Annotated in this window: 48 protein-coding genes (2 of these 48 only partly in view); 26 read left to right on the top strand and 22 right to left on the bottom strand. The window is 41.8% G+C overall.

Annotated elements, in window-relative coordinates:
- From CH352_RS04590 to CH352_RS04610, 5 genes are all read right to left on the bottom strand, one after another.
- On the bottom strand, positions 1-287 hold the 5' portion of the coding sequence (locus CH352_RS04590; RefSeq protein ID WP_100705457.1) for a FecCD family ABC transporter permease. 832 nt of this gene lie to the left of the window's left edge; the window shows 287 of its 1,119 coding nt (coding positions 1-287); it begins with the start codon at positions 285-287; the stop codon falls past the left edge of the window.
- On the bottom strand, positions 284-1,138 hold the full coding sequence (locus tag CH352_RS04595) for a heme/hemin ABC transporter substrate-binding protein (RefSeq protein WP_100705456.1): 855 nt from the start codon (positions 1,136-1,138) through the stop codon (positions 284-286). Before CH352_RS04595 ends, CH352_RS04590 begins: the two co-directional genes overlap by 4 nt.
- A gap of 25 nt (positions 1,139-1,163) precedes the next feature.
- Positions 1,164-3,641: a TonB-dependent receptor plug domain-containing protein gene (locus CH352_RS04600; RefSeq protein ID WP_423789681.1), complete on the bottom strand. Its 2,478-nt coding sequence runs from the start codon at positions 3,639-3,641 to the stop codon at positions 1,164-1,166.
- Positions 3,623-4,255: an HmuY family protein gene (locus CH352_RS04605; protein WP_100705455.1), complete on the bottom strand. Its 633-nt coding sequence runs from the start codon at positions 4,253-4,255 to the stop codon at positions 3,623-3,625. Before CH352_RS04605 ends, CH352_RS04600 begins: the two co-directional genes overlap by 19 nt.
- A 68-nt stretch (positions 4,256-4,323) precedes the next feature.
- Positions 4,324-5,076, bottom strand: a complete 753-nt coding sequence (locus CH352_RS04610; RefSeq protein ID WP_243396221.1) for a hypothetical protein — start codon at positions 5,074-5,076, stop codon at positions 4,324-4,326.
- A gap of 289 nt (positions 5,077-5,365) precedes the next feature.
- Between CH352_RS04610 and CH352_RS04620 the strand changes: the two genes are divergently transcribed.
- Positions 5,366-5,794 (top strand): host attachment protein, encoded by a 429-nt coding sequence (locus tag CH352_RS04620; protein ID WP_008594114.1) that lies wholly within the window; start codon positions 5,366-5,368, stop codon positions 5,792-5,794.
- Positions 5,795-5,897: 103 nt separating this feature from the next.
- Complete coding sequence (locus CH352_RS04625) at positions 5,898-7,445, top strand: glycerol kinase 5 (RefSeq protein WP_100705453.1); 1,548 nt, start codon at positions 5,898-5,900, stop codon at positions 7,443-7,445.
- 1 nt (position 7,446) lies between these two features.
- Here CH352_RS04625 and CH352_RS04630 read toward each other — a convergent pair whose 3' ends face one another.
- Positions 7,447-7,881: a hypothetical protein gene (locus CH352_RS04630; protein ID WP_100705452.1), complete on the bottom strand. Its 435-nt coding sequence runs from the start codon at positions 7,879-7,881 to the stop codon at positions 7,447-7,449.
- Between the two features lie 99 nt (positions 7,882-7,980).
- On the opposite strand from CH352_RS04630, the gene CH352_RS04635 reads away from it, so the two are divergent.
- The 6 genes from CH352_RS04635 to CH352_RS04665 all read left to right on the top strand — a co-directional run bounded on the left by CH352_RS04635 (position 7,981) and on the right by CH352_RS04665 (position 19,750).
- Positions 7,981-9,207 carry an alpha/beta fold hydrolase gene (locus tag CH352_RS04635; protein WP_100705451.1) on the top strand — a complete coding sequence of 409 codons (1,227 nt, stop codon included), beginning with the start codon at positions 7,981-7,983 and terminating at the stop codon, positions 9,205-9,207.
- A gap of 237 nt (positions 9,208-9,444) precedes the next feature.
- Entirely contained in the window at positions 9,445-11,301 is a 1,857-nt protein-coding gene (locus CH352_RS04640; protein WP_100705450.1) for a SpoIIE family protein phosphatase, read from the top strand.
- Positions 11,302-11,360: 59 nt separating this feature from the next.
- Entirely contained in the window at positions 11,361-12,716 is a 1,356-nt protein-coding gene (locus CH352_RS04645) for an ammonium transporter (protein ID WP_100705449.1), read from the top strand.
- An 89-nt stretch (positions 12,717-12,805) separates the two neighbouring features.
- The gene (locus tag CH352_RS04650) at positions 12,806-13,480 is read left to right on the top strand and encodes an LIC11874 family lipoprotein (protein WP_100705448.1); all 675 of its coding nucleotides are present in this window, start codon (positions 12,806-12,808) and stop codon (positions 13,478-13,480) included.
- 365 nt (positions 13,481-13,845) lie between these two features.
- Positions 13,846-19,314, top strand: a complete 5,469-nt coding sequence (locus CH352_RS04660) for a beta strand repeat-containing protein (protein ID WP_100705446.1) — start codon at positions 13,846-13,848, stop codon at positions 19,312-19,314.
- A gap of 4 nt (positions 19,315-19,318) precedes the next feature.
- The gene (locus CH352_RS04665; protein WP_100705445.1) at positions 19,319-19,750 is read left to right on the top strand and encodes a hypothetical protein; all 432 of its coding nucleotides are present in this window, start codon (positions 19,319-19,321) and stop codon (positions 19,748-19,750) included.
- Positions 19,751-19,773: 23 nt separating this feature from the next.
- On the opposite strand, the gene CH352_RS04670 is transcribed toward CH352_RS04665, so the two are convergent.
- Entirely contained in the window at positions 19,774-20,523 is a 750-nt protein-coding gene (locus CH352_RS04670) for a menaquinone biosynthetic enzyme MqnA/MqnD family protein (RefSeq protein ID WP_100705444.1), read from the bottom strand.
- 176 nt (positions 20,524-20,699) lie between these two features.
- Here CH352_RS04670 and CH352_RS04675 point away from each other — a divergent pair, with 176 nt between their 5' ends.
- Both CH352_RS04675 and CH352_RS04680 read left to right on the top strand, forming a co-directional pair.
- Positions 20,700-20,969, top strand: a complete 270-nt coding sequence (locus tag CH352_RS04675; protein ID WP_100705443.1) for an STAS domain-containing protein — start codon at positions 20,700-20,702, stop codon at positions 20,967-20,969.
- A gap of 3 nt (positions 20,970-20,972) precedes the next feature.
- A complete protein-coding gene (locus CH352_RS04680; RefSeq protein WP_100705442.1) occupies positions 20,973-21,848 on the top strand; it encodes a CheR family methyltransferase in 876 nt (291 codons plus the stop codon).
- 47 nt (positions 21,849-21,895) lie between these two features.
- Here the strand turns inward: CH352_RS04680 and CH352_RS04685 are convergent, their stop codons facing one another.
- Both CH352_RS04685 and CH352_RS04690 read right to left on the bottom strand, forming a co-directional pair.
- Positions 21,896-23,887, bottom strand: coding sequence for a methyl-accepting chemotaxis protein (locus CH352_RS04685; protein WP_100705441.1), 1,992 nt, complete (start codon positions 23,885-23,887; stop codon positions 21,896-21,898).
- Positions 23,888-23,910: 23 nt separating this feature from the next.
- On the bottom strand, positions 23,911-25,905 hold the full coding sequence (locus CH352_RS04690; protein ID WP_100705440.1) for a methyl-accepting chemotaxis protein: 1,995 nt from the start codon (positions 25,903-25,905) through the stop codon (positions 23,911-23,913).
- 309 nt (positions 25,906-26,214) lie between these two features.
- Between CH352_RS04690 and rsmH the strand changes: the two genes are divergently transcribed.
- From rsmH to CH352_RS04730, 8 genes are all read left to right on the top strand, one after another.
- Positions 26,215-27,174, top strand: a complete 960-nt coding sequence (rsmH, locus tag CH352_RS04695; RefSeq protein ID WP_100705439.1) for a 16S rRNA (cytosine(1402)-N(4))-methyltransferase RsmH — start codon at positions 26,215-26,217, stop codon at positions 27,172-27,174.
- A complete protein-coding gene (locus CH352_RS04700) occupies positions 27,171-27,530 on the top strand; it encodes an FtsB/FtsL family cell division protein (protein WP_100705438.1) in 360 nt (119 codons plus the stop codon). The genes rsmH and CH352_RS04700 overlap by 4 nt, the downstream gene beginning before the upstream one ends.
- Entirely contained in the window at positions 27,508-28,998 is a 1,491-nt protein-coding gene (locus tag CH352_RS04705) for a UDP-N-acetylmuramoyl-L-alanyl-D-glutamate--2,6-diaminopimelate ligase (protein ID WP_100705437.1), read from the top strand. The genes CH352_RS04700 and CH352_RS04705 overlap by 23 nt, the downstream gene beginning before the upstream one ends.
- Before the next feature lie 126 nt (positions 28,999-29,124).
- Positions 29,125-30,237, top strand: coding sequence for a phospho-N-acetylmuramoyl-pentapeptide-transferase (gene mraY, locus CH352_RS04710; RefSeq protein ID WP_100705436.1), 1,113 nt, complete (start codon positions 29,125-29,127; stop codon positions 30,235-30,237).
- Positions 30,234-31,385, top strand: coding sequence for a peptidoglycan glycosyltransferase FtsW (locus CH352_RS04715; protein WP_100705435.1), 1,152 nt, complete (start codon positions 30,234-30,236; stop codon positions 31,383-31,385). The genes mraY and CH352_RS04715 overlap by 4 nt, the downstream gene beginning before the upstream one ends.
- A complete protein-coding gene (locus CH352_RS04720; RefSeq protein ID WP_100705434.1) occupies positions 31,382-32,458 on the top strand; it encodes a UDP-N-acetylglucosamine--N-acetylmuramyl-(pentapeptide) pyrophosphoryl-undecaprenol N-acetylglucosamine transferase in 1,077 nt (358 codons plus the stop codon). Before CH352_RS04715 ends, CH352_RS04720 begins: the two co-directional genes overlap by 4 nt.
- Positions 32,458-33,855 (top strand): UDP-N-acetylmuramate--L-alanine ligase, encoded by a 1,398-nt coding sequence (murC, locus tag CH352_RS04725; protein ID WP_100705433.1) that lies wholly within the window; start codon positions 32,458-32,460, stop codon positions 33,853-33,855. Before CH352_RS04720 ends, murC begins: the two co-directional genes overlap by 1 nt.
- A gap of 129 nt (positions 33,856-33,984) precedes the next feature.
- Positions 33,985-34,923, top strand: a complete 939-nt coding sequence (locus CH352_RS04730; protein ID WP_100705432.1) for a glycosyltransferase family 2 protein — start codon at positions 33,985-33,987, stop codon at positions 34,921-34,923.
- Between the two features lie 86 nt (positions 34,924-35,009).
- Here CH352_RS04730 and CH352_RS04735 read toward each other — a convergent pair whose 3' ends face one another.
- The 6 genes from CH352_RS04735 to CH352_RS04760 form a co-directional block, all read right to left on the bottom strand.
- Positions 35,010-35,723, bottom strand: coding sequence for a hypothetical protein (locus CH352_RS04735; RefSeq protein WP_243396220.1), 714 nt, complete (start codon positions 35,721-35,723; stop codon positions 35,010-35,012).
- Positions 35,724-35,941: 218 nt separating this feature from the next.
- On the bottom strand, positions 35,942-36,691 hold the full coding sequence (locus tag CH352_RS04740) for a class I SAM-dependent methyltransferase (RefSeq protein WP_100705430.1): 750 nt from the start codon (positions 36,689-36,691) through the stop codon (positions 35,942-35,944).
- A 2-nt stretch (positions 36,692-36,693) separates the two neighbouring features.
- A complete protein-coding gene (locus CH352_RS04745; protein WP_100705429.1) occupies positions 36,694-37,752 on the bottom strand; it encodes a glycosyltransferase family 4 protein in 1,059 nt (352 codons plus the stop codon).
- A 270-nt stretch (positions 37,753-38,022) separates the two neighbouring features.
- Positions 38,023-39,147, bottom strand: coding sequence for a 5-(carboxyamino)imidazole ribonucleotide synthase (locus CH352_RS04750; RefSeq protein WP_100705428.1), 1,125 nt, complete (start codon positions 39,145-39,147; stop codon positions 38,023-38,025).
- Positions 39,144-39,632, bottom strand: coding sequence for a 5-(carboxyamino)imidazole ribonucleotide mutase (gene purE / locus CH352_RS04755; RefSeq protein WP_100705427.1), 489 nt, complete (start codon positions 39,630-39,632; stop codon positions 39,144-39,146). The genes CH352_RS04750 and purE overlap by 4 nt, the downstream gene beginning before the upstream one ends.
- A gap of 14 nt (positions 39,633-39,646) precedes the next feature.
- Entirely contained in the window at positions 39,647-41,092 is a 1,446-nt protein-coding gene (locus tag CH352_RS04760) for a UDP-N-acetylmuramoyl-tripeptide--D-alanyl-D-alanine ligase (protein ID WP_100705426.1), read from the bottom strand.
- Between the two features lie 91 nt (positions 41,093-41,183).
- Here CH352_RS04760 and CH352_RS04765 point away from each other — a divergent pair, with 91 nt between their 5' ends.
- From CH352_RS04765 to CH352_RS04785, 5 genes are read left to right on the top strand one after another with little or no spacing between them, the layout of a single operon-like run.
- Positions 41,184-42,233: a Gfo/Idh/MocA family protein gene (locus tag CH352_RS04765; protein WP_100705758.1), complete on the top strand. Its 1,050-nt coding sequence runs from the start codon at positions 41,184-41,186 to the stop codon at positions 42,231-42,233.
- Positions 42,234-42,237: 4 nt separating this feature from the next.
- Positions 42,238-43,941 (top strand): ABC1 kinase family protein, encoded by a 1,704-nt coding sequence (locus tag CH352_RS04770; RefSeq protein WP_100705425.1) that lies wholly within the window; start codon positions 42,238-42,240, stop codon positions 43,939-43,941.
- Positions 43,938-44,495, top strand: a complete 558-nt coding sequence (locus CH352_RS04775) for a lipoprotein signal peptidase (RefSeq protein WP_008594863.1) — start codon at positions 43,938-43,940, stop codon at positions 44,493-44,495. The genes CH352_RS04770 and CH352_RS04775 overlap by 4 nt, the downstream gene beginning before the upstream one ends.
- Positions 44,496-44,497: 2 nt before the next feature.
- Positions 44,498-45,025, top strand: a complete 528-nt coding sequence (locus CH352_RS04780) for a cyclic nucleotide-binding domain-containing protein (protein ID WP_100705424.1) — start codon at positions 44,498-44,500, stop codon at positions 45,023-45,025.
- Positions 45,018-46,112, top strand: coding sequence for an AI-2E family transporter (locus CH352_RS04785; protein ID WP_100705423.1), 1,095 nt, complete (start codon positions 45,018-45,020; stop codon positions 46,110-46,112). The genes CH352_RS04780 and CH352_RS04785 overlap by 8 nt, the downstream gene beginning before the upstream one ends.
- Before the next feature lie 27 nt (positions 46,113-46,139).
- On the opposite strand, the gene CH352_RS04790 is transcribed toward CH352_RS04785, so the two are convergent.
- The 4 genes from CH352_RS04790 to CH352_RS04805 form a co-directional block, all read right to left on the bottom strand.
- Complete coding sequence (locus tag CH352_RS04790; protein ID WP_100705422.1) at positions 46,140-47,678, bottom strand: sodium:solute symporter family transporter; 1,539 nt, start codon at positions 47,676-47,678, stop codon at positions 46,140-46,142.
- The gene (locus tag CH352_RS04795) at positions 47,678-47,989 is read right to left on the bottom strand and encodes a DUF485 domain-containing protein (protein ID WP_100705421.1); all 312 of its coding nucleotides are present in this window, start codon (positions 47,987-47,989) and stop codon (positions 47,678-47,680) included. Before CH352_RS04795 ends, CH352_RS04790 begins: the two co-directional genes overlap by 1 nt.
- A 122-nt stretch (positions 47,990-48,111) precedes the next feature.
- A complete protein-coding gene (locus CH352_RS04800; protein ID WP_100705420.1) occupies positions 48,112-48,828 on the bottom strand; it encodes an amidohydrolase in 717 nt (238 codons plus the stop codon).
- A 21-nt stretch (positions 48,829-48,849) separates the two neighbouring features.
- Positions 48,850-50,676 carry a hypothetical protein gene (locus tag CH352_RS04805; RefSeq protein ID WP_100705419.1) on the bottom strand — a complete coding sequence of 609 codons (1,827 nt, stop codon included), beginning with the start codon at positions 50,674-50,676 and terminating at the stop codon, positions 48,850-48,852.
- A 114-nt stretch (positions 50,677-50,790) separates the two neighbouring features.
- Between CH352_RS04805 and CH352_RS04810 the strand changes: the two genes are divergently transcribed.
- The 3 genes from CH352_RS04810 to CH352_RS04820 all read left to right on the top strand — a co-directional run bounded on the left by CH352_RS04810 (position 50,791) and on the right by CH352_RS04820 (position 52,659).
- Positions 50,791-51,153, top strand: a complete 363-nt coding sequence (locus tag CH352_RS04810) for an STAS domain-containing protein (protein WP_100705418.1) — start codon at positions 50,791-50,793, stop codon at positions 51,151-51,153.
- 85 nt (positions 51,154-51,238) lie between these two features.
- Positions 51,239-51,958: an LA_1326/LA_4305 family lipoprotein gene (locus tag CH352_RS04815; protein WP_425268938.1), complete on the top strand. Its 720-nt coding sequence runs from the start codon at positions 51,239-51,241 to the stop codon at positions 51,956-51,958.
- Positions 51,959-51,972: 14 nt separating this feature from the next.
- Positions 51,973-52,659, top strand: a complete 687-nt coding sequence (locus CH352_RS04820) for a DUF1003 domain-containing protein (RefSeq protein WP_100705756.1) — start codon at positions 51,973-51,975, stop codon at positions 52,657-52,659.
- A gap of 39 nt (positions 52,660-52,698) precedes the next feature.
- Here CH352_RS04820 and ileS read toward each other — a convergent pair whose 3' ends face one another.
- The 3 genes in view from ileS to purL are tightly spaced (at most 3 nt apart) and all read right to left on the bottom strand, a layout consistent with a single transcriptional unit that may run on beyond the window.
- Complete coding sequence (gene ileS / locus CH352_RS04825; RefSeq protein WP_100705417.1) at positions 52,699-55,437, bottom strand: isoleucine--tRNA ligase; 2,739 nt, start codon at positions 55,435-55,437, stop codon at positions 52,699-52,701.
- 3 nt (positions 55,438-55,440) lie between these two features.
- A complete protein-coding gene (locus CH352_RS04830) occupies positions 55,441-56,085 on the bottom strand; it encodes a leucine-rich repeat domain-containing protein (protein WP_100705416.1) in 645 nt (214 codons plus the stop codon).
- On the bottom strand, positions 56,082-57,671 hold the 3' portion of the coding sequence (purL, locus tag CH352_RS04835; protein ID WP_100705415.1) for a phosphoribosylformylglycinamidine synthase subunit PurL. It continues 642 nt past the right edge of the window; the window shows 1,590 of its 2,232 coding nt (coding positions 643-2,232); its start codon lies off the right edge, out of view; its stop codon occupies positions 56,082-56,084. The genes CH352_RS04830 and purL overlap by 4 nt, the downstream gene beginning before the upstream one ends.

A 57,671-nucleotide genomic window follows, 5' to 3' on the forward strand; every position in this document is an offset into this window, starting at 1 on the left:
CTGGCACCGACTAACATGGACAACACGAGCCTAGGCATTCTCAAATTCCAGACTAAAATGGAATGTGGGACCTCCAACTCGGATAAGGAATCTTGTCCTAAAACCAATACTTTCAGGATCTCTCCGATAGAAAGTTGGATAGATCCGAATTTCAGGGAAAGTATACTTATTCCGAAAAGTCCAACAGCTAACGCCGCATATACGATTATAGGCGGGATTTTTTTCTTCTTCTCTTCCCCTTTACTTTCTAATTTAGGCGAAGAAGTTTCCAGAGAGGATACGATCATTTTTTATCAGTTGTTTTAGGATGGAATGATTCGAATAATTCTTCGATACCTTGACCAAGTCTTGGGCCAAAACCTAAAAGAACTAGATCGTCTATCGCAACTACTCTGGATTTTTTTCCGGCTGGAGTATCCTTTACACCTGGAAGCGCAAATACTCCGTCTTTTCCACCAAGGCTCTCTAAACCTCTGCTTGGAATTAGGATGATGTCGGGTTGTGCTGCGATGACTGCTTCCGGAGTGATCGGTTTAAAACCTGTGAATCCGCTCACTGCATTGATTCCTCCGCCGAGTCGGATCATTTCGTCTGCAGGTGTTTCTGTTCCAGAAACTTGTGCGAGGCCGGTTCCTCTATGATATACGAATAAAACCTTTGGTTTGGATTTTAATTTAGAAACCTTCTCCGCAATTTTGGAATGTTTTTTGCGAATATCTTGTACGAGCTTTTGGGCTTCTTTTTCGGCTCCGATCTCTTTTCCAATCGCAAGAATATTATTTAATGCAGGCTCTACTCCGGGAAGGCCAGGATAGATAATCACTTTTAAACCTGCGGATTTAAGTTGTTCAATTACTTCAGGAGGGCCTGCGTACTCTAATCCAAGGATTAAATTAGGCTTTAAAGATAGAATACCTTCTGCAGAAAGCATTCTTTGATAACCTACTTTAGGAAGTGCTAATGCTTCCGGAGGATAGAGGGAGGAGGTATCGTTTCCTACTACTAGTTTACCTTTTCCTAATGCAAAAACGATCTCCGATACGGTTCCGTTTAATGTTACGATCTTAAGATCCTTTGCTTCCGCAAAAATTGATGCAGGTAAACAAAGGAACAAAGCCAAGGTTATGAGTTTTTTCATATTGGTTCTCCCATTTTAATTGTTTTTACCGAACCCCCGGTACAGGTGAAGAAGAAGGTATCGGAGCCGAAGAATAATCTGCAGGAGCCGAGCCCGCACTGAACCGTCCATCTATCCCCACATAATAGAATCTAGGTTTTTGCGGATTATAAGTCAGATCGAAAGTATCTAGAAGGTTATCCACACCTGCGAATATTTCAAATGTTCCTAATATTTTTTGAGAAACTCTGATATTCAAATTGGTATGAGCGTTCACCATTCTTACGCCGTAAGTAGGTCCAGTAGTACAGTAAGATAAGTTTCTTTCCGTGCAATATTCTTGGATCCCTCCGGGAATATTTCCGAATAATGCATTGATCGTATTCGTTGCTTGCGTAGTAAGCTGAGCACTAAGCGTAGATAATTCCGTAGGCAACTGAGGATCACACCAGAGAGGATTTTTTTGACAGTAATAAGGTTGTTTTCCAAAGATCACTGCAAACAATGAGAAGCTGAATCCGCTAGGTTGGTGATCTATACGTATATTCGCATTCCATCTATGATAACCTCTTCCTTCTAGAGGAAGATTGGTCAGTTCATCCCTGGTATCCGTATACGTATAACCGCCGCCCAAGGAGACATTCTGATGAACTCTAAGGGTTACGGAGGATTCGAATCCTTTTGTAAGAGCCTTTTGGTAATTGGATGTATTAAAGATCTGTAATCCGGATGCGTCCCTTGTAGGATTAGTCCTAAATCCGATCAAGTTATCGATATTATTATAGAAGAAGTTAAAGCTGAACCAGAACACTTTGTTCGGTTCCCATTCTCCTCCCAAGTTATAACTGCGAGAAAGTTCAGGCTTTAGATCCGGATTCCCCGCTACTCTATAACCCACACCTGGATTTATGAAATTATAATATAGATCCTGGAAGCTGGGAGCTCTGTATCCTAAACCGTTGGCAGCTCTAATGCGGAATTTATCAGTTACATCGTAACGAATCGCTAATTTAGGAAGGATTTGTCCTCCGTAAATGGAGTCGTGGTCGGAGCGTATCCCGGGTACTATTTGGATCCTTGGAGCATTGGATATTCTCCATTCGTCCTGCACATAAAATGCATTTCTTTGTCTTTGAGCGTATCCATTCTGGGTTTGGTACGTATCCGTTCCAAGGATATCGCTCGCGCAGATATATGGAAAATTTCTTTTACAGTCCGGAGCTATCCTTGCAGAGGAAAATTGGTCTATTAAAGTTTCTGCACCATAGGAGATGACATGTCCGTCTGCGATTCTATGGTCTAAACGGGTTCTAACTTCTGTGACAGCGTTGTCCAGCTTCTCCCTTTTATCTTGAGCGTCCGACTTTCTTTGGTCGTATGTATAAGTATCAAAAAATCTGGCATAGTTAGTGTTTACGTTTAGGTTTAATGTTTTAGTAATTTCCCAATCTGCATTGACCGCGCCCATGAAGTCATGAGTTTTGTTGCTTCTATCGTATACTCCTCTTGGAGGGACCGCATCTACTGCGTTTTGATTCAGATATCTATAATAGAATTGGAAACCTATTTTAAAGGTTTCTGATATATCAAAAGTGGTTTTGTTGGAAACGTTTATATCTTCAAATGCACTACCTGAAGTAGATTCTAAAGGACCCTCATAAGGAAGTTTTTTGCGATAAATATAAAGTTTTGTCCAGAGAGGAGTGTCTACCGGAAATGGAGAATAACTAGGAGAGAGACTTTCTATTCTTCCATTTTTAGGTCCCAGGGTAGCATCCGGAGTTAGGTCGTAACCATCTCCTCTATGCCAACCGGCGGTAAAGTTAGTTGAGACGATCCCTTTACGGACTCCTACCGATGCATAGTTACGGAATTCTGTTCCGGTCCCGTAGTAGGTGGGATTTCCTCCACCCATAAAAGTCCTGAAGTTTGCGGAGTAAGGATCTTTTTGTTCCTTAGTGATGATGTTGATTACACCTGCAATCGCATCCGAACCGTAAAGAGCGGATGACGCACCTTTTACGATCTCGATTCTTTCTATATCTTCCGCTTTAAATCTGGTTAAGTCAATGGAACCACTGAAACGTCCTGTAGTTCTTTGTCCGTCCACTAAAATCAAAACGTTTTGACCCGCGAGACCTTGTAAACGAACTGTGGACCCTCTTTCTCCAGCTTGTGCGGGCCGAACTTCGATACCTGGAACGTTACCAAGAGTTTGGGAGATATCTCTTGCTCCCATGGCATCTATATCTTTTCTCGTGATCACCTCGGTAGTGATTGTGGAATCTTTTAAAAAGCCCTTTCTACGAGTACCGGTAACAGTGATAATGGAACCTCTATCGTTATTTCCAGCTTCCGGATTTACTTTAGGCTTATCAGAATCTTCTTTTATTTCTTCCGTCTTTTTTTCAGGCAGGACTTCTCCTTGGGAGAAGATAGGAACTCCTAGAAAACATAAACTTGAGAATAAGATCAGATAAAGAGTTCTATGTATGGTCTTCCCCATCAAGGAAGTACCTTCCATTTAAATGTAGGAAATCCGCTAGTGCTTGCGTTGTCATAATAATCCGTCATCTCCAACCCGAAGGAGGAAGTTCCGTCAGATCCTTGGATCAAATAACCTCTTGATTTCGGAGTAAGAATATGAGTGGTTCCATTATAATCGTACCAATCCCAAAGAGCCGGGCTTGCGTTTTCAGTTGCAGTTCCGAATCCGCCTCCTCCGGTTTGGGACATGAGCTCGTCTACTTCAGGGGTACAATCTCCTCCTGTCACGCTTGCTAAATTTGTATCACCCGCATTAAAACAAGAGCCTGCATTTCCCGAGCCGCTTGTTCCGCTATTCGTGCCGATTACGAATCTTTTAAATTTTAGATCCCAAGTTCCGGACTTAGTAGTTTCTACTCCGCCTGCCTTTAGATCTAAATAAACCCAGCAACCGCTTGCAGTTGCATTAACAATAGTCGTGAGGGTTCCGGAACCTGTTGTGGTTGTGTCTCCGGGGGCCTTAATACATCCACTACCGCCATCTTCCAATGCGGCTAAAATCGCAAGACCATCGTCTCCTCCGGTGCTAGGCCCGCAGAAAATGGTTAAAGTTGCTATGAGAATAATGAAAATTGAATATAATGTTTTCATTATTTAATCCCCCTTCTTCAAAAATTAATAATAACAGTAGGCGGCCGGAGTCCGACCGCCTGAAATCCTTAAAGCGCAGTAGTGCTATAGGTTACTACCTTAGTCGCAGTCACTCCGGAAGCAGAGCTACCGGTCTTGTAATATGTACTTGTGCTGCCTGTGGAACCGATCCCGGCGCCGCTTGGCCAATCTGCTTTATTGATGATCGCGTTGGATTCTGTAAGAGTGCATCTTTTCTTACAGTTAGCACCTTTGTAACCGCTTCCCCAGACTGTAAGTTTAGGAGTTGTGTCTGCGCTGATATCCAAACAAACATCGCTAGCAGTAGTAGTGAAGGAAGAGAACAAGCTAGTCCCGGTTCCTCCGAGAGCTGCAGTTGCAGTTCCATCATCCGTTCCATAAGCTGTGGTCGCGGAATAACCCGCGTAAACCATCGGCCCGCCTTGGTAGATATTCACTACGAGTCTTCCGTCACCTGCAGTAGTAGTAGGCGTGGAAGAAGTTCCTGATAGAGAATCTGTGTATCCGGTAGCCAAGTAGATGGTGCCGTGTCCGCTTATAGCTTGGATCAGAGCTCCTTCTAACCTGATATGTCTTGCCGCACCTGCAGTTGGGATGGAGATCAATTGGAAAGTATTGATCCCTGCAGTAATTGCGGTTTCTGCAATCTCATCATCTGTCACTGCAGCATCTACGCAGGCACTGTTTAATGCCCCGAGTACTAGTGCAGAGTTCGACTCTTTCGAGCCTTGGTCGCAATTCATTAAGAAAGATATTCCTAGAATCATCGTCAATAGCGCCTTGGTTGTGTTCCGTTTCATGTTTTCTCCTGTTGAGACTCAATTCTCATTAGTAGGAGTCATGTTTCTATATTTAGATATTGAAATGAGTCTAAAACTCAAAATTGGAACTTCTCGAAATCTGTCAATCAAGAATGAGAACAATTCTCAGAAGCAATACGGAAAAGTCCACCAAAGAATTCTCGAAAAGTCGGGCATGAAGATGGTTTTGGGAAAAGTAATTGATAGGTCTTCCTCCTTGGGTTAAAACTATTGGGCCGAAATCCGAACCTTTCGGTGACGGGCAGTTTCATAAATAGGAGGGTACAGTATGAAGAAAAAATGGGTGGTGGTTGCAAACCGAAGCGAGGCAAAAATTTTCGAATACCAAGGGCCGACTAACGGTTTGAAGCTGGTGCAAACAATGGAGAACCCCGAAGGCCGACTCAGAAATTCGGATCTAGTTACCGGAGCAGGTCAGGCTTCTAGATCGGATTTTGATTTTTTTCACGAACCGAAAAAGAGAGTGGCTGCGGCCTTTGCAGGTAAACTTAGCGATTTTATGAATTTGGAAAGGAAGAAGGATTCCTTCTCCAATTTTATTTTGGTTTCAGAGCCTGGCTTTATGGGAATGATCCTAGGCAAACTGGACGAAAAGTCTAGAGAAAGGATCTACCATAAGATGCCTAAAGATATCGTGCATGAAAGAGAGTCCAATTTGATGAACCATCTTAAGAGTGTTCTTGTAAGCGAAGCTTGAGATACTTTCGAATCGATGTTATTAAGGCCGCCTTCATGGCGGCTTTTTTATTGACGCGGCCGAATCCTAAACGATTCTACCTCAGAAAAAATTGGAGAGAGTCATGGCTGCCACAAAAGAAAAATATATTCTTTCTATTGATAGTGGAGGAAGTGGGATCCGAGCTATCTTGTTCGATAAGAAGGGCAGAATAGTTTCTCGCCAGTACGAAAAAACTCCTCCTATTGTAAGCGAGCCTGGCGCTCTAGAGCACGACCCCGAAAAACTTTGGCAGGCACTTGTTTCCATTCTTAAGAAAACTTTTAAGAACAAAAAGTTCCAGGCTGCAAACGTGGATTCACTTGGGATCTGCAACCAAAGAGGATCGTTTCTTCTTTGGGATAAATCTACGGGCAAACCTTTAACTAAGCTGATTAGTTGGGCCGACGTAAGAGCAGGACAAACTTCTGCCGAGATGAATGCAAATAAGATCTGGAAAGTGATCCAATTCGTATCCAGGATCTTAGGAACATTTACCGGCAATCCAATGTTGATCGCTACATATATGCTCAAGTTCACAACGGATCATGCTTCCGTTCGTTTGAAATGGGTATTCGACAAAAATCCTGAACTTAGAAAAAGAGCGAAGAAGGGTGAGATACTTTTCGGTACATTAGACACTTGGTTCGTGTACAAACTCACAAAAGGAAAGGAACATATCAGCGATCCTTCTAACGCTACAGTGACCGGGATGTTCAATCCTTTTCAATTACAATGGAATGCTCCTCTTTGCGGGATCTTCGGTATTCCAACGAAAATTTTTCCGAATGTAAAAGATACTGCTGCTGATTTCGGAACTACGGATACTTCTCTATTCGGTGCTGGAATTCCGATTAGAGCAGTGGTGGGAGATCAGATGGCGGCGCTATTCGGACACGCATGTTTCGAAAAAGGTGGAGTTAAAATTTCCCAAGGTTCCGGCGCATTCGTGGATATGAATATGGGGGATAAACCTAAAATTTCTAAAAGAGGTTTGTTCCCGCTAGTCGCTTGGAGACTTAACGGAAAAGCAACTTATATGTTAGAAGGTTATACGGGTACGGTGGGAACCCTGATCGATTGGCTTGGAAAAGGGATCGGCCTTTCAGATACTCCTAAAGTTTTGAATGAACTTGCTTCTCAAACAAACGATACTGAAGGAGTGGTCTTCGTTCCTACCGCTTCCGGAATGAGGTATCCTCATTTTAATCCGAATGCGAAGGCTTCCGTATTCGGACTTTCTCTAGCAACTCATAGAAGACATGTTGCAAGAGCAGTTTTAGAGGGAATCGCATTATCTTTATTTGATATATTAGAAGGGATCAAGAAGGACACCAATGTTCTAGTGCGTTCTATTATGGTGGACGGAGGGGTTTCTCAATCGGATATACTTCTACAATGTCTTGCGGATTTTTGTAATGTAGAGGTAAAACGTGCACCTGAGCCTGATATGACCGCTACCGGTGCCGCTTATCTTGCGGGACTTGGATCCGGTTATTGGAAAAATTTAGGAGAATTGAGTAAACTTGAAAGAGGTTATAAAGTATTTAAACCTAAGATGGATCCAAAGTTCAGGGAATTAAAATTGGAACGGTGGCATAGAGCAGTTCAATCCACTCTGAAGATAGATTAAATTACTCTTGGATACGAATGGAGCTAACTACTGTGGTCAATTGTTCAGCCAATTCTTCTGTAGGCTCCTCGTCTCCATTATAAGTGATTAAGATCATTCTTTTTTTAGCGGAGACAAGATAGACCATCCAATGCCTTCCATCTTCTTTTAAGAATTCGCAGGCGATGATCTTGGAGCCTTCGTTATTTTCAAAGAAAGCAGCCATTTCTCTTACGTATTCTATTTTATGGGTCGCAAGATATCTTTCTAATTCTTGTTCAGGTTCGAAGCTGCCTTCTTTATTTTCGAAAGCATAAACTTGCATGGCACCTGTACCATTCTCCTCAAAAAAAGCGGGAATGCCTTCGATCACAATATTCTGCCAATGGCCTGGGATTACCATACTATACCAGCCGGAGGGAGAACGATAAAGTCTGTAATCTAACTTTTTATCCATTGGAGAAACTATTTCGTCATCTTAATCCGGTTAAAAATCCAGGCAAGCATGTTTGGGAATACTTGACATTCGTGTTGTCTTAAACGATCCTCTCCTGTTGTGATCGCGATCCTGAAAAATAGAAGAGGCCCCTTTTATCTGATCACTACGTTTTTCGCGATTATATTTTTTGCGGTCTTTGCATCTTCTCTGGCGATCCTATTTTCCTTATTTCTGATCGCCGTACTGGTCTTGTATCCTGTTTTATTGGACTGGTTCTCTCGACTGTACGGACAGGAAGATATTGCGGACGAACTCCATTTTGCAAAAACTAAAGATGGATGGAATATTGCGTTACACAGACATATTCCTCCTATTCCGAATCCTGAACTCGCACCAGTGATTGTGGTACATGGGATTGCTACGAACAAATATGTGATCGATTTAGACAAACGACATTCTCTTCCTTATTATCTGAAGCTCAGAGGTTACGAGGTATTTGCAGTTTCTCTGAGAGGTGCCGGGAGTTCCTACCATGAAAGTAGTGGAGGCTATGAAGACTTCACTTTTGATGATATAGTAAAATATGATGTTCCTGCGATCATTTCCAAGGTGCTTTCTATAACGGATAGTAAACGTGTAAACTGGGTAGGCCATTCTATGGGGGCCATGATCTTCTATTCTTACTTAGGGATCACGTCTAAGTCCGAAAAAGAAAAGATCGCAAGCTTTGTTTCTTTGGGTGGCCCAGGAAATTTGAATCATTTGGGTTTAAGTCTGATCGGTTTACTTTCCAGATTTCCTCGTGCTAGAAAAGTTTTGGATCTGAAGTTCGGAGCTTCTATGCTCGCACCTTTGGCCGGAGAAATTTACACTCCTATCGATCAGATACTTTATAATCCTAAAGCAACCCGACCTAGAATAGTTAAAAAGGTGATGAAGAACGCAGTTGAAAATATCAGCGAAGGACTAATCGAACAGTTCATGTCTTGGATAGAGACAAAGAAGATGAGTTCCTTAAATGGATTTTATGATTATATAGATCTCCAGAAAGAGATCACTGTTCCTAGTTTATTTATTGCGGGTGCAAATGACGCGATCGCAACTCCTGACACAGTTAGATTCGTATACGAAAGAGCTGGGACTAAGATCAAAAAATTTTATGTGATCTCAAAGGAAGAAGGTGCCAGCGATGATTACGGTCACGGGTGTTTAATCCTAGCGGAGAAGGCGGAAGACGATGTATTTCCCAAAGTTGAAAGCTTCTTAAGAGAACATGGGACTTCTAAAAAGCAGAGCTGGTTTTTTAGATTAAAACGCAAATTTCGGCAGAAAGTTCGATCCTAATCCGACATAATCCTTAATCTGCCACCTTAAAAGAGTAGCATTCTTCCTCATATCTCACCAAATCCTAAGTATGTCTCAATATAAATATGCTTATATTATAGACATATTCTGAAATTGTACCTACAATTTGGGCATGATACTTAGATCTGAAGAATTGGTACGCTAATTGCATAAGATCTCGGTAGAGCGAAACGAATCCAAAGAGAAAAAGAATCGGATACGTAGAGGTGCTTGACCATGATAGAACTCAAATTTGGGCAAAGAAAAGTCGTTAACTTTAGGGGTGCAAGGAAGGTCGTCGGCGGTTTAACCGAGAAGAATAAGATCGATATCCTTCTTTATATCAGTAAGGAATTCGCAAATGCGGATAAGGAAGAGGAACTTTACGATATCGTAATCAGCCTTTGTAAGGATATCTTTGAGTGCGATAATACCACCCTTAGGATGTGGAAGGGAAATCTTCTAGTTCCTTCTCGCTTCTTTAAAGAAACAATACCACCTCGTCGGGATCTTAGTCAGGACGAAGGTTATTCTGGATTTACTTTTAAAACCCGAATGCCCTTGCTCATCCAAGACTTAACACATCATGCGGAATACATAGACGAGGGAGAAACCACCAGAGCCGTTATGTGCGTTCCAATCATGTACAAAGAAGATTGTCTCGGAACGATTGCGGTAGAATCCGACACTGAATTTTTCTATAGAGAAGATGATCTCGAGATCTTAGAAGCACTCGGTTCCCAGCTTGCTCTTGCGATCACAAGCGTTCGTTTGATCCAAGGTTTGGTTCATGCGAATGAAAGAGAGGCTCAGATCCTGAAACAATTGGAATGGGATATGAGAATGGGGCGTAACGTCCAAAGCCAGATCGTAGAAACTGCGATTGCCCCTTGGAACGGTCTACATTTCGGAACATATTATGAACCTATGACGGAAGTTTCCGGAGATTACTTTAATGTGGTCAGACAAGGAAACTCGATCACTGCGATCATAGTGGATGTGTCGGGGCATGGTATTCCTGCCGCGTTAGTTACGATGTCCATCCATTACCAATTTCAACGTTGTACTTCCCTTGGTATGGGACTATCCGAAACTTTGGCCGAGTTGGGTGAATCCATTCGGCCACAGCTTCCGGATGGCACTTATTTCACGGCATTCATCCTGAAAGTATATAGTGACTATACATATTCTTATGTGAATGCGGCTCACCAGAAAATGCTACATTACCATAACGGTCATGGAAGGATAGAAGAGCTGGATACTCAAGGAGTTCCTCTTGGTATTTTTGAAGTAGAAAGAAGTAATTTCGAAGAGAAACACGGAAGAATACTTCCCGGAGATATTTTATTCTTACCAACGGATGGCATAACGGAACAGAAGAATGAACAACGCCAAGAGTTAGGAAACCAACGCTTTATAGAATGGATCCGCCAAGAAAAATCGACTATCGAAGAGCAAAGAGATAAAATCTATGTTTCCGACCTGGTCGGTTCCTTGATAGGAAGATTCAAAAGATATAAAGGAGATATGAGAAATGGTGACGACGTTTCTTTACTTGCTCTCCAATGCAATCCTGAACTTGGAAAAGCAAAGACATTACTTTCTTTAGCAAAGTCCGCTGCAAAAGCTAAGAAAGACCAAGTCGCATACGACAAGGCCCTGGAAGTATTCTCCATGGATGAGTCTCTCAAAGACAGTTTGGTCCTTCTCGGAAAAATGTATTACAGAGATAGAAATTTCGAAAAGAGCGTACAGTTCTTGGAGAAGTATATCAAAACCAGCGGAGAAGAATCCGAACATATCCATTATCTTTTGGGAAGAGCGTATTACGAACTGGAGAATATTCCGGAGGCAAAGAGAGCGTTAAAACGTTCCCTCGCTATCGACCATACTTACGCAAAGTCCAGCTTAAGATTGGCTAGATGTTATCTGAAAGATAATGAAACTCCTAAGGCGATCAAGGTCCTGCAACAAGGGATTAAAAGTGCGCCTACGAATGAGTATCTAAAAATTTCCCTTAAAAAGTTGGAGGAATTAGTAAAAAGAAAATCAGGAGATCTAGTCGTTTCGGAACAAAGAAAAGAAGCGGTTTAAATTAATAAGCGAAGTTCAGGAATCGTGTTTAAAAAATATATAGGAGATTTAGGAAAAATATGCGCATATTGATATTACTTACGCTCGCCTTTGCTTCGAGCGGAATTTGGGCCGATGATGCGGCTCCTGCGACCGCCGAATCCGCGTTAAGCGCAGTTGCAACTTTAAGAGATGAAACGAATTGGTTATGGACCTGTATCGCGGGCTTTTTGGTATTTTTTATGCAGGCTGGTTTTGCCTTGGTCGAGGCCGGGTTTACTAGAGCAAAAAATACGGTAAATATTCTAATGAAGAACTTCATGGACTTTTCCTTGGGTTCTTTAGCTTACTGGTTGATCGGATTTTCGATCATGTTTGGACCTCAGATCCTTAGTGGTGTCGGATTCGGTTCCATATCTTTGGCAGATAGTCTTTTGATCGTAGACGGAAAACCTGATCCGAGTAAGTTTACATTCTTCATATTCCAATTGGTGTTCGCAGGAACGGCTGCAACTATCGTTTCAGGAGCTATGGCAGAAAGGACTAAGTTCGTGGACTACGTGATCTTCTCCGTATTGATCACTGCGTTTGTATACCCTGTTTTCGGATCGCTTGCATGGTCGAACTTATTCAATCCGGATAACAAAGGTTATTTGGTAGAATCCGGATTTATAGATTTTGCCGGTTCCACTGTGGTTCACTCTGTAGGTGGATGGGCAGGACTTGCCGGAACTATAGTGCTTGGGCCTCGTATCGGAAAATACCAAGACGGGAAAGTCCTTCCTATCTTAGGTCATAACATGACGATCGCTGCTTTAGGGGTTTTCATTCTATGGTTAGGTTGGTTCGGGTTTAACCCAGGATCTACTACTTCCGTAAACGGAGGAACATTCGCGATTATCGCAGTTACGACTAACTTTGCGGCAGCCGCCGGTGCAGTTTCTTCTATGATTGTGACTTGGATCCTTTTCAAAAAACCGGATATAGGTCTTACCTTGAACGGCGCATTGGCAGGACTTGTGGCAATTACGGCTCCTTGTGCAAACGTAAGTATCAGTTCTGCGATCATTATCGGGCTTGTGGCCGGGGTGCTTGTAGTATTCAGCGTTTTATTCTTCGATAAGATCCACGTAGACGATCCTGTGGGAGCGGTCTCTGTCCACGGTATTTGTGGAGCTTGGGGAACTATCGCTGCGGGTCTATTTGCAGAGCAAGCTTTCGGAGGAGTGAACGGTTTATTCTTCGGTGGTGGCATAGATCAGTTGTTGATCCAGCTACAAGGTGTAGGGATCGGATTTGTTTGGGCATTTGGAGCGAGTTTAGTGATTTTCTTGGCGCTTAGATTTACCATCGGTCTAAGAGTTTCCGAAGACGAAGAGATCCAAGGTTTGGATATTCTGGAACACGGAAACGAAGCGTATCCAATTTCCAAATAAGACTACCTAATATACGAAAACCTCCGCACTGACTGCGGGGGTTTTCTTTTACCGTTGACGAAAAAGAAAGGTTCCGTCCGAATTGAGGTATGCGTTCGGGTTTTTCCATCCGCTTCTTCCAAAAATCGCTATTCTTACTCTGTTTTCTTTTTTTCGGCTGCTTCGAATATGAAGAAACTTTGACAATCAATTCCAATCTAAGTGGCACTTTGGAAATTTCCTACGTGGTCCCCACCAAGCGTAAGTCGGAAGAATCTCTGATTAAATTCCTTCCTACTAGAAAAGAAGAGATCCAGAGCAGATTGAACAAAGGATTTTTTTCCAAAAGTCTCGTTCTAAAAGACTATTCCTTTCAAAAATTAGAAAGTTCCGAAGCGGAACCTGGTGCATTCCGCGAAAAAGCGAAGGTTACTTACAAAGTGGACTTCACTGATATTTCCCAATTAGAGAATGTATTAATCGGAAACGTTCAGATCAAAAAAGAGAAGGCGAATACTATCTATATCAAAAGAGAATTCCCTTCTATCAGTAAATCTATGGAATCCATGCAGATGGATGGAGAGAAAAAAGTCTTGAGTGAGACTTTGAGATTGATCCGGGGGAATGCGCTTAACTTCAAAGTGAATTTTCCGATCACTTCCGTTTGTTATACGAATCGTGGAGAGCAAAGTTTAGGAAGACTATCTTATCGATTGCCTCTCGCAGACACCGTAGAGAAGTTTGGGAACAAATCCTGGGATTACAGGATCACGTTTGTTTTCTGAAATAAAACGCCTCATTTAATTCGACGTATCTTTCTAAGAATTCCTACAGATGTAATTACATTCTGATTTTTATCAATTTTGTAAGGCTGGGCTTGTCTTCGTTTTGATTCTTGACAGGTCTGCCTGACACATATTTGCCGAAGTTCCATTATTATGTATTCCCTAGAAATACACATGCTCGCCTTTTGAAATTCTTTCATCTCATCTTTAGCTTTCTTTATTACTTGTTTCATGGATATCTAATAACTTTTGGTTCTTTAGCATTTCTTAAAGCTCTTATCTCGTTTGTCATGTTTTCTTAATATACTTTAAGTTTATTTCAGATTACTCCGTCATACATCTTAAGATATAGATAGAGATTCATCATGGGACCTAAAAATTTTTCCGGTATTTTTTCAACACTTCTTTTGAGTTTGTTTTTATCAAACTGTACCGCTTGGCCGGGACTCACAGTGCTTTTGTCTACATTAGGAGGAGGTGGTGGAAGTGGTCCGATGATGCTTTTTCCTGGATCTTCTAGCTCTCCTGTCCCGACTTCTCTTTCTATAAGTTCAGCCAATTCTAACGGAGCTTATAAGGCCGGTTCTTCCTTAAATATCTCCGTTTCTTTTCCTAATGTTGTTACCGTTAGCGGTGGTACTCCTTCTTTAACTTTGAATAATGGTGGATCCGCATCTTACCAAAGCGGTTCAGGTTCTAAGGTTTTATCTTTTCTTTATACAGTCGCTTCCGGGGAAGATGTCGCGAAATTGGATGTTCTGGATCAGAATTCTTTCGTTTTGAACGGTGCAAGTGTATTGTCCTCTGGCGGTTCTTCGCAAGTTACTACTCTTCCTGCTCCTGGCGCTTCAGGCTCTTTGAGTGCTAATAAAAGTTTAGAAATCGATACAATTGCTCCTACGGTGAGTTCTACTGGTAGTCCAAACGCTACCAATACTTACGGTCCTGGTTCAAATTTACAAGTAACCGTGACATTCTCGGAAACTGTAACCGTTTCTGGTACCCCTTATATTGATCTGAATATAGGTAGATCGATTAATTTTTCCAGTATTCAGTCCGGTGTTACTCTTTCTTTTCCATTTACTGTTTCTAGTCCGGACGATACTTCCGCTTTGGATTATGTAGATTCTAGTTCTTTTCATTTAAGCGCTGGTGGTTCTATACTGGATAAAGCGGGTAACGCGGCTGTTCTTTCCTTGGCTATTCCTGGGGTGAGCGGCTCTGTTAGCGCGAGTAAAACGATCACTATCGATACTGTTTCTCCTACGGTAACGAACGTAACTGCGACTACTGCGAACGGTACTTACGGTATCGGAGCTATAATTTCCATCCAAGTCGTTTTTGATGAACCTGTGAATGTATCCGGTACTCCTAGTTTACTTTTGGAAACAGGTTCTGCGGATAATTCGGCTACTTATGTTTCCGGCTCAGGTAGTTCTACATTAGTATTTCAATATACTGTTACTTCAGGCGATACGAATGGGGATTTGGATTACGTGGCTACAGGCAGTCTTAGCTCCGGTACTATTCAGGACCTTGTAGGCAATTCAGCAGTCCTGACGCTTCCTAGTCCAGGAGCTTCCGGTTCTTTGGCTTCTAACAAGGCCCTTGTGATAGATACTTCCGCAGCTACTATTAGTTTTTCTACAAATGCTTTTTCTGTGAATGAAAATGCCGGTACTGGTTCAGCCACCGTTTCTATTTCAAGCGCAGTGCCTGGTTCTGTAACTGTTGATTATGCGGTCACTGCAGGTTCTGCAACCGGATCCGGTACGGACTATACTCTTGCTTCCGGGACTGTCACTATTACAAATCCTGCAACAAGTGAAACGATAGATTTCAGTATCAATAACGATTTACTGGACGAGCCTACAGAGTCTTTCACGATCACTCTTTCCAATCCGAGTGGTGTAGTTTTAGGAAGTACTACAGCGGTTACTGTTTCTATTTTGGATGATGATGTCGCTCCTGAAGTGGAGTTTGTAGGAACTTCAGGTAATTCTACAGATGAGTCCAGTGCGAACAGAACAGTATCCTTATCCTTGTCCGCTGCTTCTGCACAAACTGTCCAAGTAGAAGTTGTAGATTCCGGGGGAACTGCTACTTCCGGTTCCGACTATACTGCAATCGGTTCTCCTTTGACCGTTATTTTTTCTCCTGGAGAAACTTCTAAAACGGTTACTATTGCGGTAGCTCAAGATACAACATTCGAAGGTAATGAAACCGTTCTTTTGAGTCTTCAAAATCCTTCTAACGCAAGTTTAGGACCCGATAGTTCTTTTACTTTCACCATTATTGATGATGAAATAGGGATCACTTCTGCGGAAACCATGGATGCGGACTCGGATGGTAAGATAGATCATTATAAACTTACATTCTCCGAATCTGTTTTGGATTCTAGTTTTCCTGGATATGTATTAAATTCTGCGGGAAATTCTCAAGTAGCATGGAGTGTGGCAGGATATTCTAGCCTTGTACTCGTTCATGGAACAGAAGCTCCAGAAACAGATTCAGTTAATGATTCCGTTATATACGTGAAATTTGCAGAAGGAAGCAGTTATGATACTGGAGCTAAGCCGGATCTTACTACTACTTCCACTCCAGGACTTACTTCTGCTTCTGGGGCAAAAACAGCAGCACAGATATTCTCCGCTTCAGTGATAGAAAGCGATAGGGCAAAGCCTAAGATCATTTCTGCTTCTGCGAATGCAGGCAGCACTAATTTGATTGTGACCTTCTCCGAAGCGACATACGGCAATTCGGGTGCTCCCGTTTGCGGATCCGGTGGAGAATTAACATTTGCTAATATAACATACACGAACGGGAACGGAACCGGTGTGGGAAGTTTAACCTCTATGGGTTCCGATACTTGCGCTGCGGATTCGGGTTTCAATGCAACTTTTGTAGGAAATACTTCTTTCATAGGCTCGGATGACGGATCGGACTTAGTTGCAGGTTCCGGAGCAATCTATGACGCCGCGAATAATACCGGAAATACGGTTTCTAAATCCATAACCGTAGTCAGCGGGCCTACTTTAACCAGCGTAAGTTTATACGATACGAACAAGAATGGAAACATTGATCAGATCAAACTTGTATTCTCCGAAAATATCAGCGACTCTACTATCGGAAATTCGGATGCATCTCGTTGGACTTTCGGAGGAGCTCCTGCAGTCAGGATCGACTCTGCGAGCGGCGGGACCGGTACGATCAATTCTCCGAATAATGATCCTGGAGTTTCAAATGACTCTATAGTTACCATATTTACTGACGATACGACTGTTTTAGGTACTGGTGCTCATACCGTGGCTTATACTTATAGTAGTAATCGTTGGGAAGGAAATTCCTCCGGTGTGGAACTTGCTACTTATGCTGATTTGAGTTCCGTAACTTCGGATAAGGCTCCTCCAGTTTTATTAACTGCAATCGCTTATGATAATGTTAATTCTGCAGTAGGTGTGGATTCGGATGACACCTTGGTCCTTACTTTCTCAGAAGTTACCAATAAGGCCTCCATTACAAGCGGCACGATCTCTTCTATTTTAGATTTATCTTCTTCTCATGCTTGGGGAAATATCTCTTCTGCAACTTGGGATACAGACGGAGATGTGCTTACTTTGGCGTTCAGCGGTTCAGGAAGTTCGGTAGCCTCAGGTGATTCTATAACCATCCTTGGTACGATTACCGACCAGGCAAGTGTTGCGAATACGAGCACGAATATTTCAGGAGTAAATGCGATCTCAGGTTCATTCTTCACAGACACGATCCCGCCTTACGTATTGACTGTGATAAATGTGACCACTAATTCCGTTACGATAGCATTTTCGGAAGCGATGTTGATGGATGGAACAGCAAACGCAGCGAATCTATTATCTAATATTACAATTGCGGAATCTACTTCGGATGCATGCGCTGATCCGGTCAAAACTTCTACTACAATCATTAATAGTAGTACAGTTCAGATCAATCTCTCCACGAATCTATGTGATATTTACTATAAGGTCACAGTTGCTTCGAACGTTACGGATATCGCAAGCCCGACTCCTAATTCCATGGGAATCCCGAATGCTCTTACCTTTAAGGGAAATGAAAGATTAAAAGTTGTGTCTGCAGTCGGACTTACTGTAAATACTGTGAAGTTGATCTTGAGTAGAAGTCCCGTTGCTGGAAACGATGCTGCGGGTACTGCAGGATGTACTACTGCGACCGAATGTGCGAAACGATATAAATTCGTGCCTAGTTTGGGATCAATCACTTCTGCTTCTTTAGGAGGAACTCTACAGAACGAAGTTACGATTACTCATAGTTCTCCTCAAACAGGTTCTGCTTATTCTCTTATTATTGCAAATAACGTGGATGGAGATGGGTTCAGCGATACGAGCTGGGGAAGTATCTTGGATGCAAACACTCTTCTTTCCAACACAGAGAGACAGGTGCAGGCTTCTCCTCTGGACCGTGCTTCTTTCTTAGGAAAAGGAGCAAGTGTGGATAGTTTCTCCAACGGTACTTTCTTCTCTGATCCGTTTACGGATGGTAGCGTGTTCTCTTTCGCGTTTAATTACGGTGGAAGAGTGTATTTAGGAACGAACGACATCAATAACGCTGCATTCAGATTCTATCCGGATGGAACGAATACTGTTCTAGCTACATTCTCTTATTCTACAGGAACCTGTTCTGGCACTACCGGATTCGGTTATGGTTTGGGAAATACCTGCGGAACCAATATGGGACCTAATGGAGAAAGAGGGGTTGTAGGTTTCAATTCAGGTGTTGTTACAATTGGAGGAGTAAATTATGAAATACTTCTCGCAGGCCCGTTAAAAGACGGAGTGACCAGGGGTTACTTCACTCAAAGCCAGGATATTATTCTGCCTTGGACTGAATTTGGATTTAGCGCGACCGGCGGTGCCAATACTAAATCAGTTCAGACTTTATATGCTGTAGACAACCATGTTTATATGGGATTGTCTTCGGCCCATGGAACGCAGGCTCCTATTCTGACTCATCATACTGTTACCGCGAGTGGAGGAGTCGTATCCGTCGCTTCCGGAACGGACATGGGTATCAGAAGTGTAAACAATCTTGGAAAAGCAGCTTCCACGGATAATCTTAAGAATACTTCCAAAGTTGTGGGAATAGATTCCATTCTGAAATTTAACGGGAACTTATACGTTGCAAATAACGGAGGGATCAGATACTCTTCTGATTTCAGCGGATTCACTTCTTCAACTTTAGCTACTCCTTCCGGATTCTCTGGAACTACTCTAGTGCTTCCTCCACAACCTTCCGGTTTGGAAAAAGTAAATCCTGGAAAAAGAGGAATTCCTAAACTTCTGGATTTTAACGGTCATTTGTATATGGCAAGAAACGTGGCCGTAGGATCCACTTGCACAAATACGGATACTTTACAGGACTGCCAAACGAATCTGAGAGGAGAACTTTGGAAATGTGATCCCGCAACTAGCGGAGGAGCAAGCACTTGTGACCCTGGCGACTGGACTAGAATCATTACCGGAACTGAAACCGATTTAGGAACTGCTAATGCCATCAGCATTCTTCAGAATAACGGTAGCGGAGTTCTGTATGTAGGATTTGATGATCCTACGAATGGGGTCAAAATGTTCCGGATCTCGAGCACAAATGTTCCTGCAACTTCCGGAACGATGTCGAGTGCAGGATGGAGCCAGCAAGGAACAAACGGATTGGGTACCGTTAGTCCGTTGTATATAAGATTTATCTCATCTACTTCGATTTCCGACGGATTCTACAATTATATTTATGTGACTTCTGGAACGGGAACAGACGCAATCAAAGTGTTCCGTCAGGTGGATTAAGAAAATGAAATATCAAATTTTAGTTTTAAGTCTGTTATTCGTGATCTCTTGCGGGATCTCCGAGGATTCTAAACCGAAGGATCCTCAGGCAGAATACACTGCAGAAACACCCGGAGAATGGGCGGGTCTAGAACCGAAACATACTCCCAAGTTCGAGATCGAATCTATCATTCCGGGTAAAAAAGTACTGATTGTTAGAACTGAAGATCCGAAATATTTCGATGAGAATCATTATATCCAAAGAGTCGGAGTGTATAACAAAGACAAAAACGACCTAGTGAGCGTATCTTTAGATAGGCCGATGAAAGGAAAATTCCAGTCAGTCAATGTAAGGCTTGATTTGTCTTTTCCTTTGGAGGTCCAGCAAAGACAGATGGTATATATTCGCTGCAATCTCCATGATACATGGGTTGCGCCCCTTCTGCCCCAAAACTAGGGGTTGTTTAAAACTGAACAGTTCTAAAGAATTCCCAACTCGTTACAATACTTTCCAAATAACTCAAAACCTTTACGATCGCTTTCCGTAATTTCGTAATGTAGTTCTTGGGTGAGATAGGTTCGGACCAGATCGGTAGGAAGCCTGGATTCTTTCTGGATGATCTCTTCGATATGTGCTAGGCCGTATTTTAAGGAATCCTCATAGAAGCTATCGGGTAGTTCCAACGGTTTTTTGGAAGCCCAGAGAGCGAATATGAATGAGGTTCCAGTGGTTTCATACCACCATTCTGCCAGGTCCTTTACTTCGTAAACTTCCGGGTCCCATTCTGCGAATAACGCGTTGTCCCCGAAAAGCATATGAGACCCTCGTCCGATGGAAATTTCTTCCTTGATGATCTTAGGGTCTGTGGGAGCCACTTCCGGCAATTTTCCGGAATCGTTATGCACGAGCACTCGTACCAGGGCCATGCTGGTCCTGGAACCGTTGTCAGTGAGTATTCGATAAGGAGGGTAGGCTTCTTTTTTATTTTTGAAAAACTTAATGGAGCGGACCTGCTCGGAGGCGCAGACCCCGACTTTCATGGAAACGGAAAGTACGTCCTCGTTTCGTAGGCATTCGATGGAGGAGATTAACCCTACGTCTACCAGGCCCCGTAATAAATAGTCCTTTAGGAGGGAGGGATTTTCTGGGACGACTTTATGCTCTGAATTCTGCTCGAATCCCCAGGTTAGGGGACGTGCGTTCAGATGTTTAACGATTCCGATTCTCACTTATTGTTTTTTTCCAGAAAAAAGATCCGTTTTTTTAGCCTATTTACCAGAAAAACGACGCTTGCCTTCTAAGCCAGAAAAATTAGTTTTTCCTTTTCTTTTCCAGGCTGTTTCCCGACTGTATTCCGGGGTAGGGACCTGTTCGTCCAATCTATGGAATGAGTCCGTCGAAACCGATGCTGATCAAAGTAGATTATGAGATCCTAAATGGTGATCATGAGGCTTTGCGTGCCTATTTGAATTCTCATGTAGAAGGGAATCCTGCTTCTGTAATTTTAGATCTGGATGAAGTGCAGGTGCTTACTTCGGTCGCTTTAGGGACCCTGGTGGCGTTTGCAAATCGTCTCCGAGGCCAGGGAGTACTCTTGGAAACTATTAATGTTAGCCCTAAATTACTGGAAATTATTAAGTTAGTCGCTTTAGATCAGGCATTGGGTATTCGCTGATTTATGGATGATAGTTTTTCCAGTTTTTCTCAGATCACAGACGAAGAGTTCAAATTCATCAAGGATTTGATGTATAAGGAAACCGGAATATTCTTGGCGGATCATAAAAAGATAATGGTCCAATCCAGGCTGAATTCCAGGGCCAGAATGCATAAAATGCAGAATGTTTCGGAATATATCCGAGGTCTGCAGGCAGACCGCAAGTTTTTTCAGAGTGAACTTACGGAACTTATCAATCGTATTACCACCAATAAAACGGATTTCTTCCGAGAAAATCATCATTTCGAATTTTTAAAGGAGACTTTCTTTCCTTCCGTAGAGGAGAAGGCCTTGAAGTCCGGAAAAAAACAGCTTCGTATCTGGTCCAGTGCCTGCTCCACAGGCGAAGAACCTTATACAATTGCGATCACTTGTGCCGAATATTTTATGCACAAGCCTGGCTGGGATATTAAAATTTTTGCATCCGATATCGATACGAATGTGGTGCAAACAGCTCAAGAAGGTATTTATAAAGCGGATCGTCTGGAGCCTGTAAGCGAGAATCTTAAAAAAAGATATTTTCTAAAAGTGAAGGATCTTTCCGGAAAGAACCAGGACACGTATCAGGTAAAACCGGAGATCAAGTCCATGATCGAATTCCATAAAGTAAATCTTTTAGAAACTCCTTATCCGATACGAGAGAAGGTGGATTGTATTTTTTGTAGAAATGTGATTATCTATTTCGATAAGCCTACCCAAAAGAAAATTTTCGAGAATTTCGAACATGTGCTGAAGGACAGAGGTCTTTTAGTGATCGGTCACTCTGAAACTCTTTTTGGTATTTCTGAAGCGTATAAGTTCTTAGGTCATACTGTTTATCAGAAAAAACCTAAAATTTGATTTCCGCTGTTTCTAAATAGGTCATTTTAGTTTAAATTTCTAAACGATTAGAGTTTGAATTTTTCGGAGATATTTTTGAGTATCTCCGCGGTATTCGACAGGTTTCTGGAAGAAGAAGACATTTGTTCCGCTCCGGAAGCAGTATTGATCGTATGCTCATTGATCTGCATGATCACTTGAGAAATTTCCGAAACCGCTTTTTTCTGTTCGTCAGTCGATAATTTTACCGCTTCCGATTCCGTTTTGACTTTTCCTGCGTTATCTGTCACAGCTTGATTGATCTCAGTTTGAGATCCTGTGATGGAGTATAATCTATCCATTGCACCTGAAACCTGATCCACATTCCGGATGATCGCATGAATGATCTCGGTGGATGCCTGGATCCCTTTAGCGCCGCTGTCCAATTCTCCGGTGTTTTTAGTGATCATTGCGGAGATGGACTTGATGGAAGACGCTGTCTTTTCTGAGAGTTTAGAGATCTCTTCCGCAACGACAGCGAATCCTTTTCCTGCCTCTCCAGCTCTTGCCGCTTCGATTGCTGCGTTCAATGCGAGAAGTTGAGTTTGTTCCGAGATATCGTTGATGATCCCTATGATCGCGGTCATTTCTCCGGATGATTTTAGAATATTCGAGATCATCGCGTTCATTCCGGAAAGTGATTCTTCTCCCTTTTTTGCCTGGAGAGAGATCGACCTTGCCATGTTCAATGTATCCTGGACTTCTCTGCCTATCTGGTTTACACTCTGAGAGAGTTCAGTGATCTTGATCTGGAATTCGGAAATATTCTTGTACTGATTGTAGATGGAGCCGGAAATATTGTCCATCCCTGCGGACATTTCTTCTACTGTGGCGGACATTTCTTCCGTAGATGCCGCTGTGGACTGAGCTCCATTGGAGAAGTTTTCAGAACTCGCAGATAATTCTTCTGCAGAAGCCGCAAGTTCTTGGGAGATCTTTTGGATATCCCTTACTGAAGTTCTAAGACTTTCTAGGAAGGAGTTGGTATCTTTACTCAGATCTCCTATCTCGTCTTCATGATAAATTTTTAAACTTGCTGTTAGGTCTCCAGTCGACATGGAGCGGAATAATTCTCTCGCTTCCTGTAACGGATGGAGGCGAACGTTTACTATTTTATAAATAACGAATATGGAAACTATCAAGAAGACGAGAGCAAATGCGATGATCCTAAATAACATTTGGTGAACTACTTCTGCGAGTTCGTCCTTGGATACTACTGCGGAAACCCTAAGCCCGTATTCAGGAACATCGTAAACCGTGGCGATTTTTTCCTTTTTGAAAAAATACTCCATATGTTGTTCGGAGGGAAGGGTCATTAACTTTTTGCCCCAATCCGTTTTGCTTAGATCCAATTTTAAGATGAGCGATTTATCCGGATGCCCTACGACTACGCCGTCCAGATCGGTGATTGCAATGTATCCGTCGGATCCGATCGTAATTCCGTTTACTATGGTCTCAGTCATTTTGCTAAGAGAGATCGCAAAACCTAGAATGCCTACTACTTGATTTCCGTCTTTGGTTGGAACAGTAAGAACCGCAACTGCTTCTCCGGTTACCGGAGAACGGTTTACTTTGCTTAAAAGATTTTTTCCTTCTAATGCAGCCTTGATATTTGCGTCAAAGCCTGTTCCTCCCCAACGGAAATTGATCGCTTTTCCCGTGGCGTCTGCGAAGACTAAAGGATTTACTTCTGGGGTGGATAAGAATACGTTCTCGTAAGTATCATATTTTTTGAATACGTTTTCGAGTGTCGGATTCAGGTTGCCCTTATCCTTAGAAATGGTTGCCTTGATAAACGGAACGTTTGAATTCACGAATTCCGCTAAAGTAGTCTGTTGATCGAAGAAAAACTTAATATGTTTTCCAGCGAGTCTCGAGATCTTTTTCATCTCGTCGATGTAAGCTTCTTCTACATATTTTTTTGCGGTAAAGTATGCGAATGAGGAGATTCCCACTGTAAGTAGAACGATAGTAATTGTGCTTACTGCGAGGATAATGATCTTTAAACTGTTTCTTTGCATTTTGTGAGTCGAATCGGGAAGGATTATATTTTGAACTTTTCGGTTATATTTTTCAGTACTTCTGCGGTGGTAGCAAGGTTCTGAGCAGATGAAGACATCTGTTCTGAACCGGACGCTGTATTTAATGTATGTTCGTTGATCTGAGTGATTACCTGGGCGATCTCTCTTACTGCCCTTTTTTGCTCATCGGTTGCGAGTTTTACTCCTTCCGCTTCTGTTCCAACACGATCCGATTGTTCGTCTACGGATCTGTTTACGGACTCTTGGGCAGAAGTGATCTCAAATAGGTGGTTCATCGCTTTACCAACAGAATCCACGTTTTTGATGATGCTATGAAGGATCTCCACTGAAGAACGTATTCCTTTAGCGCCTTCGTCCAGTTCGGAATTGTTCTTATTGATCATTTCTCCAATGGATTTGATAGAAGAAGCTGTTTTGACTGAAAGTTTGGAGATCTCTTCCGCGACCACTGCGAATCCTTTTCCTGCTTCTCCAGCTCTTGCAGCTTCGATCGCAGCGTTCAATGCGAGAAGTTGTGTTTGGTCGGAAATATCGTTGATGATCCCGATAATGGATTTCATTTCTCCGGAAGACTTCAGGATATTCTCTATCATGTTGCTCATTCCGGTGAGTGAACTTTCTCCTCTCTTTGCTTCTTGGGAGATGGATTCTGCGACCTGAAGAGTGTTTTTGATCTCTGAGCCTATCTTTCTAACTCCGGAAGACAGTTCCTTTATTTTAGTATGAAATTCTAATATATTCGAATATTGCCTATCTGTGACCGAGGAGATATTCTCCATACCGGCAGACATCTCTTCTACAGTCGCAGACATTTGTTCGGAAGAAGCAGCGGTAGATTGGGCGCCCGTTGCGAAACTTTGGGAAGAAACAGTCAATTCTTCCGCGGAAGAAGCGAGTTCCATCGCGATACGTTGGATATCCTTTAGAGAAATCCTAAGACTTGTGATAAAAGAATTTAGATCTGCGCTCATTGCGCCTATTTCGTCGTTGTATACCACTTGAATGTCCGAGGTTAGGTCGCCTTGAGACATTGTTTGGAAAAGTTTGCCGGCATTTTCCAACGGATCTAATCTTTTCTTTAGAAGAATATAAAGTAGGAAAATAGAGATCCCGACCGTAGTTAAGCTGATGATCCCGATCGAGAGTAATAGTTCTCCTAATGCTTCTCTTATCTCCGTTTTAGGCTGGATGGCGATTATGGACATTCTCCATTGGTCCAACCTGGAAACCGTAGAATAACGATCCGCACCTTTGAAATTGAATTCGAAAATTTCTCCGCTTTTTAATTCCAGCATCTTTTTGCCGTACGGTTCTTTGGCCACGTCCAGGTTCATGATCATTTCTTTTTTAGGGTGAGCGATCACCAGTCCTGTTTGGCTCATTACGGAAACGTAACCTTGCTCGCCGATGCGGATCCTATTGATCACTTTTTCGGAAACATCTTCAAAGGAGAGGGCAATGTTTAAGACTCCGACTATATTCGCACCGCTGCGGATCGGAACCGATATCACTGCAACAGGTAGTCCTGTGATCGGAGATTTTTGAGGAGGACCTAAATAATGTTTTCCCTCCTTTACTGCGGCGACATTATCCTTTAGCTCGTCTCCTTTTGCTTTATAACCCAGAGACCTTCCATCCAAACTATCGGCTAAGATCCTTTTTTCTCCATCCAAGCTCATCACGAAAATGTTTTCGTAAATCCCGTATCTATGGTGTACTTCTTTGAAAAAATCACCTGCAATCGGTTTTCCTGTGAGTGCAGTTTGTATTGCCCTGGGATCTGCGGCTAACGTCTTAGCGACATTCGTATGAGAGAGTAAAAATGCGTCGAACTCTTGAGCAACCACCGCTACCACATTCTGCATTTGGTTTAAATGGTTTTCGGTGATCTTTTTCTGGCCGAAATAATAGGCATTACCGGAGATCAATAACGTTAGTACAGTAAGAATAACGATGCCTGCGCCTAGAAGAATGAATTTTAAACTGCTTTTTTGCATACCTATTATAAGGCCTTCCTGAAGAGGCAGAGATTTATAATAATTCGTCGGCTTAATCGGACAAATCCTTTCAAGCCTTTGTCACCAGAGCGGATTTTTTATTTATAGAGAAGGTAGAACGTCAGGCATTGTATCTATGAAAGTCGGACAGTCAAGAATTTAGTGCTTTTGCGTTAGTGAGTTTGGGGCCTTACTCATTTGGGATTATGTAAGTACGAGTTTGCCACGAATGTAGGAGTTCCAACATAGCCTAGAAAGAATATGAAATCGGCACGGTTCTTGGTTGCGTTCTGGATAAGCGGGTAGAACTTGGGAAACGAATTGGAACCTGTCCATTATTCGGTGCTCTATCGGGAGATACTTGCCTTCTTCCTTTCCGTATTCGATAAGGACCGAGAACTCCTTTTTTTGGACGGAACAGCAGGAGAGGGAGGACATAGTCTTCTACTCTTGGAACAGTTCCCTAATTCCAAACTGGTTTTGGTAGATCGAGATTCGATCATGTTATCCAGGGCCCAGGCAAGACTTTCCGCGTATTCTTCCAGAGTTATTCCTATCGAAGCCAATTTTTCGGATCTCGACTCCGAGTTCTTGAATAGCTTTGGCGTTTCCAATCCCCCGGACGGTATTCTTTTGGATTTGGGAATTTCCACATTTCATCTATTGCATGCGGGAAGAGGCTTCAGTTTTAGAGAGAATGAACCTTTAGATATGAGGCTTTCTTCTTCCGGTGGTATCTCAGCAGAAGATGTGATCAATACTTATCCCGAAAAAGCTTTGAGTAAAATTTTTTACGAGTATGGGGAAGAGCGTTGGACCAAGAAGATCGTAGAAGCGATCTTAGAAAGAAGAAGACATTCTAGGATCGGATACTCAGGAGATCTTGCACAATTGGTTTCCAGAGTGATTCCGCGAAAATTTTGGCCTCCAGGAAGACATCCCGCTACAAGAGTTTTCCAAGCATTGAGAATAGAAGTGAATCAGGAACTTCTTCATATAGAGGTCGGGGTTAAAAAACTTTTGGACCTACTTGCAAAGGGTGGGCTCTTGCAAGTGATCTCTTTTCATTCTTTGGAAGATAGGATCGTTAAAAATTTATTCAGAGATTATGCAAGAGGCGGAGAAGCTAAACTTCTTACCAAAAAGCCTGCACTTCCTTCGGATGCCGAGACAAAAGAAAATCCGGCATCTCGTTCCGCAAAATTACGTGTCATCCATAAATCCCTTCCTACCGATACTGAAGATGAAGAAGAGGAGGATGAAGAATGAGCAGGGTTTCAGAATTTTTATCCCTTCGCCTTTGGCCTGATCTTGGATTTTTGTTTAGAGTATTCGGTTGGATTATAACTCCATTTAGCATCGCACTTTTATTCGTTTGGCAGAATGTTCAGGTCTCTAGATTAAATCGTGAACTTGCAATTGCCTCCCAAGAAAAAGAAAAACTTCTAAAAAAGAATGACGACTTAAAGATCGGAATGGCCACTTATACTTCTGCCCGTAGAATAGAAGCGTTATATCGTAAGACATACCATTATTTACCGATCACAGTAGGGGACCGGATCATTACTGTGACTCTTCCTCCGGAAAGAAACGAGGCGGAACTTGAAACTTTCAGAGCTCCTTGATCTTTTTCCAAATATTAAAATAATATCAGGATCTTATACTCCGGATGAAACGTTCGATTTTGTTCGCACGGATTCCAGAAAATTAAGGCCAAACGATCTATTCTGTCTTCCTGACTCTTCCGGCGATAAGGGTGCGGAATATGCAAAGGCCTCTTCCTCTAAATATATATTAATAGGATCTAAATTAAAAATTCCTAAATTAGAAAGTAAGATAGTTCTTAAGTCGGATCTAGATCCGGAAAGTTTGGCTGGACCGATTGCTTCCGTCATTTTAGGAGACCCTTCTTCCAAACTGAAAGTGATTGGAGTTACCGGAACAAACGGTAAAACTTCTTTAACTCATATCTTAGCCTATCTCGGAGAATCTCAGGGAAAATCCTGTGGGATCATCGGTACCACTGGCGTTAAATTTAAAGGAATATTATCCGACACAGGGTATACCACGCCTGACCCGAGCAGTCTACAATCCATTCTGAAAGAAATGTACGATTCAGGAGTGGAATATGTTTTTATGGAAGCGAGTTCTCACGGATTAAAACTTGGAAGAACGAACGGAGTCCATTTCAAAGTGGGAGTATTCTCCAATCTCACACAAGATCATTTGGATTTTCATCCGAACATGGAAGATTATCGAAACAGTAAGGCGCTTTTATTTTCTTCCGTAGCATTAAATCCCGAAACTTTCGGTGTTATAGATTCGGACGCTCCTGGCGGAAAAGATTTTAGATCTGTCGTTGAGTCTACTTCTCCAAATCTGAAAATTTTCTCTCTTGGAAGAAGTTCCGAAGAATTCGAGATCCATTCAGAAGCATTCTCTTTGGAAAAAACTTCTTACCAAATTCGACTTTCGAATGCCTGGGGCGGAGATACGGAAGTCAGCACAAATCTTTTGGGCGGTTTTAACGTTAGGAACACTGCACTTGCTTTCGTGACTGCACTTGGTTTAGGTTGGGAGAAAAAATCGCTTTTATCAGCCTTGGAAAGTATTCCTCAGATCCCTGGAAGATTTCAGATCTATTATAGCAAGGATAAATCCCGCATGGCTGTGGTGGACTATGCTCACACCCCGGATGCTCTGGAAAATATTTTAAGAAGTATCCGAGAATCCAAACCCAAAGAGTTAATCGCACTTTTCGGATGTGGAGGGGATAGAGATAAAACCAAACGTCCTAAGATGGCAAAGATTGCCCAGGAACTTGCGGACAAGGTTATACTTACGTCAGACAATCCCAGGACAGAAGATCCCGAGGTAATCTTAGATGATATACAATCCGGTTTTTACGCCGGGTATTCGCCGATGATTAGAGAAGTAGATAGAGCAAAGGCAATTCTTTATGGGATATCTCACTTAAAAGAGGGGGGCTGCCTTCTTGTGGCTGGAAAGGGACATGAGGACTATCAGATCATAGGCCGTGATAAAAGACACTTTGATGACGGAGAAGAGATCCGAAGGGCATTCGAACTCTAATCTTCCCAGGCCTAAAAAAAATGGCGCAGATCCTGACTTGCGTCGATAATTAAATCAGAGAAGAAGATTTTCTTTTTTACGTTTACTCGTACTTGCCGCGGGCGAATCTGTCTTCATAGAAACGATATGTTTTACTTTTTATACGAAAGATTTTTCCAAGATCTAGATTCTTTAAGACTTTTCAGTTACGTAACCGTTCGGGCCTTAATGGCCGGATTAACTTCCATGTTCCTGACTTTCTGGTTCGGGGGAAGAGTGATCGATTTCTTGCACGGATTAAAATTCAGAGAAAGTGTAAGAGACGACGGACCAAAATCTCATAGTGCCAAGTCAGGGACTCCAACCATGGGTGGTCTGATGATCGTATCGGCTTTGGTATTATCCGTTCTCCTTTGGGGGAATTTAAGAAATTCGAATATCATACTTCTACTTACGTGTGCTATTTCTTTTGCTACCTTGGGATTTATAGACGACTATATGAAATCTGTTAAAAAGATCAAAGGTGGGATGAGGGCCCGTACAAAGTTTGCAGTTTCCGTAGTTTTAGCTGCAATCTTCTGTGGAGTTTTCTTATATTCTACTGGAGAAGCCCCTAAGGGTACTACCGGTAAAATTCTATTTCATTTGACGGATCTGTTTTTGCCTTTCGTAAAAGGACCTATTATATCCTGGGGATATTTTGCGATTCCATTTTCAATTTTAGTAATATTAGGATCTTCTCATGGAGTCAATCTGACCGACGGTTTGGACGGTCTTGCAGGTGGAACTGCCGGGATCGTAGTCGGAACTCTTGGGTTGATTGCATATGTTTCCGGAACACCTGTTGCCGCAAATTATCTGAATATTCCTTATCTTCCTCATGCTCATGAGTATAGTGTGTTCCTGGCAGCATTAACTGGAGCATTGATCGGTTTTCTTTGGTTCAATAGCCATCCTGCCCAAGTATTCATGGGAGATACTGGATCTTTATTTCTGGGTGCCACCATCGGGCTTACCTGCGTAATGTTGAAGAAGGAGATCCTGCTTATCATCTTAGGCGGGATCTTTGTTGCGGAATCTTTATCCGTAATCCTTCAAGTGGGTTCATTCAAGCTGAGACAAAAGAGAATTTTCAGAATGGCTCCTTTGCACCACCATTTCGAATTGGGAGGAGTTCCTGAAACTAAGGTGGTCATCCGGTTCTGGATCGCAGCAATCATTCTTGCGATCATCTCATTATCTAGTTTAAAAATACAATGAAGACTATCGGGAGAAAGTTCAATGATTTTTGGGAATCTCCCGGTTCCCCTTTCGATCTGGTCCTAGTAGGATCAGTATTTTTTCTTCTACTCTTTGGAATATGTGTGATGTATTCCAGTTCCTCCGTGACTGCATGGAGAGAATTTCAAGACTCCGAATATTTTCTGAAAAAACAATTGGTCTGGGCGGTCATAGGCCTTGTAGTGTTCTTCTTCTTTGCAAATTTCCCCTATAAACGTTTGGAAAAATTTGCGTTAGGCGGAATCATAATCAGCGTTCTTCTTTTGGTTTTGGTATTTATTCCGGGAATTGGGAAATCCGTAGGGACTTATTACGGAAGAAACTTCCACAGATGGATCGGGATTGGGCCATATCAGCTGCAACCTTCAGAGATTGCAAAGTTGGCGGTCGTAGTTTATCTATCTTCTCTCATCGTAAAGCTGAAACTAAAAGGGAACCGAGATCCTAAAAAATTCATTCTTCCTGCAATCTTATTGCTTGCTGTTTTGATATTGATACTAGCGGAGCCCGCTTTCGGAACCACCATGGAAATTTTATTCGTGGTGATTGCATTTGTATTTTTATTCGGGTTTCCGATACGCAACCTTCTTCTTGTTGGACTAGTATCTCTTCCTTTAGCTTATCTTCTCATCAGCCAAGTGGGTTACAGAAGAAAAAGAATGGAAGTCTGGTTAGATCCGTATCGCTTTCGTTATGATGAAGGCCATCAATTGGTGACTTCTTTTAGGGCGTTTTTAGATGGAGGCTGGTTCGGTAATAAATTAGCCAGCGGATACGCGCATAGGTATCTAACGTATAGCCACACCGACTTCGTTCTTGCCACTTATGTGGAAGATTTTGGTTTTATAGGTTTCCTATTCTTCTTCGCTTTGGTGATGATACTTCTTTCCAGAGTGTATGTTCTTCTTAAAAGAGTGGAGGACCCTTTCGGTTTTTATCTGGGAGCAGGTTTACTTTTTATTTTGGGGACCCAATTCGTTATAAATAGTTATGTGGTCACTGGTCTTTTTCCGATCACAGGGATCAGCTTGCCGTTTATGAGCTATGGAGGATCCTCACTTCTCGTGGTTTTGGCGGCCTTCGGAATTCTTGTCAATATAACCAGAAAAGAAAACATAGGCGTATGAGATCGGTTTTAATCGCAGCAGGTGGGACAGGGGGCCATATTTCCCCAGGGGTCGCACTTGCAGAAAGTCTTGTGAGTCGAAAAGATTCCTTAGGTGTCTCTAACGTTTTCCTACATTCTCTTATTCGAAATAAGGATAATCCGGATCTAAAACAAGCTCCTTGCGAAGTGGTTTGGCATAATACTCCTTCTCTTTCAGGAAATATTCTTTTATTACCTTTTCGATATGTATTTCAGCTTATGAAATCTTGGATTAAGTTTAGACAACTTGGTGTGGACGCAGTCGTAGGAATGGGTGGATACTCTAGCGTTCCAGCTCTTCTATACGCGGTGATATTCGGCAAAAAATTGTATCTATGCGAACAGAACTGTATTCCTGGAAAAGTAAATCGTATCTTCTTTAGATTTGCGGACAAAGTTGCATTCAGTTTTCCTCCTAAAGATACAAAAGTTTCCTGTAGTTGGGAAATATTAGGAAATCCTTTAAGATCCAAAACTATCCCAAAGCTCGCTTTAAAGTTCAGCGAAAAATGGGATCCTAAAAAGAAAAAACAATTTAACGTTTTAGTAATGGGTGGTTCTCAGGGAGCAAGACAGATCAATAATATGGTAGTCAACCTGATGAAACATGAAGTGATCCAAGAAAGATTCCGTTTTAGGATGCTTACCGGAACTGCATTATACGACGAGGTTTCCAAAAAAACAAAGGATGCGGATCTGATCTCTTATTCGGATAATATGGCGGAACATTATGAGTGGGCCAATATGGTGATCGCTCGTTCCGGTTCTGGGGTCCTTTCCGAATGCGCTGCTTATGCACTTCCCATGATCTTGATCCCATATCCGTTCGCAAAAGACGATCACCAAACTGCGAACGCAAAGTATATGGAAGCAAATGGTGCCGCCGCACTGTTGGAACAGAGAGATGAGGATGAGAGTAAATTGTTCCGTATTTTGGACGAGTTTGCGGAGAAGCCTGAGCTCTTAAATCAAATGTCTATTAGATCATTAGAATGTTCTCATGTAGAAGCTTCGACTGAAACGGTCGGCTTCTTTTTCGAAAATACGAAATAATGGAAAGCGGGTCTCTTAAACAAAGACTGGGCTTTTCCAAACCTTTTTTCCTTGGGATCGGCGGCTCCGGTATGTCCAGCCTGGCTCATATATTGGCGGATGCCGGTTTCGAAGTTTCAGGCTATGATGGAAAAAAAAGCCAGGTCACTGAAAACTTAGAGAAGAAGGGAGTAAAAATATTCTCCAAACTTGATGATCTAGGGGAGAATATCGACTACGACTCTGCGATCTATTCTTCTGCCATTCGTTTGGATTCTCATCCGATTGCTATATTCTTTAAACAGAAAGGAATTAGATTCTTTCATAGATCGGAAGTATTGCATAGTTGTTTTGAACATCTTACCTGCATCGCAGTAGGCGGCTCTCATGGAAAAACCACGACCACTGCGATGACAGCTCATATACTTAACGATCTGGGATATTCTCCTTCTGTAATGGTGGGAGGAGATGTTTCCTTTTTAAACGGAGTAGGTGGAAGGTTTTCTTCCGGTAAGATAGGAGTTTTTGAATCGGACGAATCCGACGGAACATTCTTAAATCATAAAGCCCAGGTGCGTATTCTTACGAATATTGATGAAGACCATTTGGACTTCTATCATACTAGGGAGAAGTTGTTAGAGGCCTTCTCTAAATTTATTTCTTCCGGAACCGAGACTGTGGTTTTAGATCTGGATGATCCAGGGATATCTGACTGCCTTGAGCTAATACAAGATAAGTCTAAAATTTTCGGATTTACTTCCTCTTCGAACGCGAATGCTAAAACGATCGGCTTTAGAAATTTAGTACATTATAAAATAGAAGATAAGAAGCTGGTATTCTTCCTGGATGGAAAAGAGTTCGAAATTACTTCCAGATTTCCGGGAAAGCATTATCTCACTAATTCGCTTGCAGGAGTTCTTGCTGCTTATTCTTTAGGAGCAGATCCCAAAGAGGCAGCAAAGTCTGTCTCTGGATATGCAGGAGTCAAACGTAGATTAGAATATATTGGGAATAAGAATGGTGTGGATATTTATGATGACTATGGGCATCATCCCACTGAAGTCCAAGCAGTTCTTTCTTCGATCCGAGAGTTATCCGGAGGAAGAGGAAAGCCTGTTATCTTATTCCAGCCTCATAGATATACTCGTACTAAAAACTTATACCAAGACTTTGCTAAAAGTTTGGACCAAGTGGAGACAGTTCTACTTCTTCCTATCTATTCCGCAGGAGAAGATCCGATCCCTGGAGTTTCTTCCGAACTCATCGCCGATAAAATGAGGATTAGGCCTAAAATCCTTTCGGGGGATCTTGATGCAGATCTCTTAACTTTAAAAGAACTACTTAGGCCTGGAGATGTATTTGTAAGTTTAGGGGCGGGGAATGTTCGGGACTGGGGACTTGAACTCTTAAAGTCTTAAATTCTATTTTAGAATTTCTAATACGTTTATATCGACGCAAAGAGCATCTCTAGGTTCTTTTTCTAAATCGGATCATCTTAAAAAGTATTGGACGAATCGCGAAAATCCCTCATTTTGACAAGCAGTAGAATGAAGTTAGTAATCAATATCCCTTGCTATAACGAGGAAAAAACTCTTTCTACGGTGCTTGCAGAGATCCCTAAAAAGATCCCCGGTATCAAAACGATAGAAGTTCAGATTGTGGATGACGGTTCCACGGATCGTACCTCGGAGATTGCGGCTGCATACGGCTGTAAAATTATTTCTCACAAAAAAAATCTAGGACTTGGCAGAGCATTCAAGTCCGGAGTAGAAGCTGCTTTGGAAAGTGGTGCGGATATTTTCGTAAACACTGACGCCGATAACCAGTATCCTTCTTCTTATATTTCCGATCTGATCACTCCGGTTATGAATGGTTCTGCGGACATCGCCATCGGGAACAGAGTCCCATGGAAAGTGGAACATTTTTCTCCGTTAAAGAAAACTCTTCAATGGTTCGGAAATCTAATCGTCCGAAATCTGATCGGCACCAATATCCCCGATACTGTTTCCGGATTTAGGGCCTACTCAAGAGAAAGTCTTTTAAGGCTGAATGTTACTACTAAGTTTTCTTATGTTTTAGATACGATCGTACAAGCAGTCAAAATGGATCTGACTGTTTCTTCCATTCCGATCCCGACCAACCCGCCTACTAGAAAGTCTAGGCTGTTTAAGAATATTTTCCAACATATGTGGAAGTCAGGGACCTCCTTGGTAAGGTTACTCATCATTTACAGGCCTTTTCAATTTTTTGGGGTTTTGGCAGTTACTACTTTTGTTCCCGCATTAGCGATTGCGATCCGGTTTTTGATCTTTTTCTATTTAGGGATCGGAAAAGGGCATGTGCAGTCTTTACTGTTTGCTGTCGTATTGGTGATTATATCCGGTTTATTTTTGGTTTCTGCGATCCTTGCGTTTTTGATCGGGATGAATCGGAAATTGAACGAAGAGATTTTATATTACGAGAAGAAGAGGACTTTTTCAAAATAAGTAATCTCTACAAAATCTATTCTCTCGGCAATAATATATCATTAATTCTTGATATTGAACTTCCTAATAGTATTGCATATTTAAGCTTACTTTACGCGAGAAGATTTTTTTCGACAATAAGAAGCTACTAAAAAGACAGCTCCGTCCCCGATTGTCGTTATAAATCGCAAGATAACGCTAAGGCCGATGGCGATTCCTGGCTCGAATCGCGAGGCAAGACTTGCCACTATGATTGCTTCCCGGACTCCAAGCCCTGCAGGAGCTCCAGGAGTCAAATATCCGAGTATCCAAGACCAGGCAAAGGCGGTTGTTAAGAGGAATACATTACTGTCGGAATATTCGAATACTACCTTTGCAACAAGATCTAAAACAATCCCGATATTAAAGAATGTGACAATATATAGAATACTGACGATTACTAAAGTGAAGAATTTAGGAATTCGTAATTGAACTCCTCCCATAAATTTCAGCAATCTTCCTTTTGCGAATCGATTGACTAGAAAAAAGAAAAGTTTCGGAAGAAACAATGCGGCCAACGCCAATAAAGTTAACTGGACGATTATGATTCGGGAATCGTAAAAACTTTGAAAACTGTAGGAAAAAAAACCGAGAATGCTGATGGAAATACCAGCTATTGCTAAAATAGCTGATTCTATAAAGAGAGTTTGCAGTGTCGTTATAATTGGAACCTCTTTTTCATTTGCCAAAACCACTCTTCCAACATGTTGCCCGACATTGCCAGGAAGATATTTTCCAAATTGCGAAACGGATATTATCCCTAAAGCCTCTTTCCATTCCATTTTTGCGCCGTAATCTTTTAGAAGGACGAACCATATGATCCCTCCAATTAAAATATTCGCTGTATAGATGCATAAAGAGAGGGCACTAACTAAAAAGGTTCGGACATTCCAATGTATATTTGGTAAATTTTGGTAGTTTCGGAACAAATAAAAGGTAAAAAACCCTAAAGAGATGCAAACGAAAAGAAGAGTTAATATAAACTTTATCTTTTTTTTGTTCATTTATCAAAACCTAAGAAACCTTTTTTTTTACAAACGAATATTAAAGTCGACATCCATGGCATTAAAGGAATATAAACCCAAGATGGTAGCTGCGAAATGAAGAATTTAATAATGGGACTAGGGGATTCTATTTCCGCGTATATCCGAATTGCCTCCATTGTTGCTTCTTTTACTTCGAAGCCGGTCTTTTTTAAGATCAAAAATGCAGCCGATCTTGAGAGTGGAAAACAATCATAAAAATCTCCTTTCCGGGTCAGCCTTACGTATAAATTAGATAAAAAATGTGGGAGCCAACTCAGTAGTGGCAATTTATAATGAGGTTCGATTAGTCGCCAACGATTTGGGACAGCTAAATATAACATCCCATCTTTTTTTAACACTCTTGAAATTTCTTTCAAATGATCGATTTGATTTTCATAATTACCGACGTGCTCTATTACGTGATTTGTAATTACTAAATCAAAGTATTCATTTTTAAACGGGAGTTTTGTACCTTCTATTTTTTTGAAACGTATATTTTCGACTGTTTGCCTTTGATCGTTCACATCTACGGAATTTACTTCCGAGAATATTTTCGTAAAATAAGCAGCGATAAAACCGGATCCGGTTCCTACTTCGAGTAAGGTTCCTTTTCTATGTAATCCGAATTTTTCCGTTAGAAGATGGATTTTCTTCGCCTTTTTATATCTTGAGCTTTCATCTAAAATCGCATGCGGTTTTAAATCCCTATTTTCTAATGTTGCCATTGTTATTTCTGATTCGATTTGAATTCTAGCAAATCTGAAAATTTACGTACTAGTAGGGATTGTGAATAGATTTCCCTGGTGGCGGTCGAGGATGAGCGAATCCATTCTTCTTTTTCTTTTTGGGATTGAGAAAGCAATTCTCTGATTTTATCGATCCATTTTTCCGGATCATTAGGAGTAACTTGAAAACCGGTAACGCCTTCTTTCACGGCATCTGACAGGCCTTCTAGATCGCTCGCGATCAACCTACATCCGACTGACGAGGCTTCAACTGCTACTAATCCAAATCCCTCCCTGTCGGTGCTACCGGGAATTTTTATGTTAGGCATAACTACCAGAGAGCTATAACGAATATAATTTACAATTTCGTTTCCTGGTATTGTGCCTAAATATATTACCTTAGGGCAGGAAAATAATTCTTCAGCGTAAGCAGGATCATTTATCGTACCAGAAACAAAAAAGGAGACTTCGTCCGGTAAGTTGGGTAAGACCTCTTTAGCAAACCAAAGGGAGCCTTTTCGAGGGATTAATCTTCCAAAATAGAAAATTGGTTGTTCACTGACTGAATATTTATCCGGCTTTGTAAAAACATTCGGTAGGTTAGAAGTGAACCCTTGATTTGGTAACGCGGGTACAATAATTAAAGTATTATCAAATCCTTTCGAAATTGCAATTGATTGCGTTGATCGCGAAATTGTAACAATTTTAAAGAAAATCTTTCGAATACTTGCGATAAATTTCAGAATGAATCCATATACAAATGGAGCAAACCCTTTCCGATTCGAATACACTAAATCTAGTCCATACAGAACTGAGATACGTTTTGCCTTTCTATTTACTAAAGAATGAGTAAGAGCGGCTGGAAACAAAAGAGTATCTGTAAATATGACCCGATCGAATTTTCGTCCGTACAATAGGCAATACAAGGTTACTCTTGCAATAAAAAGGCCTAATGATAACAAGCTAGGGGGTTTGCCATTGCTTTTTCCGGGAAGAGCTAAAAGTTTTATATTATACTCAGTCAATAAGCCTGAATAAAGTTCAAAGGAATATGTTTCCATTCCCCCGATAGCGGGTGGCCACTTTCTTGAGATAAATAGTAATTTTGGTTTAGATAAATTTTTATTGCTCAATAACGATTAGAAAAGTTTACTTTTTGAAAACGTCAATATCTTTCTTGGTTAACATTTCGTGGCTCCGGAAGCTCGTCTTTTTCTTTTCAAGTAAAGAGTGTAAGTGATTAGGTAAATATTCGCCGCAGGGTAGTTTCTTTTTTTAAATATTCAATTCGGATTAAAAGACGGTCCGATCTATAAGTTTTGTCTGATTTATTACTGAGGAAACGCCCTCTCCGCTCCATCTCCCACGTAATTCCAATGTCCCATCTTACGGTCCTGCCTTGGGTCGGACTTACCGTAAAGATGCAAAGCGTATCTCTCATCCGCAAGATACTTTGCCCAAAGTGCGGAGTCGGGAAGGTAATCTTGCCCTAAAATATTTTTCATGGAAGATGTTAGAGAAGAAAGTTTCGAAGGAAATGGAAGTCCGGTAAGACATCTTAATTGAAGCTGAAACTGAGAAATATTTGCTCCATTTTGAGAGAAGTGACCTGAGTTATGAGGTCTTGGAGCAAATTCATTCAGAACGATCTTATCACCTTTGATAAAAAATTCCAATCCGAATACTCCTACATAATCGATTCCTTCTGCTAGGGTTTTTGCGGATTCTATCATTTGTTTTTTGAGAGAGTCTGAAAAATTTCCAGGATGGATGGTAGTATCTAAGATATGATTTTTATGAATATTTTCGGAAGGCGAAAAACAAAGTGTATTTCCTTTCTGGTCTCTTGCTAAGATCACAGAACCTTCTTTATCGAACTCGTACCATTCTTCTAAGATCAGATCCAACGGTTCTTGTCCGAGCGAACCGACCCATGCTCTGAATTCTTCTTTGGTCTTGAATTTAGTTTGTCCCTTTCCGTCGTAACCGAAGGAAGAAGTTTTTAATACCGCAGGGAATTTGGATGTCTCTGCTGCCTTGGTTGCTTCTGCCTTATTTGTGATCGGATAAAAAGGTACAGTAGGAAGTCCTAATTTAGTAAATAATGTTTTTTCTCTGATCCTATGTTGTGCGATCCGGATATTTTCCGGACTCGGGAAAACCGGAAGAGAATATTTCTCAGAATATTCCGAGATAAAGTTCAACTCGGCTCCTGGTATATTCTCAAATTCGAATGTAAGTGCGTCTATGGACTTTAAAAATATTTGAAGTGAACTCTCATCTTCGTAAGGCGCAACGATTTCGGAGGCTCCTGCCAGAGAAGCCGGACTATTTCTTTCCGGAGAATAAACGGACACCTGATAGCCCATTCGGATCGCTTCCTGCGCGAACATTCTTCCGAGCTGTCCCGATCCCATCACTCCAAGCCTTGCGGGAGGATATAGAATTTTTGTCATATTAGATCTTTGTTTTTGGACAATGCTTCTTCTCTAATATCGTTTCTGTATTGTTCCAATTTTTTAGATAATGTTTCATCTTGTAGGGACAATATTCTTGCGGCGAGTAGCCCAGCATTCTTTGCTCCTGCAGTACCGATTGCAAGTGTTCCGACAGGAACTCCTCCAGGCATCTGTACTATGGATAACAAGCTATCCATTCCGGATAGCGCCTTACTTTGTACGGGCACTCCAAGAACAGGTAGAGTAGTGAGAGAAGCTACCATACCAGGAAGATGAGCCGCTCCACCTGCGCCTGCGATGATGATCTCAAAACCATTAGATCTCGCGGATTTAGAAAATTCGAATAATAACTCTGGAGAACGATGAGCAGATACGATTTCGGTATGGCATTCTATCCCGAACTGTTTCAAGATTGATACCGCTTCTTTCATGGTTTCCCAATCGGAACTGCTTCCCATTATAACCGCAACTTTCGTTTTCACACTTGCAAATTCCTTTAAGATCGATCCACCGGCAAGCCCGAAAACATGGACGAATCCTTTGTTCCTGAATTTAATTCTTCTACGGCTCTTTCTAATCTCATTCCTCTGGAGGCCTTTGCTAATAGATAAGAACCCTTAGGCACTTCTTTGCGGATTGTATCCACTAAGTTTTTAAGTCCTTCTTCGTCTCCTGGGAAGGAGAAGGATAGAAGGTCCGAACTCGCTTTTTTTCGGAAACTCTTTAGAGCGTGAGAAGATTCAGTGCCGAATAAGAAGATACCTTTGCAGTTCTTTAAACTCGCTGCAAAACTTCCTATCTCAGTATGGAACTTTCGGGAATAATTTCCGACTTCTTTCATGTCTCCTAGTACTGCGTAAAATCCTTCTTCCCCGGCGATCTGAGAACATGCCTCGAGAGAAGATAACATGGATTCTCTATTTGCATTGTATGTATCGTTCAGAATTTTATAATTTCCTGCTTGGAAATCCAATCGTTTGTCGCCGGATCTGAAATTTTGGATCCCATTTTGAATCCAATCGGTAGGAGTTCCTAACTCTTCTAACATAGATACGCACAATGCTAGATTTTCCAAAAGTTTGATCCCGGGAAGGCTCCAATTCAGAGAATAGTTCAGGAAGGAGATCTTAAAACCATCCCGATTGGTTTCTATAATTTCTATCCTCCTTTTTAGAGGAACCGATTTGAACTTAATCCCGTAACGCAGGCATCTTCGCTTTAGGAAATTCTTATATTCTCCTGTCTCCGGATAGAATAGCACTCCACCTTTGTGCATTCCCTCTAAAACTTCTGCCTTTGCTTTTGCGATCCCTTTTCTGGAACCTAGTAATTCTATATGAGCCGTTCCAATTGTAGTGATGAGAGAATAATTAGGACTCGCCATCTTAGTCAGCCTGGAAATTTCTCCAGCATGGTTCATTCCCATCTCGCATACAACATATCTAGTTTTGGAGTTGATCTTGAATAATGTGAATGGAACTCCTATCTCGTTATTATAGTTTTTTTCCGTGACCAGTAACCCTTCTTCCAAGGGTGAAAGACAAGAGGACAAGATCTCTTTTGTGGTGGTCTTTCCGCTGGAGCCGGTGACTGCGATTAAGATGGGATTGAATCTAGATCTATGAAATGTTGCAAGTTTTCCTAATGCGAGCAATGTGTCCTTGACTTGGATCGCTTTTGATCTTTGTTCCGAATTGAGACTTTCTAAAATCGGATGACCCTTCTCGCATAAAAAATAAGAAGCACCTTTTTCCAAGGCGTCCGAGATAAATTCATGTCCATCCCTGTTTCCTCTTAAGGGAATGAATAAGGTTCCAGGTTCCACCATTCCGGATGCCGTGCTGATACTTTTTATCTCCGATTCTTTTTGAAAGGAGAAGTCGGATGGACTTTGTAATACCCTTCTTACTGTTTCAGGATCGTACTGGAATGGGGCTTTCATCAGACCCAATATCTTCCTACCTAAAATACTCGCAGTCTATTTTTAAAAATTCCTCTTGCAAGCTCTCGGTTCCGGTTTTCAAGTATGCGGGATGCGAAAGACCAAGGTAGTTTTAATCGGTTTGGGAAGGATCGCTTCCTCCTTGGAAAAAGATCCCTATCGGTCCAAACCTTGCACTCATTCCGGGGTCCTGTTCTCTTCTTGGGGTAAAAAGAATTTTGAGTTTGTGGGAGGCTTCGATCCTAATCCGGATAAAAGGGAGAAGTTTTGCAAGCAGTGGAAATTACCCGAGGAGTTTACATTCGCAGGTCCAGATCGTTTTTCTTCTAAAAGTAAACCGGACCTTGCAATCATCTCAAGTCCTTCTGAAAATCATTATAAGAGTGCGTTAGAATGGATAGACAAAGGTGTTAAAAATTTTCTGATCGAAAAACCGGTTTGCGAAACTTTCTTACAAGCCAAGGACTTGGAAAAAATTTCCCGTAAGAAAGGGATCCGAATTTGGATCAATCATGAGAGAAGATACCATCCTAAATATGCATGGGCAAAGCAGGTTCTGGATTCCCAAAAATACGGACAGATCCGTACTATCCGAGCCTCTGTTTTGACTTCTGCCTTGGCTCCGGGTAGAGCATTCCAAGGAAGGACCGGGCCATTATTCCATGATGGGACTCATGCAGTGGATTTAATCTATTGGTTTTTGGGCAAACCGGATCGAATTCGATCTTCTTTGACTCGAAGAAAAGGGATCCCAATTGAGGATCGAGCGTTGGCGTTCTTGGAATATAAGTCTGGGCCGGTGGTGTTTCTGGAAGCAGGAGGGATGAGGAAGTATTTTCAATTCGAGATGGATATCATGACCGAAGAGGCCCGTATTCTTCTCTCCAATGATGGTATGAGGCTTTTCGTTTCCAAACCTTCTAAGAAATACAAAGGATTTAATAGTTTGACGGAAGTCACATTTCCGGAAAAATCATTCCTCGGATCAAACCCGTTTATGAACCTTTATACGGAGATACGCAATGTTCTTACGGGAAAATCAGCAAGAATGACCGGTGACATTGGAGAAAATCTAGGAATCATGGAACTTTTACATAAGATCAAAACCGGCGCCGAGATCAGAACGGTTTCGGAAATCTAAACGTATGCCTTCAAGTTCCCAATCCACAAATTCAAATCAATTGCCTTCCTATTCCGCGAGAGGAAGATACTATAGAGGTAGCTTCTTTCTTTGGAAAAAAATTATCAGTCTATTTTGGTATTATAAATTTGTAAGATTATTCCTTTCTTCCAAATCAAGAGAGGAAAGAGAATTAGAATTTTATAAATCGTTGGGCTTGGAATGTAGAGACTTCTTCCTGAAAATGGGAGGAGTGTATGTAAAACTAGGCCAGTATTTCGCATCACTTTCTCATTTATTCCCTGAAAGTTTTACTGAACCATTACAGGACTTACAAGATAGAGTTCCTCCTCATCCTTTTCTGGAAATTAAAGAAAGATTTAAAAAAGAATTCGGGAAAGAAATTGCAGAAGTATTCCCGGATATTTCAGAAGCGCCTCTTGCTTCTGCATCCATCGCTCAGGTGCATTCTGCCACTTTTAAGGGAGAAAAAGTGGCGGTTAAAATTTTATATCCAGGCATTGAAGATATTATCGAAAAAGATCTGAAGGCGGTCCGTACGTTCCTGAAAAGGATCAATCGATTCTTAGTCACATTCGATTTCAAAATAGTCCATAAAGAAATTGCGAAGTTAGTGGGAAGAGAAACGGATCTTCGTTTAGAAGCTGAGTCTATGGATCGTATGGCCAGATACTTTGCAGAAGAGCCGGATTACGTTTTTCCTAAACTGATCCCTGAGTGGAGCGGTAAGAGTGTTTTGACCGCTCAGTTTATAGAAGGGAAGCGAATCACCCAAGCTGGCACTTTAAAAAAAGGGCAGGCAAAGTCTCGGCCTGTGGATCTTCTAATTAGAGCTTATATTCTTATGATATTTGAATATAGGTTTTATCATGCAGACCCTCATCCAGGAAATATGATCTACACTCCGGATGAAAAACTTTGTTTTATAGATTTCGGAGCGGTAGGGGAGATCCCTCCTAGCCAAGCTATCGCACTTAGGAAAATAATTCTGTGTGCTATGACGAAGGACTATCCCGCTCTTGTAGAGGCCCTCGACGAGCTCGGGCTTGTTTCTAAGAAGGCTGATAGGGAGAAGTTGGAAGAAGTGGTCCGTTATTCTATGGAAAAACTTTCTAAGTTTCTTTCCGATACGGATTCATTTAAGAATATTAAATTCGAACAGATCCATACTCCTGAAGATCTGAAATTTCTAAAAGAGATCAATTCAAGTCTTAGAGGACTTCTTAGAATGATCCAATTACCGACCGCTCTTGTTCCATTGGAAAGAGTTCTTGGTCTTCTTGTCGGAATTACCGCAAACTTAGATCCGTATCGTACCGTTTTGGATTATGGCGAAAAACCTTTCAAAGGTCTGGTCTTCCAAGGAGAGAACCAATGGCAGAAGGTCCTGGTCCAGGAAGGTGGTATCTGGGGTCAGGCAGTTTCTCTTCCGGGAGAATTATTACAGGCGGTTAAAAATTTAAACCGAGGAAAGCAGGCATATAAACTTCCGGATCTGGAACAACATACCAAGAAGATGTATTCTTTAGGTCATCAGATTATCAGCACTGCATTTATACTTTTTGGTATCCATTATGGAACCGATAGATTGGATAGAGGGATCGAAACTCAAGCAATGGCAGCTTACGGGGTATCCGTTTTCTTCGGAATCCTCCTTGCTCTATCCGTTATCAAAAATAAATTCAGCTCTAAAAGGAATCGTCAGTGAAATATTTCGAAAAGAAGTTCTTAGAAGTATACCCGCCTATCTTCATTATCAGTGTTATTGTTGGAACAGTTATAGATCTGGTAACCAAATACATCGCGATACTATACCTAAGACCTCATAATCCGATCGAATTGCTTGGGGATTTTTTCCGTTTAACCCTTACTTTCAATACAGGTTTTGTGATGGGTCTCTTTCAGGGATTTCCAAGAACCTCTTTGGCTCTGACTGCAGTTGCGATCTTAGTTCTAATCGCATATCGTTGGAAAAATTCGGATCTAGGACATCCTGCCGGTTGGGCCTTGGTAATGTCCGGAGCATTCGGAAATTTTATAGATAAGTTTTTCGTAAAAATTATCGGGATCGGAGCTGAGTTCGGATTCGTTGAAAATCGTTATGAAGGAAGATTTATCGGAGTCGTGGACTTCTTAGACTTCGATTGGCCGAACTGGCTTTTAATCGACAGATGGCCTGCATTCAATTTTGCAGATTCCTGCGTGAGTGTGGGACTGGTGATCCTGATCCTGACCATGAAAATCGAAGAGGATAAGAAGTAATTTTGAATTTCCTGCAACTCCCTATCTGGAAAAAGATAATTAAGAAAAAAGGGACCTCTAACCCGGAGATTATGCGTTTCCTTCGAGAAACTTCCGTATTTGGAAAGTTAAAAAGAAGGACCTTGCATGAGATCGCAAGACTAGTCCACGTTAGACAATATTCAGAGGGAGAGGAAATTTTTAGACAGGGAGAAGCCGGAGCAGGATTTTATATGATCTTCGACGGCAAGGTTACGATTCGTTCCGTAAGAGACGGGGTAGAATTAGACCTAGCCCATTTGGACCAACATTCTTTTTTCGGAGAACTTTCTTTATTCTCCGAAGAGAGAAGGACCGCAACTGCGATTGCGCAAGAGCCCTCTACTTTGCTCGGCTTTTTTCAGCCTGATTTAAAAGAAATTATCGAGACCAAACCTAAGATAGGAATTGAGATCCTCTTAAGTCTTACTGGGGTTGTTGTGGAAAGACTCCAAAAAACGAACCAGTTATTGGAAAAAGCTTATTATAAGGGCAAACAGAAAAATGCCTGATACGAAACCGCTTTCTACATACGTAATCCGATTTATATTTTTCTTTTTGGTCGGAGCGGCCATCGTATTTTTTTCAATCGGTCTGCAACTTCTTGTAGTACCGATCGCTTTATCATTAATTCTATTCTATATATTTAATGGAACTATTAACTATTTTGAAACTCTGGGAATACCCAGGATAGTTTCAGTTGCGATCCTTATCTTTTTTCTTTGTCTTCCAATTTATCTGGTCGCAACAGAAGTTGCCCCTCCTATCGTTTCCACTTTGCAGCCAATCATTAAGAATTGGAAACAGGATATAGACGATGCAAAGTTTAAGTATTTGGTAGTTGGTTTTCAACTCAGATTTAACGATTATCCTGCAAGTTGGGAGGACACGATCCGTCCTGACGAGTTGGTTAAACAAGCGGCTGAACTGATCCATGCTCAAGTTAGTGCACTTGTTTCCGTAATTCCCACATTGATTGGATATCTGGTGGTCACACCATTGTTTGCATTTTTGTTTCTCTTAAACGGGAACGGAGTGTATAAGAATATCATAAGTCTTGTTCCGAATCGATACTTCGAAATGACCTTAATGGTGACGGCTAAGATCAACGAACAGATTACCAATTATTTGAGAAGTTTGGTAATCCAAAGTGCAATCATAACAGCGATATCTATGATCGGATTCTACGCGATCGGCTTGAAGTTCTTTTATATCTTTGCTCTATTCGCAGGGATTGCAAATTCCATTCCATATTTAGGGCCTATTATCGGAATGGTTCCTCCATTGTTCATGACCTTAACGCAAGGTGCGGGAATATTCAATCCGAATAGTATTAATGATGGAATGGGCATGTATGAACTGATGGTCGCGATCTTTGTTGTGGTACTGATTGCGCAAGCAGTGGATAATTTCTTTGTTCAACCCGTCATTATCTCGGATGCGGTTTCTTTGCATCCGGTTATCGTAGTGGGTGCAGTTACCGTTGGAGGAAGTTTACTTGGGATTGCTGGAATGCTTGTTGCAGTTCCGCTTGCTGCGATCTTAAAGGTAACTATTGCTTCTCTCTATAGATCTATGAAAGACCATAAGCTGCTTTAAGCAAAGCAGCTTTTTACTTCTCCTTTTTTATTCCGCCCCGATCCCCAAGTAAACCCTGACTTTCTCTGACTCGTATTTTGCGGTGGCGTTCTCGTCAGGAAACAGTTTAGAAAAAATGAATGCGGAAATAAATGCCAAAGACATTGAGACGATCGCAGGATTTTTTAAAGGGAAAATTGCCTGATCGAATTTAAAAACATCCACCCAAACAGTAGGACTGAATATGATGAACAGAGTCGCCGACACTGAACCGATCAGAATGGAGAATACTCCGCCCACTGTGCTAAAATTCCTCCAAAGAATGGATAAGAATAATGCAGGGAAATTTCCGCTGGCTGCGATTGCGAAGGCCAATCCTACCATGAAAGCTACGTTCTGATCCTTGAACAATATCCCGAGAAGAATACTTACTATACTGAATATCACAGTTGCTTTTTTAGCGACGGAGATTTGCTCACTTTCGGTTGCCTTACCTTCTGTGAATACGTTAAAATAAAGATCGTGAGAGATGGTGGAAGCTGCAGCCAATGTTAAACCTGCAACTACTGCAAGGATGGTGGCGAATGCAACTGCGGCGATAAATCCTAAAAAGGGTGTGCCTCCGAGCAACTCTGCTAAAAGTGCTGCCGCCATATTTCCGCCTTTGTCTATTCCGGCTATTTGCTCTCTTCCGATCAGAACCGCAGCCGCAAAACCAACGATCGGAATGATGATATAAAAATATCCAATGAATGTAGTCGCGTAAGCCACCGATTTTCTGGCTTCTTTCGCATCAGGCACAGTATAAAATCTCATTAGAATATGAGGTAAACCTAATAGACCAAACATTAAAGCAAGTCCTAATGAAATGGAATCGATCGGACTGGAAGCAAATCCCCCAGGCTCTAAAGCTGTCCTTCCGAATTTAGTTTCTACTGCGGAGAATAAATTCTCTAAGCTGAAGCCGAATTGTGCTAGAGATAAAATCACAAGTAAGGTAACACCGAAAAGAAGAAGGCAGGCTTTGATGATCTGCACCCAAGTAGTCGCGATCATTCCCCCGAATAAAACGTAAAGTAGCATTACTCCGCCCACTATCAAAACCGCCAATTCATAAGGAAGACCGAACATTAGATTGATCAGTTTTCCGGAACCGACAATTTGAGCAATCGAGTAGGTCAGTGTTACTAAAATTCCTCCTATAGAGGCAACGATCCTGATCGGTTTTTGTTTTAAGCGAACCGCTAGTACGTCTGCGAAGGTATATTTTCCTAAATTGCGTAAAGGTTCTGCAAGAAGGAACATGAGGGCAGGCCAGCCTACAAGCCATCCAACTGCGTAAATGATGCCGTCGTAACCTTTTAAAGCCACCATACCCGAAATTCCCAGAAAGGAAGCTGCGGACATGAAATCTCCGGAAAGAGCTAAGCCGTTTTGGAAACCCGTAATGGATCTGCCCGCCGCATAAAACTCACTGGAAGTTTTAGTCTTTTTGGCAGCCCAATAAGTAATTCCTAATGTAAGAATAACGAATAGAACAAAAAATAGAACCGAGATAAAATTCGGTTGGCCTAAAGAGGATTCCATTATCTATTCTCCGATTCTAATTTAGATTTTAATACTTTGACTTCTTGGTCATAATATCTGTTGGCCCAGAGAACATAAAAGAAGGTGAGTAACCAGGAGAATAAGATCACAGATGCGCCGGCGTACAATCCATAGTTGCCGAAGATACCTATTCTTTGCGTAAGCCATTCCTTTTTTAGGGCAATGATGAGTATGAATCCGTAATAGTTCAGGAATAGAAAAAATAATAAAACGAAACTAACTGTCCATCTAGTTCGTACTAATTTTTTAAACTCGATGGATTCGATCAATTGGTGAGCTTTTATCTTCATGTTGAAGTCCTTGGACCGGCCGAGAGAATAGTATTATACCTCCGGATGGCAAGGATAAAAAGAATTTTAGAAATAAATCTAATTCGACTCTTTGTCACAAAGTCGACTATTGAAAGATCCGATTAAAATAGACCGTTGATCCCGTTTATGTTAACTGTTTTGATGATCTCTTTCTCCTGTTCGGTTTCCGCCACTTTCCAAGTGACACCTGTCGGAGTAGAGAGTAGACTTCTTCCTATCCTTCTTTTACCGAAGGGGATACCGTAACCGGAACTACGCACCAAGAACATTCCGTATTGGGAGGAAAGATCCGCATAATTTTTCAGATCCTGGGAATAATCAGTACCGTTATCCGAAACTGAATCTAAATGGAACGCCAAATTGATCCTATCGGATTTTAATTTTTCCAGTTTAGACTTATCTTGGATCTCTTTGCCTGCGAAGATCCCAAAACGAAATCCTCCCAAGATCAGGGAATCTTCTCCCGAGCCTGGAATTGCCGGAGCATCTTCGGAAGATAATCCTTTTACATCGTACCAATCTATTAGTACTATATTTTGCACGATCGGAATGGAGAATCTTAATTTACCCTCGTCGTCTCTACGAAACATTCCTCCGCCGAAGATCGCACCTTTATAAACTTCCGAGATAGCGTAGATCTCATCTAGAAAAGGTTTAGCGCGAGAAGCTAACGATTCAGGAGAACCATTTCCCCCTCCCGGGAAATATAATGGCAGAATGAGGAAATCCGATTTTTCCTTAGAAAGTTTGGTTCTTTGTTCAGGAGAAACCGGCTGGGATAGATCCTTTTGGAAAAGGGTAATTTTTACTGAGGTCACTCTTTACCTGCGACTTTGAATTTAATCGGAAAGTATGGAAGGGTCCACACCGAAACTATCGTCTTCTCCGTCGCCGGACTCACCACCAGGACTTAAAATTTCCGCTTCCGGAGCGGTGCTTGCAGTCTTGATACCGAATTCTTTTTCCATCTCTTCTGCAGAAAGTTCAGGGACTCCGCCGAAAAGATCTCCGTTTTCCAAACGTTCGGAAAACGCCAGAGCATAACAATAAGATTCCATAATACACTGTTTTATAGGTTTCTTATTCAATCTCTTTTTGGATTCCATCAGATCGAAAGTCATTAAAGTTTCCATATTGGTCACGATCTCTTTTTTGCCTTTCATATCCGCGATCAATTTGGAAAGAAGCTCCGCTCCCTTCTGAAAAAAGTCCTTAGCAGTAACTCTCACGTTGCGTGATTGTTGACTTCTTTTTGTTTCCAGGGCGGAAGTTTTTTTGGAAGCTTCAATATAATTTGCACCAGGGTTTTTGAGATGGTTTTCCAGCTCTCTGTAATACTGGTCGTAGATCCTGAATTGTTCGTGGATCCCTCTGGTTGTCTCATAAAGATCGATCAGTTTTTCGCGGTAATCCATTTTGGATCCGCCAACGATCGTGGGTTTCAGATCTATTTTCTTGGTAGTCATTACGAAGGAATATTCCTCGTCGAACTCTTTGAAAAACAACCAGGTCAAGAATGCCTTGTCTCCGGCAGGGATAATATCGTGCTCTCCTTTGGCATCCTGGCGTTTTCTTAATTGATCTAACGATAAAGATCTCATGAGTTTTAGGCCGTATTTTAGCTCTTTGCTAAGGCCTTCTTCCGGATCTACAGGTTTTTCTTCCTGAGGTTCTTCCGTATCTTCCTCTTCCGGATGTACTCCGCCGGAGATTTCGTCTAACTCTTCTCCCTGTTTCCTTTGGCCGAGTTTTTCTTCCGGAAGAATTCCCAGGACATTCTCCATATATGTGCTCAAAAGAGGGATATTTTTGTCCTCACTTCTGAGAATTGCAAGATAGAGCTTATCAAAAATTGTTCCGTATAGAACGTCGAATTCCTGGAGGGCTCTTTTTCTCTTTGTGTTGTAAACCGTAGCAGGTTTACCTTCCAGTTTTTCCAAAGCCTGGTAACCCAAGGTCACGGCTTTCACGTAAGAACCTTGGAATGGATACATATAATACAGTTTTTTGAATATAGAATAGAGAGGTTGTCTAACTCTAGTGACTGATACAGGAAGATCAGGAGCAGCGTTATGCCCATCTAGGAGCTGATTCAGCTCCGTGCTATCGTAGGCTTTGTGCATTCTGCCCAAGAGCTCTATATAAAGAGGATTTTGTCCGTCCAGTTCCTTTGCGATCTTAGAAGCATAAGCGGGGTTTCCTAGAAGGTCGTTCCCTACAAAGTTCATTTCCAGAAGAGCTTTTTTTCCGGCGATATTCAGCTCGGACATAAAAGCGGGGAGAAGGTCGCTAGAAGAAAAAGACGTTACGCGGGAGATCCAACATTTGAATCGGACCGCCATACGATTGAAAAAATTTCCCATTTCATCTTCTAGAGCCTTACGATCCATGATCGGGTTCGGCTTAGAAGTTACTTGTTTTGCGGACGATCTTCCTGACTGAGAAGATTGGTTCTGTCTTGGGTCTCTTCCCCCGGCCTGGCTCCTTGCACCTTGGCGGACTTGGGGTTGCTCTTTTTGTTTGCGAAGAGCTTCTTCCCTTTTTTTATCCTTATCGGAGACAACTTTTCCGCCGGCAGACTGGAACTTGTCGAACATTTCCCGCCTGGCTTTATCGTCTAGATTATTAGCACCGATACTTTTTCTGGTTTTATCGAATTCGGACATGGACAAAGATCCCTTGGAAACGGCTCTGATTGTATCTTGGCTTTCTGGCGAAATAAATCAACAAAGATACTTATTTCTTGACATACTCTGAATTCCTGGGCCTGTTATTTTCCCATGATTCTTAAAAGTCTCACCCGAGAAAATCACCTGGTACTTTCGGTCCAGGAGGATATCTTGATGGATAATTCCCGGGACTTTTACCTGGAGTTCGAGGAGAGCGTTCAGGAGGGATATCCCCCTGTAGTCAGCTTTCATTTGGGTCTCGTAAAGTTTATCGACTCTTCCGGTATAGGCATTATCATCAAAGTCAGAAATCAGATCCGGGACCATCAAGGAACGGTGAATATATTCGGGCTAAATAAGTCCTTACATTCCGTTTTTAGGCTTTCCGGTCTAGACAGAATTGTAAATCTGTACACCATTGAAGAATTTCTGGAGAAATACCCCGACTTTAGGGAATTTCTGACAACAGAATGAACCGGAAACTCTTCTAAAAAGTTCCAACAAATAGATGAATCAATTCGGCAAGAGTCCTGTAATGAATTTTTCACTTTTAGATTTTATGAAGGGAAAAGCTCTCCGTACTTCCCTAATCTTTTTTTTAGCATTTAGTTTCTCCGGATGTTATCCTTATTTTTTCAAGGACCGGATGTTCCGTTCGGAAGGGATGGGATTTTTCACGATTAGCATTTCGGATCTACCTGATTTTGATAAAACTTCCAAAAACGAAGATATTAAATTGGAACATCCCATCCAATTGGATCAGGCTAAAATTAAGGACTATTTCGGAAATTTAAGATATTCTAAACGTTCTTCCGTAGGCTATTTTTCGGACTTCGTTTTCTCAGATCACGAATTGGACCTACTCGCACGGGACCTTCCTTATACTCTAAAAAATCTTCCGGAAGACAAACTTCTTCTCATCATTTCCAAATATGATGATACACAATCAGTGATCTCTTTCGACGAGGTAACCAGTTGTGTTCTTTGGGCGGCAGAAGGTAAGATCAATCTTCTATTCGGGCGAGTCAAACGTGAGCTTGTGGATAGGGACGCTGCCCTGGATTTTAGCCGTTGGACCAGGATCGAAAAGATCAGGCTGGCTCACGGCTTTGACGGAACTGAGATCTCGGAAGGGGAGAATGTGGACTTCGGGCAAATCGACGGTCTTCCGTTGCGTAAATGGGTCGTGTTCGATATGAAAAATCCGAGCAAATACAAGTTCACCCCTAGAAAGCAATACCAACCTGTTAAACTCACCGACGAAAACGATAGACCTTGAATCCGGATAGGAAGATGGATCTGGAATATTGCTGTTTAAATCCATCCATAACGGACCCTAAAGACTTAATCTCTTTCGAATATATCAATCCCGAGATCTTGGATCTTATCAAAAAAGATCCAAGATTTAGAGAAGGAAGCGGGATGATCTCCTTAGGAGAATTGAATCTGGCTACCATGAAGTATATCCAGGGTATGATCCAGAAGGAAACTTCCGAACTAAGTTCCTTGGAAGAAGAAGTAAGAAATAGCCTAGAAAATCAGGAACTGATCTCTGAGGATCTCAACCAAACTTTCCAGTCCACGTTGACTTTCGGACAAAGAGTTGCGGATAAAGTAGCGGACTTCGGAGGAAGTTGGACATTTATACTTATGTTCGGATTATCCATGGCAGTTTGGATTGCGATCAATGCTTTCTTCTCTCTTTGGAAATTCGATCCTTATCCATTCATTTTGCTTAATTTAATATTATCTACTTTAGCTGCCATCCAAGCTCCGATCATCATGATGAGTCAGAATAGGCAAGAAGCAAAGGACCGCGCCAGATCCGAGATGGATTATAAGATCAATCTAAAGGCCGAGTTAGAGATCCGACATCTTCACGAAAAGATAGATCATATTCTCAAAAACCAATGGAGTAGGTTGACTGAGATCCAACAAATCCAGATGCAGATGATGCAAATATTAGGAAATCGTAAATAAGATCTTCAGCCGCCGGATTTTGTGTTGTTTCCGCGGCCTTTAGATGGCCGCAGCGCAACGTTTGCAAAGACCGTTATGTCTTTCTTCCGCAGGATGTCTCCAACAACGAGGGCATTCTTCTTCTTTCGGTTTTACAACTCGAACTGAAAAATGTTCGTCCGAATATTCAGATAATTGTTCTCTATCCGATTTATCAAAGCCGACCTGAGAAACAGTAAAGATCAATTCTAATGCCTCTATAGCAAAATCCTTTTGCAATTTGTTTTCCGCTTTGGAAGAGATCTCCACCGCGGCTTCCAAAGATTTTCCCAATTTGCCGGCTTGTCTTGCTAACTCCAAAGATTTGTGAACTGTTTCTCTTGCAGCCAGCGCTTCTTCAAACTTAGTTTCTAGATCTTTGTTTCTCAAAGAAGAAAGATCCGGGAATTCTTCCGTAAATACCGATTCCTTCTTACCATTCTCTTTCCATACTTCTTCCGTTGTGAAACTTAAGATTGGAGCGGAGTATATACAAAGAGTTTCTAATACGATTTGGAGTGCAGTGCAGGAAGATCTTCTGGTTTTGGAATCTCTTCGGTCGCAGTACATTCTGTCCCGTATCATCTCGAAATAATCTTGGGAAAGTGTTACAGTGCAGAATAACAGAAGTTTCTGATATACTTGGTGAAATTGGTAATTCTCGTAATGGTTTTTTAATTCTTCCGAGAGTAGTGCCAGTTTGGAAAGATAGTATTTGTCTACTTCTTCCAAATCGGAAGCGCTAAGATTTTGGTCGGAAGTATGTCCCGCCAGATTCCCTAAAAGATATCTGAATGTGTTACGGATCTTTCTGTAGTTGTCTGCAATAATCTTGAGTCCTTCTTTTCCGACTCTCACATCGTCTCTGAAATCCTGAGAGCTTACCCAAAGCCTGAGTATATCAGCTCCATATACATTGATGATATCTGTGGTCGGATCTATTCCGTTGCCCAAAGACTTGGACATGGCTCTTCCTTGTTCGTCCAAAACATATCCATGGGTAAGGACAGACTTATAAGGAGGAATTCCGCGTAACGCCATAGAAGGCCAGAGACTGGATTGGAACCAACCTCTATGTTGATCCGAACCTTCCAAATATAGATCGGCAGGGGGTTCACCATCCCTTTCTTTCAATACCGCAAAGTTTGAAACTCCGGAATCAAACCAAACATCCAAAATATCTTTTCCTTTTCTGAAAGAAGAAGATCCACATTTGGAACATTTTGTATCGGGAGGAAGAAGTGAATCCGCAGGCTCGCTATACCAGATCTCTATTCCTTTGGTTCTCACTAGATCGGTGAAGAATTTTACTGATTTTGCATCTAGATGAGTTTCATTACAATTCTCGCATGTAAATGCAGGGATGGGAACTCCCCAGTTTCTTTGTCTAGAAAGACACCAGTCAGGTCTTGTCTCCACCATGGAACGGATCCTGGTGATTCCCCAGTTAGGGATCCAGCTCACTTTGTCGATCGCCTTTAGGGATTTTTCCCTGAGTTCTTGGTAATCTATTTTAAAAAACCATTGTGGAGTCGCACGGAAGATCAATGGCTTCTTGCTTCTCCAACTATGAGGATAGCTATGTTCGAATTCGGAATAATGAAGTAGTAGATTTTTTTCCCTGAGTAACTCTACGATCTTAGGATTTGCATCCCATACTTTGATCCCTTTCATCATCGGGAATTCGTCAGTATATCTACCGTAATCGTCTACAGGAGAATAAGGTTCCAAACCTGCAGCTAAACCGATCTTATAGTCGTCCTGTCCATGGCCGGGTGCTGTGTGAACGGCTCCAGTTCCAGCATCCAGGGTCACATGTTCCCCAAAAAGAGGGATAGAGTCCTGATCCAAGAATGGGTGACGGAAGATCATTTTAGAGAGTTCTTCCTTGGAAACCGATCCTTTTTTAGTGAGTTGTACTTCTGCGGCTTTTTCTACAGCCTCTTTTAGGCCATCTGCGAGCAGTAATTCTTCTCCGTTAGGCGTCGCGTAAAAAGAATATGCGAATTTGGGATTAAAACTAATCGCTAAGTTTGCTGGAAGAGTCCATGGGGTAGTTGTCCAGATCAGGCAGAATTTTCCGGCTTGTCCCTTGATCGGAAATTTTACATAGATGGAAGGAGATTTATGAGGATAGTATTCGATCTCCGCTTCTGCGTGAGCAGTCGCAAGTTCTATACACCAGTAAACAGGTTTTTTGCCTCGGTATACATAACCTTTTTCGAATAGATCTCCGAAAACTTCTACGATCTTTGCTTCGAAATCGGGGCTCATCGTTTTGTAGATCTTGCCTTCTTCCCAAAAACATAAGAAGCGAGAGAGGTCTTGTCCTTGTTTTTGAACGAATTGTTCTGCGTATTCTCTACAAAGTTTTCTTAATTCTTCCGGTCCGATCTCTTTCGCTTTTTTGCCTAAGTTCTTGAGAACTTGAACTTCGATAGGAAGACCATGACAATCCCAACCGGGGATCATATCCGTTTGGTATCCTGCGAAAAATTTGGACTTAACGATCATGTCCTTTAGGATCTTATTAAGTGCATGTCCTGTATGAAAGTTACCATTTGCATACGGAGGTCCGTCATGAAGAATAAACTGAGGACGATCCTTTCTTTTTTCCTGCATTTTACGAAGGATCTTTTCGGATTGCCAGGTTTTGATCTGGTCCGGCTCTCTTGTGGAGAGCCCGGCTTTCATTGGAAAATCCGTTTGAGGGAGTATTACGGTATTTGAATATGGATTCTTCTTATCTTCTTCTTTCATAGATTAAAATTCTATCTTCACTTTAGGGAGAAGTTTTCTTGCGGATTCTATCTGAGAGGGTTTTAGTCCTGTCTCTTTTAAGATGAGCAGTCTTAATTTAGGATGGCTTGCTAAAAATCCAAAATTTTTAGGGAACGCAGCGATCTTTCTGTTTCTGGCCAGATCCAAAACTTCTAATTTAGGAAATTGCATAACGGTATCTATATCGGATTCTTTGAATTCGATCTTGTTGGAATCCAGATAAATAGCCTCGATAGAAGTTCCGGTCAGTTCTGTAGGAATTCCAACAAAGTCGTTATTTCCTGCGAAAAAAAATCTGAGTCTAGAAAGTCTAGAAACGGAGGCAGGAAGTTTTTCTATATCGTTTCCGTATATATTCAGATGTTCTAAATTACTCCAATCTCCCGTATTTTCCGGAAGAGAAGTAAGCTCGTTCATTCTGAGATCCAACCATTTCAGATTTGGAAAAGTGAATAAAACAGGAGGAACTGTCCCAAGTTTGCCGAGTCCCAAATCTAATTTTTCTACTGAGTTTGGATTTTTAGAAGCCTCGTTTAAAATTTCGGAAGCAGGTCTTCTGCAATCCGAGATAATGAAAGCGGCGCAAAGGATTAAATAGGCTATACCGATTTTTTGGATGGTTCTCATTTGAATACTTCCTCTAAACCGGATTCATAAACCGATTTCAGTTCGTTTGAGGAGACGGAGATCCCATATCCTTCTATTTGGAGTTTAGGATCTGATTCTACAATTCCTACGGAATGGAAGTCCAAACCTTTAGAGGCAACGAGAGATTTGATACTTTCTTCTTTTCCTTTTTCGTAACCGATCAGAACGGAGCAGGCGCTTTCTCCGAAAAGTGTATGATCTTTTCTGGATTGTTTGATCGTGCTTAAGTCCGCTTTGATCCCAAGCCCGGAAAGCATTACGATTTTCGCAAGTGCTACTCCGATCCCTCCCAAGGAAAGATCTTTAGCAAAGGACAAGTTTCCGTTCTTTCTCAAAGAGACTAATGCTTCTAATAGCGCTTTTTCATCTGCAAGTTCGAATTTAGGTATCTGTCCTTGCACTTTGCCTAAGAAAACCTTTTGGTATTCACTTCCGCCTAAGCTTGGGTTGAATTTCCCGATTAGCGCTAAGGAAAGTCCCGATTTTTTAGGAGCACCCCAGACCACTTCTTCCTGTTTGTCCAAAATTCCCACCATTCCAATAGTAGGAGTAGGGAAGATCGGGCCTTCCGGAGATTCATTGTAGAAGGAAACGTTTCCTCCGGTTACGGGGAGTCCTAAAAATCTACAGGCGTCTCCCATTCCTCGGACACATTCAGAAAACATATAATAGTTTTCCGGAATATATGGATTTGCAAAGTTTAGGTTATTGGTCACGCCGAGTGGTTCTGCACCTGTAACCGCTACGTTTCTTGCGGCTTCACATACTGCGAATGCTGCTCCCCAATATGGATCCAAATAAGTGAATCTGGAATTACAATCCGTTGCGGTGGCCAATGCCATGTCTGTATCAGGGATTGCGGACAATCCTCCATCTGCACCCGGTCCGATCAGTTTTACTAGACCTACCTCGGTATCGTACTGCTCGATGATCGGTTTCCTGGACGATATATTCCAAGAATTTAATAGTTTAAGTAGTTTTTTTCCCGCTTCATTCTCCTGCAAATCGGGAGTTGAATCCGGACTCCAAGAAGAAACTTGATCCAAATACGCAGGACGTTTTGTTTCTCTAACATATCTAGGAGCACCGCCGCCCAGCACCAAAGTGTCAGCAGGGATCTTAGCCTTTAGATTTCCGTCTTTATAAACTTCTAATAATCCGGTGTCGGTCACTTCTCCGATCTGGACAGCATTTAGATTCCATTTTTTGAATATGGCGACTAACTCGTCCTCTTTTCCTTTTTCAGGGATTACCAACATTCTTTCTTGGCTTTCGGAGAGCATTGCTTCATAGGCATTCATTCCGGTTTCGCGGAAAGGAACGAGATCCAGATTGATCTTCATTCCGGATTTTCCTTTGGCACTCATCTCTGAAGTAGCGCAGGAAATTCCGGCAGCTCCCATATCTTGGATGCCGACTAAAAGTTTTTTCTGGATCGCTTCGAGTGACGCTTCCATCAGTAGTTTTTCCATAAAAGGATCGCCTACTTGGACAGCGGAACGTTTTGACTCTGATTCTTTAGTTAGATCTTTGGAAGCAAAGGATGCGCCGTGGATACCGTCTCT

It is taken from the genome of Leptospira hartskeerlii (assembly GCF_002811475.1).
GTDB classification, from domain to species: domain Bacteria; phylum Spirochaetota; class Leptospiria; order Leptospirales; family Leptospiraceae; genus Leptospira_B; species Leptospira_B hartskeerlii.

Excerpts from the sequence above, each read along its gene's own strand:
- CH352_RS04595 (WP_100705456.1), bottom strand. The coding sequence starts at position 1,138 with ATGAAAAAACTCATAACCTTGGCTTTGTTCCTTTGTTTACCTGCATCA.
- CH352_RS04600 (WP_423789681.1), bottom strand. The coding sequence starts at position 3,641 with ATGGAAGGTACTTCCTTGATGGGGAAGACCATACATAGAACTCTTTAT.
- CH352_RS04605 (WP_100705455.1), bottom strand. The coding sequence starts at position 4,255 with ATGAAAACATTATATTCAATTTTCATTATTCTCATAGCAACTTTAACC.
- CH352_RS04610 (WP_243396221.1), bottom strand. The coding sequence starts at position 5,076 with ATGAAACGGAACACAACCAAGGCGCTATTGACGATGATTCTAGGAATA.
- CH352_RS04620 (WP_008594114.1), top strand. The coding sequence starts at position 5,366 with ATGAAGAAAAAATGGGTGGTGGTTGCAAACCGAAGCGAGGCAAAAATT.
- CH352_RS04625 (WP_100705453.1), top strand. The coding sequence starts at position 5,898 with ATGGCTGCCACAAAAGAAAAATATATTCTTTCTATTGATAGTGGAGGA.
- CH352_RS04630 (WP_100705452.1), bottom strand. The coding sequence starts at position 7,881 with ATGGATAAAAAGTTAGATTACAGACTTTATCGTTCTCCCTCCGGCTGG.
- CH352_RS04640 (WP_100705450.1), top strand. The coding sequence starts at position 9,445 with ATGATAGAACTCAAATTTGGGCAAAGAAAAGTCGTTAACTTTAGGGGT.
- CH352_RS04645 (WP_100705449.1), top strand. The coding sequence starts at position 11,361 with ATGCGCATATTGATATTACTTACGCTCGCCTTTGCTTCGAGCGGAATT.
- CH352_RS04650 (WP_100705448.1), top strand. The coding sequence starts at position 12,806 with ATGCGTTCGGGTTTTTCCATCCGCTTCTTCCAAAAATCGCTATTCTTA.
- CH352_RS04660 (WP_100705446.1), top strand. The coding sequence starts at position 13,846 with ATGGGACCTAAAAATTTTTCCGGTATTTTTTCAACACTTCTTTTGAGT.
- CH352_RS04665 (WP_100705445.1), top strand. The coding sequence starts at position 19,319 with ATGAAATATCAAATTTTAGTTTTAAGTCTGTTATTCGTGATCTCTTGC.
- CH352_RS04675 (WP_100705443.1), top strand. The coding sequence starts at position 20,700 with ATGCTGATCAAAGTAGATTATGAGATCCTAAATGGTGATCATGAGGCT.
- CH352_RS04680 (WP_100705442.1), top strand. The coding sequence starts at position 20,973 with ATGGATGATAGTTTTTCCAGTTTTTCTCAGATCACAGACGAAGAGTTC.
- CH352_RS04685 (WP_100705441.1), bottom strand. The coding sequence starts at position 23,887 with ATGCAAAGAAACAGTTTAAAGATCATTATCCTCGCAGTAAGCACAATT.
- CH352_RS04690 (WP_100705440.1), bottom strand. The coding sequence starts at position 25,905 with ATGCAAAAAAGCAGTTTAAAATTCATTCTTCTAGGCGCAGGCATCGTT.
- CH352_RS04700 (WP_100705438.1), top strand. The coding sequence starts at position 27,171 with ATGAGCAGGGTTTCAGAATTTTTATCCCTTCGCCTTTGGCCTGATCTT.
- mraY (WP_100705436.1), top strand. The coding sequence starts at position 29,125 with ATGTTTTACTTTTTATACGAAAGATTTTTCCAAGATCTAGATTCTTTA.
- CH352_RS04715 (WP_100705435.1), top strand. The coding sequence starts at position 30,234 with ATGAAGACTATCGGGAGAAAGTTCAATGATTTTTGGGAATCTCCCGGT.
- CH352_RS04720 (WP_100705434.1), top strand. The coding sequence starts at position 31,382 with ATGAGATCGGTTTTAATCGCAGCAGGTGGGACAGGGGGCCATATTTCC.
- murC (WP_100705433.1), top strand. The coding sequence starts at position 32,458 with ATGGAAAGCGGGTCTCTTAAACAAAGACTGGGCTTTTCCAAACCTTTT.
- CH352_RS04730 (WP_100705432.1), top strand. The coding sequence starts at position 33,985 with ATGAAGTTAGTAATCAATATCCCTTGCTATAACGAGGAAAAAACTCTT.
- CH352_RS04735 (WP_243396220.1), bottom strand. The coding sequence starts at position 35,723 with ATGGAATGGAAAGAGGCTTTAGGGATAATATCCGTTTCGCAATTTGGA.
- CH352_RS04740 (WP_100705430.1), bottom strand. The coding sequence starts at position 36,691 with ATGGCAACATTAGAAAATAGGGATTTAAAACCGCATGCGATTTTAGAT.
- CH352_RS04745 (WP_100705429.1), bottom strand. The coding sequence starts at position 37,752 with ATGGAAACATATTCCTTTGAACTTTATTCAGGCTTATTGACTGAGTAT.
- CH352_RS04750 (WP_100705428.1), bottom strand. The coding sequence starts at position 39,147 with ATGACAAAAATTCTATATCCTCCCGCAAGGCTTGGAGTGATGGGATCG.
- CH352_RS04760 (WP_100705426.1), bottom strand. The coding sequence starts at position 41,092 with ATGAAAGCCCCATTCCAGTACGATCCTGAAACAGTAAGAAGGGTATTA.
- CH352_RS04765 (WP_100705758.1), top strand. The coding sequence starts at position 41,184 with ATGCGAAAGACCAAGGTAGTTTTAATCGGTTTGGGAAGGATCGCTTCC.
- CH352_RS04770 (WP_100705425.1), top strand. The coding sequence starts at position 42,238 with ATGCCTTCAAGTTCCCAATCCACAAATTCAAATCAATTGCCTTCCTAT.
- CH352_RS04785 (WP_100705423.1), top strand. The coding sequence starts at position 45,018 with ATGCCTGATACGAAACCGCTTTCTACATACGTAATCCGATTTATATTT.
- CH352_RS04790 (WP_100705422.1), bottom strand. The coding sequence starts at position 47,678 with ATGGAATCCTCTTTAGGCCAACCGAATTTTATCTCGGTTCTATTTTTT.
- CH352_RS04795 (WP_100705421.1), bottom strand. The coding sequence starts at position 47,989 with ATGAAGATAAAAGCTCACCAATTGATCGAATCCATCGAGTTTAAAAAA.
- CH352_RS04805 (WP_100705419.1), bottom strand. The coding sequence starts at position 50,676 with ATGTCCGAATTCGATAAAACCAGAAAAAGTATCGGTGCTAATAATCTA.
- CH352_RS04810 (WP_100705418.1), top strand. The coding sequence starts at position 50,791 with ATGATTCTTAAAAGTCTCACCCGAGAAAATCACCTGGTACTTTCGGTC.
- CH352_RS04815 (WP_425268938.1), top strand. The coding sequence starts at position 51,239 with ATGAAGGGAAAAGCTCTCCGTACTTCCCTAATCTTTTTTTTAGCATTT.
- CH352_RS04820 (WP_100705756.1), top strand. The coding sequence starts at position 51,973 with ATGGATCTGGAATATTGCTGTTTAAATCCATCCATAACGGACCCTAAA.
- ileS (WP_100705417.1), bottom strand. The coding sequence starts at position 55,437 with ATGAAAGAAGAAGATAAGAAGAATCCATATTCAAATACCGTAATACTC.
- CH352_RS04830 (WP_100705416.1), bottom strand. The coding sequence starts at position 56,085 with ATGAGAACCATCCAAAAAATCGGTATAGCCTATTTAATCCTTTGCGCC.